Genomic DNA, 57,671 nt, shown 5'->3' with positions numbered 1-57,671 from the left:
CACGTGATACGTTACTGGTAGCAATCTACTCTTTTCGATCCCCTTTCACCCTTGAGCAATAGAATTGTCAAAAGCCGGCGGGATTGTTTTCCTAAGCTACGGCGTTTTTTCATCTTTTTGATAATTTTTCTCACATCAAACGGTTTAGATAGAATTTTTTATTTTCAAGCTGCCATAATCATGATTCTTTTTCATGATTCCGTATTTTTCTGGAATATTCAGGCATAAATTATTCTGCCCGGTTCAGGACATTGCAGATCTTTAATCGTGAGGTATCGAGCTGTTTAAAATAACTGTCCTTGAATGAGCTGGGCGCTAAACCACCAGCCACTTAAGGCTGACATGCCACAGAGCAAATTGGCCAAGACTTTATTCAGTTTAGATAAGGTCGATTGATAAATTTTGATATTCAGCATGTAAGCCAGCACGGCATAAACCACCCCAATGGCACCACCAAACAGCACCAGCAGTAACGGCCAACCCGCCAGCAGATGCGCCTTGACCGGCAATTGAGTATAAGAATCGGCAGCTTGAGAGTTTGACATGGCTTTGCTCCTGATGATTTTTCTTTAAAACCAGCATCCACCCGAAAGTGGATGTGGCGCTCCTAGGAAGCATCATGAAGCAAAAAACAGGCCAGTTATTTATTTTAAATACAGCCAGCGAGTATAACGGTTGATATAGGCATTCAGCCCATCGCCATATTGGGCCAGCTGTTTCATATTCTCGACATGCTGCACACCGGCGCTGGCATAGCTATAAGTATAGACCCTGCTATTTTTACGGAACTGAACCCGAATAAACTCATGACCTATTTCATAATTGGCCACGCCAGAGTCATGGTTAAGATCAAGATAATGTTGCAAAGACTGCACCTGAAATATGCTATATGTCTTATTCAACATGGGGATTAATGGCTAATTTTTAAACAGATTCAAGTAATAAACACCTTAATTTTTATTATTCATTTTCAATAAGATAGAACCTCAAACCCACTCAATTTGTATCTCGATTTTGCGTTTTCTTTTTGTAGTGCTTCAACTGTTCTAACACCCTGAAAATTCAGCATATTTTTATTGATCCCATTAAAAAGCCCTATCGTGTGATAGGGCTTTTTAATGGGATCAATAAAAAGCCCTATCGTGTGATAGGGCTTTCATTCAAAACAGAGGGTAACTGTTTGAGTGCTGTTGCTTAGGCATTCTTATTGTTAAATTGATTGCCTTGGCATTTGGTACACGGGGGTAAACGGTCTGTACCAATTTCTAAGTAAACGCGATGTCCGCATTGGACACAAAAATAGAAGCCTGTTCCTGGCTTGTCGCCTGCAGTTACCATCTTTGCTCTCCGTATGATTTAGAAATGGTCTATTCAGTATAACCAATCTGTGATGATTGTCTATTGTCCATTTCGACGAGTGATGATGGCGTTTGGGCGAAGGATAATTTTGATAGAAAATTAAGCTGGCTTTATAGAAATTTAATAAGAAATTTTTCCAATTTGAGTTGTAGATGCTAATTAATTTGGTATTAAATCCCGCAATCAGGAAAAGATTTTTTATTCTTATTTAATTTTTAAAATATATTTCTAATTCTATAAACGCTTATTTATCTCCCGTAATACCTATAAGTCTGCAAATCTGTCTTCTATAAAAAAATATCCCATTCAAAAATGGGATATTTTTTAAACCAATTTAGCAATTAGGATCGATAACAAAATTGGTTTGACTGAATTTCTGCCATGCCCCTGTCGCAGCACCATCAACAACAAGAATTGAGATAATGCCCCAGTCGACCAGAATGCCTAATAAGGTGGTTGGGTCAAATGTCTTTTGAGGTGTGATGCTCGTGGTTTGGCAGCCTGGTTTTTCTGCCTTAATTACATAATTTTCTTTCTTCTTAAAAGTATAAACAGCACTACGCTGGCCCATATACTCTTCATTTACATATAGCTTGGCTAATTCATCATTACTACGAATATTTACAGTCTGTGTTGAACCATTAAACATCGTGGCACAGCCTGTCATAAACAACATAACACTCGCTAAAATTACAGCAGTTAATTTTCCCATAAACCCCTCATCAATTGCATTTTTACAAAAACGCTATTGCAAATTACAAAAAGAAAACAAACTACTCTTTTCAATTAAAAAATTCAATTAATTTATTGAATTTATTTATTTTTTTAATTATTTTAAATTTAGTTTTATATATTTCTAATAAATTCTAAATCGCATTCAACCTTTAATATATTTTGAATAATGAATAGGGAATCAGCCTTAATATCGACCACTGGACGTATGACAGAAGTCCACTTTTTAATTCAATCTTAAAACCTCCTTCGAATCTTCTCTGTAAGCACCAATAAAAAACGCCCCAATGTACATTAGAGCGTTTTTAAACAATTTCAATAACTTTAATCTCCCCCTAACCCTGAGCCATACATGGCATAAGAAAAAAAGAGAAACTCCCTCCTTTCTTAAAGGAGGGTTGGGGAGGATTCATTTAATAATTAAGCCACATTCCCTTCCAAGAAATCCTGCGCAAAGCGTTGCAATACACCGCCCGCTTCATACACAGACACTTCCTCTTCGGTATCTAGACGACAGGTCACCGGCACTTCAACAATCTGGTTCTTGCCATCATCCGTTGAACGCTCAATCACCAAAGTCAACGTCGAACGTGGCGCGATATTACCAATCACGCTATACAGTTCTGTACCATCCAAACCTAAAGTTTTACGGTCTGTGCCCGGCTTAAACTCAAGCGGTAACACACCCATCCCAACCAGGTTAGTCCGGTGAATACGCTCAAAACCTTCTGCCACAATCGCTTCAACACCAGCAAGGCGTACACCTTTAGCCGCCCAGTCACGGCTTGAGCCTTGGCCGTAGTCTTTACCGGCAACAATAATCAGCGGCTGTTTACGATTCATGTAGGTTTCAATCGCTTCCCACATCCGCATTACTTCGCCTTCAGGCTCGACACGCGCTTTGGAACCTTGCTTAATGGTACCGTCAGAACGTACCACCATTTCATTAAACAATTTCGGGTTGGCCAGCGTTGCACGTTGTGCCGTCAAGTGATCACCGCGGTGGGTGGCATAGGAGTTGAAATCTTCCTCAGGCAAGCCCATTTTCGCCAGATATTCACCTGCCGCCGAATCCAGAATAATTGCATTCGATGGTGATAAATGGTCAGTGGTAATGTTATCGCCCAAAATTGCCAGCGGACGCATATTGGCTAATGTACGCGGTGCAGCCAGCGCGCCTTCCCAATATGGTGGACGGCGAATATAAGTACTTTGCGGACGCCAGTCATACAGCGGACTTGCCGCCTGCTCGACTTCGCCCAAATCAAACATTGGAATATAGACTTTCTGGAACTGCTCAGGCTTCACCGAAGTTTTGACCAATGCATCAATTTCTTCATCCGATGGCCAGATATCTTTCAGATAAATTGGATTACCGTTCTGGTCGGTGCCCAACGCATCTTTTTCGATGTCAAAACGAATGGTTCCGGCAATCGCATAAGCAACCACGAGTGGCGGAGATGCGAGGAAAGCCTGTTTTGCATACGGATGGATACGACCATCGAAGTTACGGTTGCCCGACAGCACCGCAGTCGCATACAGGTCACGGTCAATAATTTCTTGCTGAATCTTTGGATCAAGCGCACCTGACATCCCGTTACAGGTGGTACATGCATAAGCCACAATACCAAAACCGAGTTTTTCTAAGTCTTTCAGTACACCGGCTTCTTCCAAATACAGCGCAGCCGCTTTAGACCCCGGTGCAAATGACGACTTCACCCATGGTTTACGCACCAAGCCTAATTCATTGGCTTTACGTGCCAATAAACCTGCTGCAACCGTATTACGTGGGTTTGAGGTATTGGTACATGAGGTAATCGCGGCAATGATGATGGCACCATCTGGCATCAAACCATCGGTACGCTGTTCAACAACACCGGCAATGCCTTTTTCTTTTAAGTCACTTGTGGATACACGTGCATGTGGATTGGATGGCCCTGCAATATTACGGGTTACCGTTGATAAGTCGAAACGCAGCACACGTGGATATTCCGCCTGTGTCATGTCAGATGCCCAAAGCCCAATTTCTTTGGCATAGGTTTCAACCAGTTTGACTTGTTCAGGCTCACGACCGGTCAGGGTTAAATAGTCGATGGTGTTCTGATCAATATAGAACATCGCAGCGGTTGCACCATATTCAGGGGTCATATTGGAGATGGTGGCACGATCACCCACTGACATGCTGTCCGCACCTTCACCAAAGAACTCTAAATAGGCACCGACCACACGTTCTTTACGCAGGAATTCAGTTAACGCCAAGACGATGTCCGTCGCAGTAATGCCCGGCTGACGCTGACCAACCAATTCTACCCCAATAATGTCCGGCAGACGCATCCAAGATGCACGACCCAGCATCACATTTTCAGCTTCAAGACCACCCACACCGACTGAAATCACGCCTAGCGCATCGGTATGCGGGGTATGCGAGTCTGTACCCACGCAGGTATCCGGGAATGCTACGCCATCACGGTTTTGAATTACCGGTGACATTTTTTCCAGGTTAATTTGATGCATGATGCCGTTGCCTGCCGGAATTACATCGACATTTTTAAAGGCTGTTTTGGTCCATTCAATAAAATGGAAACGGTCTTCATTACGACGGTCTTCGACTGCACGGTTTTTCTCAAATGCATCCGGATCAAATCCACCGTATTCCACCGCCAGTGAGTGATCGACAATCAGCTGGGTTGGCACCACCGGATTGACTTTGGATGGATCACCGCCCTGATCGGCAATGGCATCACGCAGACCGGCAAGATCGACCAGTGCCGTTTGCCCCAAAATATCATGACAGACTACACGTGCTGGATACCATGGAAAATCATGCTCCTGCTTGCGTTCAATCAGCTGGCGTAAGGACTGCTCTAAAATGGCTGGATCACAACGACGCACCAACTGCTCGGCCAGCACTTTGGAGGTATAAGGAAGTTTGGCATATGCGCCTGGCTGAATATCTTCAACGGCTTGTCGCACATCATAATATTCTAGCGGGGTGCCTTGCAGCGGTTTACGGTAGTTGTTATTCATAGCGTACCTGCCTTGTTCTGACTTCTTCTTTCAAAGTTTTGTTGTTTAACATTCATGCTGCTTGGCATTGTACGCTGCCCGAAGCCTATTTCCCAAATTTCATATATTTCATAAACTTAAGTTAAAAAAGATACATTTTTGAAAAATTTGGTTACATCTAGTAGAAAATTCTGGCCAGAAATATGATTTTTTTTGAAAAATAGCGCAAAATTAACCTCATTCTTTAGTATTAGATACGGTTTCAAGATTAGAATATGAGTAATCTGACTTTCTCTGCATTCACTTTAAACGGTGTAGATGCGCAAAAATTCTTACAAGGTCAAGTCACGGTAGATGTCGAAAAACTGCCGCAAACCGAAACCCGTTATACTGCAATTTGTAGCCTGAAAGGCCGTATTCTGTTTGGTTTATGGCTGACCAAACAAGATGCTGAACAGTTTGAAATTGTAGTAACGGCCGATCAAGCTGAAGACTTTGCCAAACACATTAAAAAGTTTGGTGCTTTCTCGAAAATGAAACTGGAAGAAGCCGGTCAGGTTTATCCGGTCGTAAATGGTCTACACACCCAGTTCACAAGTACTGAACAGGATATTCAAGCATGGCAATTACAGGCGCTTGAAAGTGGTCAGGCCTGGATTCAGGCCAGCACCGCGGAACTGTTCCAGCCACAGGAACTGCGTTTGCATCAACGTGAAGGCATTCATTATGACAAAGGCTGTTATTTGGGTCAGGAAGTGATTGCCCGTTTATGGTTTAAAGCCAAGCCAAAACACTGGTTGCATCTGATTCAAGGTACAGGCGATGCTCCGGCTATCGCCAGCAAACTAAACAATGATGTAGAAGTGGTGAATAGCCTGGCCATTGATAGCGGTTATCAAGCTTTGGTGGTAGCCAAACCGGATGCCTTAGCCGAGCTAGATGTAACGGTTCTGGATTTACCTGAAGCTTTAAGCGGTGATGTGGCGCGGCCGCAAAATTAAGCGTGTCACTAGCAGATCTATGAAAAACAGCCCAAGTGACACGTGTAACTTGGGTTGTTTTTTTATCCGTCAAAAAAATGAGACTGATTTACAAATTGAAGCAATCCTTAAATTCAGGATTTTTTTATTATTGTTCCTACGTGGTTTGAAAAAATTACCGGATTCCGATACATCTATATTTACATTCTTTGATTTCATCTTATGATGATGAGTGACAATTTATTCCCCACACATAAATGGAATTATGTGGTCATTGATACAAGGTTTTATACAACGATGAAAAAACTGATTTTGGCAAGTCTAGTTGCCCTTTCGACACAATTTACCCTCGCCAACAGCAATAACAGTATTCCGACCGATCCGGCTTTCGCCAAAATTGAAGCCATGGTCAAAGCCAACAACCTGAGCGGTGCCTATCAGGAATTAGACAAACTGGCCAAAACCGGTAATCCGCAAGCGATTTATAATCTGGGTTATTTGACCCAAACCGGCCAAGGTACGGCCAAAAATGAAAAGAAAGCCATCGAGCTATATGAGCAGGCCGCGAAAAAAGGCTATCCGGTGGCGAATTATGTACTCGGTAAAAACCATCTGACCGGCACTTTGGGTCTAAAACAGGATACCAATAAAGCCAAACAGTATCTGCAAAAAGCTTCATCACAAGGCTTTCATGATGCCACCATTGATTTAGCGGTGGTGTATTTCTCTGAAAACAAAGCCGATTCAGATAAAAAAGGCCTGCAATTACTGGAACCCCTCATTAAAAAAGGCAACAATCAGGCCATTCATGCCAAAGCCTTATATGACATTAGCCTGGGCTTTAAAAACAAAAATGAAGCACCCATTCAGCAAGGCTTAAAGAGCATTCAGGATTTAGCACAAAAAGGCTATATTCCAGCGCTGATGGCGGTTGGCAATATGTTTACCAATGGCAACATCGTGCCGCAAAACCTGCCGGAAGCGAAAAAGATTTTCTCTGCCCTAGCCAAGGAAAATGTCCCGCAAGCCAAAGAATCGCTGGCTGTGGTGGACAAGATGATTGCCGATCAAGCCAAGAATCCACCAAAAGCAGCAGCCAAGAAAAGCTAATGCGGCTGACCGAAAAAAGCCCGATGACCGGGCTTTTTTATTTGGGATACATAAAGATTTAAAGAAAATGCGATGACTGACTTAACCAGAAAGCAACTCCGATTAAACCCAGGACCGTACTCATAATTAAAGGCTGGAGTGCCTGTTCATTCAGGCCATAATTCTGGCCAAAAATCCCAAAGGCCACAGGCATCGGCAATGCCGCCAGCAACGTACCAACAAACAGCATTTCTGAGCTGACATTGGGCAAACTCCACAACAAGGTGAAAATAACCAGCGGCATCAGCAGGACTTTCATCCCGACCAGCAGCACACTTTGCAGATTGACCGAATGCAGGCGCATTCCGACCAGACTGCCGCCAATCACAAATAAAGCCAACGGCGATGCAGTTTTGCCGAGCATCTCCAGAATCTGATTGATGCTGTCCGGTAGTTTTAAATTGAGCAAGACACAGGCCATCCCGGCAATAATCGACAGAATCACCGGATTTTTTAGCAAACTTTTTAAGGTTTTCAGATATAACGCCGAAAGATGATGGTTTTGCTTTTGCAAACCGGCTTCGGCCAGAAACAGCACCATCGCCACAATAATCAGGTTTTCAATAATTAGAGTTAATGACAGATAAATGGCGGAATGACTGCCAATCAGCAGGGTTAAAATAGCCGTGCCAATAAAGCCGGTATTGGACATCGACGCGCCCATCGACAGCACACTGGCGTGGGTCAGGCTATGCCGGAAATAGGTTTTATAAATGACTAACGCCAGAAAAAACAGGATCAGCGAGCCCAGCCCATAACCAATAAAATAACCGGGATGCCAGATTTCAGCCAGGTCTTTACTGGCCAGGGCATACAGTAAAAAGGCTGGCAGTGAAACCTTCATCACAAACTGGCTCAGGGCCTGAATATGCGTGGCCGCCAGAAAATTGGTGCGTACGCTGCTATAGCCCAGCGCCAGTACTGCCACCAAGGGCAGTAAAATATTCAGCAACAAAAGTGCCTTCCTTCTCTAGAACGAGATCTAAAACGCATCATCCCTGATACTGCTGTTGCTTATTCCTGAACAGGAAATGGATGGAACAAATCTTTTAAACCATGCGGCTGACAGCGCAAGTATTGCGGCGCGATGGCAATCTGCCCGCCCAGTTCAGCGGCGGCATGCCACGGCCAACGTGGATCATAAAGCATCGCTCGTGCCAGTCCAATGGCATCTGCATACTGATTTTGCAGAATTTCTTCAGCCTGCACCGCTTCGGTAATCAGGCCCACTGAAATCACCGGAATACGGTGCACCGCCTGTTTAATGGCATGTGCAAAAGGCACCTGATAGCTTGGCCCAATCTCGATACTCTGCTGGGCATGCAGACCGGCACTAGACACATGAATATAGGCCGCGCCTAGCTGTTCCAGCGCTTTGGCTACCCCGACCGTAGACTGGATATTCCAGCCGCCCTGCGCATCCATCCAGTCGGTAGCAGACAGGCGTACCCCAATCGGATAACCTTCTGGCACCACCTGTTTCATGGCCTGGAACACCTCCAGGGTTAAACGAATCCGGTTTTCAAAACTGCCGCCATATTCATCATCGCGGACATTGGATAATGGCGACATAAACTGATGTAGCAGATAACCATGGGCAGCATGAATTTCAATTAAATCAAAGCCAGCATCCACTGCACGCACCGCAGCACTGGCAAAGTCGGCAATTACCTGTTCAATTTCATTCAGACTTAGTGCATGGGGGGCATGATCGGTCGGGTTAAACGGCAAATTACTGGCCGATACGGTTTGCCAGCCCTGGGCATGATCCGGCGCAAACTGGTCTTTGCCCAGCCACGGTTTATCGGTAGATGCCTTACGTCCAGCATGCGCCAGCTGCACTGCAAATGGCATTGGTGACAAGGTTTTGACTTTGGCCAGCAAGGCTTTCATCTGCGCACGCTGCAAATCATTCCACAGGCCTAAATCGGCATAGCTGATCCGCCCTTCTGGCTGCACCGCCGTGGCTTCAATAATACATAAACCGGCACCCGACAAGGCATAGTTGGCCCATTGCTGCTCATGCCAATAGCTGAGCTCGCCTTTGTCATTGGCCGAATATTGGCACATGGGGGCAATAATAATTCTGTTGTCTAATTCAAGCGTGCCAAAATGGATAGGTTCAAATAATAATGCCATGGGGCGATCCTGCCTTATGATTTTCATGAAAATTATTCTAACCGAGATAGACGGCCGAATTGGCTAAAAGCTGTTTATTTTTACCGCTTTATGTAACCGAATTAAACTGTGGTGTTGATCAAAATACGCTGTGTTTTTGTCAGCCCGATGACAGCCATTTTTTGCACGATCGATCACACTTCAGACGCAGCGCGACAAGCCTGTTCCAGCCGGTTCAAATAGGCGGCAAAACCATCACTGACCCGGCTGTCCAGACGACTGCTGGTGGTGACCCGTACCTGGTTGCTCCAGACAATCGGCAGGTTTAAGCACTGCATCTGCTCGACCAGCTGCACATCTTCATGACAGCTGCTGGCCTGAAAACCACCGGCTTTTAAATAGGCCGCAGCAGAAAAACTGAGATTGGCCCCATGCACATGCCGATGGTCCATTTTATCCTGATAATGGCGCAGATATTTCTGCCGGGCGGCCGCAGATAAAGGCGACCAGTCTTTAATTTCAACCACGCCACAAATCAGTGCTGCCGGCTGATGGGCATATTGTGCAGATAACCACTGCGCATCAACCTGGGTATCGGCATCGGTACAGGCAATCCAGTCAGCACCTTTGGCAATCATGGCGCGCACGCCCAAATCCCGTGCCTTACCAACACAGCGTACTTCACAACACAAGTAGTCGATTCCGGCCTGTTGTACAATTTCAACAGACTGATCATCACAACTGTCCAGCACCACCAGCACCTTTACTTCAGACACAACGGGCGGTAATTGTGCAATGGCCTGCTGAATAGCCGCCAGACAGGCGCCCAGCGTTTCGGCTTCGTTATAGGCAGGCACCACCACCGCCATCCTCATATCAGTCCCTCCCGCGCAGCCACAGATTGTGCATCTTGAGTCCAGAGATCGAGCAGAAAATCCGGATCATTCATCTGCAAATAATGATGCAGTGCCAGTTGTTGCCTTAAACAGGCATGTACCTGATCGCCATTCAGCTCAAAGCCTGCAATCGGGTAACGCCAGTGACAGGCCAGCAGCGTACCGTCTGCACTTAAACACTGCTGCAGCTGCTGCATTAGCTGCACTAATTCGGCCGGACGCAGGTAATAGGCCACTTCACTGAGAATAATCAGATCAAATAGACTATCATTTTCCAGCGCCAGATGGGTTTCAGGGACACGTTGTTGCCGCACCTGCACATGCGCAAACCTCGCCAGACGGGCCTGTGCCAGTTCAACCGCACGACGGTTGGCATCTACACAGATGAGCTGCTGACAACGCGGAGCCAGCAATTCACTGAAGATGCCATTGCTGCAGCCAATTTCCAGGACCCGCTGAAACTGCGCCTGCGGCAAGGCCGCCAGACACAGCTGCCGTTTACGCTGCTCATACCAGCGCTGCTGATAGTGCCAGGGATCATCATTGTCCTGATACAGCTGGTCAAAATAGTCATCCGTGTTCAGTCGCATCAATATAGACCTCGTACGGGATTAAGAGTCGTGAAATGGTTTTTGCCGATAAAATTGGCGGCTGGTGAATAGTGTCATCAGCCTCGATCTGGGTTTTAAAACATTGAATCGCCTGCTGTTTTAAGGCCAGCTGCTGCGCAGTTAAACGGAGTTTTCGTGCCTGTGCCCAGGGAATCCGTGCATCTGCTGGCATGGCCCAATGCCAGGCCCAAATCAGCACCTGATAACAGCGCTGCCGGTGCTGTCTGGCCCAATGCTGCACCACCCGTCCGGTGGCTTCATGATCGGGATGGCCATCTTGAGCGAAGGTGGTCACCAGAATATCCTCAGGCTGCACCCAGTTTTGTAGCTGCTGCAACAGTTCGGATTCAGCCTGCATCACCTGGCCATCTGCAATGTTCAGGGCAATGCGCTGGACCTTATGTTCCAGTCCCAGCACCGCCAAGGCATTCAGACTTTCTTGTGGCCGCAGCACATTCAGCTGCTCAACGCTATAACGTTTTGACCGAGGATGGCTGCCGGTACCATTGGTTACTGCAACCAGCAGCAGTTCACGCCCTGCCGCGGCCAGTTGCTGCATCAGACCCGCACAACCGAGAATTTCATCATCGGGATGTGGCGCGAAAATTAGTACCCGGCCACGCTCAGGAAAGTGCTGCGTCAGATTCAAATCCGGCAGCCCGGTCAGTCCGGACCAATTGAGCCACTGCGCCTGATCGGTACCGCTACCATAGATTTTCCGGTCACCGACTACCGGATCGATCAGAGTTGCCATGTTTGCCCCTCCTGTAGCGATAAGCGGCCAATTGCAGCCAGATCAAAAGCAGCATGACTCTGGCGCAAAAATACCGGCAAGTCGGCAGCCAACCGGGCAAAATGTGCCTGCTGGCAAAAAGGTCGTGCGCCTAGCGCTTTTCCGACCTTTTCCAGTACCAATAGCGCAGTATCCTCAACTTGGGCGCGTAACATCCGGATGATCAGTTCATGGCTGTGTGCCGGCGCTGCATCTATCTGGGCAGCTACATGGGTAAAAAACTGTCGTGTCACGGCCAGTCGGGTACTGACTTCGCCCAAATACAATTCATGATAGGCATGGGTTTTCTGCTGCACATGCTGCTGTAAATATTCAGCCAGACGTACTGTAGCACCATACCAGCAGGCCGCAACACCGGCTGCACCATGCCAGAAGCCCGGCCGATTCAGATAATCTCCGGGTTGTGCAATGCGTGTGGCTGGAGTGTACTGAAAATGAATAGTTGCTGTGGCCGTCTGCTGCATACCGATGGCTTGCCAACTGCTATCATCTACTTGGATTGAAGGCTGCTGCATCTCGACCATCAATAATTGTGACTGGCCATCTGCACCGCGATAAGTCATTAAACCAAAATCCACCGCATATGCCGCCGAGCACCAAGCCTTATAACCGGAACAATAGCCCTGCTCATACTGTACAGGTTGTGGATGGCCTTCCGCGGCCCAGACTGCCCACCAGCCCGCCGGAACGGACTGAATCTGTAGTTCGTTTAAAATACTCAGCGCATCGAAATGTGATTCCAGCCATTTCACCAAAGTTAAATCGGTGGCCGCAACTTTGGCCAGCAGTTGCCAGCGCAGCAGGGTTTGCCCCCTGCCCGGATGAGGAAATTCAGGTGATACTGCCAGCAAACGGCGTAGTGTGGTGACGTAATCTTCGGCGGTAGGCGCTGTCTGCTGTTCAAATTCAGCCAGAATCTGGTCCATAGTGGTTCTATATTCCAAATATATAATTGTTCTCAATCTATCCGGTTGTCATCATTGCCAGCACAGTGACCACAAGCGGGCATGAGTAGCCAAACTTGCAGTCACGGTACGGCGATGTTGATGTTTTTAACTGATGACCCTGTTTAGATTTAGCACGTGGCTGGGCAGATAAATATTGAAAATTGTTAACGTATTAGTGAATCACCGGCGAGACCTGGGCGCGAAGCGGCATCTTGTAGTGATACAGGAAGCTGTTATGGCGCAGATCATTTAAGAAAGTAGTACGCCAGTCGGCAATATCAAATTTTTTCAGACCATCCATTAAGCGACTGTAACGCTGTATCCGCTCTGCTCGCGGCATCTCCAGTGCCTGTTTCAGGGCTCGCGTCATGGCCTCGCGGTCATGTGGATTCACAATTAGTGCATCCGGCATCTGGTCTGCGGCACCGGCTTTATCGGACAGAATCAGCACGCCCGGATTATCGGCATCCTGAGCGGCAATATATTCTTTGGCCACCAAATTCATACCGTCTTTTAAAGAAGTGACCCAGCAAATATCCGACTGGCGGTAAATTTTCATCAGCACTTCATGTGCCAAGGTCTGATGACTGCAATTCACCGGCAACCAGTCTGCTGTAGCATATTGGCTGTTAATGGCGGCAATCTGGTCTTCTAAACGCTGGTACAGGCGCTGATAGGCGGGAATATCCATGCGGCATGGACAGGCAATTTGCAGGTCCACCACCTGCTGGTGATATTCAGGATAAGAAGCCAGGAAATGGGCAAAAGCATCAAAACGTTCTAGCAGCCCTTTGGAATAATCAATCCGGTCAACGCCGATAATAGTTTTTTGGTGGGCCAGGGAGTCAAAATCAAAGATACCTTGGGTGCTCGTTAAGGGCTGAGCGGCCGCGTGCTGGATGAGGTCTGGATTCACCCCAATGGGGTAACTCTTCATCATGGTCAGCTTATTCTGATAACGCAGGATATAAGGATGAATTTCCTCACCACTGAGCATGGTCTGGCAAATGCGCATACATTGCTGCTGATCGCGCTGGGTTTGCAGTCCAACTACATCATATTCACAGAGGTCTTGCAGTAAACGTGATGCCACCGGAATTTCCCGCCACACCGCTTCATGGGCAAAAGGAATATGCAGGAAAAAACCAATCTTGTTATGCATGCCTAACTGGCGGCAATGCCGGGCGATACTGAAAAAATGATAGTCATGCACCCAGATCACATCATCCGGCTCAGCAATCGCCTGTAGCTGTTCGGCAAACATGCGATTGACTTCCTGATAAGTCAGATATTCGTCTGTGGAGTATTCAATTAAATCGCTACGATCATGCATGGCCGGCCACAAGGCATTGTTGGCAAAGCCACAGTAATATTGCTGGTACTGCTGTTCAGTTAAGGGGCTGGTCAGATATTCCACACCCTGATGCTGCACCGAGTCGAATTTCAGCTGGGAAAATTGCTCGACTCTTTCACCATTCCAGCCCACCCAGACCCCGCCAATATCATGCAGTGCATCTTGCATGGCCACCGCCAGACCACCTGCGGCTTTTTTTTCAGGATTCGGTAAACTGACCCGATTGGATAACACGATTAGCTTTGACATTTTTACCCTCACATCCTCTTTTGATGGTCATTGCTCCTGTTTCGCAATGTATTTTTATTAAATGCAGCAACTCCGCCACGGCTTGGGTATTGGCCAGCCGATAGTGGGCCTGTGTCTCGCCTTCACCGACTTTAATACTCAAACCCTGATGCTGATTGACCACGGCAAATCCATCTTCATCCGTCACATCATCACCAATAAAAATGGGAAAAGTGCTGTTTTCTGGCATTGCTTCCAGTAAGCGACTAATTGCAAAACCTTTACTCGCTTGCTGAGGCAAAAGCTCGACCACACACTTGCCCTGCTTGAGCTTAAGTTGAGGATAACGCACTTGCAGCACCGCCATAATCTGCTGTGCAACCGGCGCAAGCTCTGGATATTCCCGGTAGTGCAGGGCTACCGAAAACTGCTTATCCTCAATACGTAAATTCGGGTAGGCGCGACAGGCCTGACTCAGGTCTGCCCGGAGCTGCTTATAATTAATATGACTTAAATCAAGTTGTAATTTCTTTGTACTATTCCACCAAATTTGTAATCCATGTAACTCAGCAATCGGCAGCGGTAACTGCTGTAACAGCTGTCTGGCCATCTCAATGGAACGGCCAGTAACCACACTCACCGGAATCCCCAACTGCAATAATTCGGCCAGGGTGTTTAAAGTCGAGGTGGGAATAAAACTGTGCTGCGGGTCAAGCTGAAAATCGGCCAGAGTGCCGTCTAAATCGAGAAACAGACTTAATTGACGTTGCTGCTGCTGACAGATCTCGATGATGTGTTGCGGCGTATGCATATTGCTCCTCATCTGGATAACTCATTTTTGTTTTGCCCTATCTTGGCGTTTTTTTATGGGCGGCATGTGATTTTCAACATTAATGATGTGCAGGCTTACATTTTTTTACCTGGACGCTGAATCGCTTTTATTTTTCTGTGAATGTTCAGTTTGAGCCGCAAGACTGATCCGGCTGCGCGGTACGGCAATTCACTTTATAATGCAGCCTTGCCCTGTCTTGTATTTTTCAAGATTCAACCCGATATTAGCTGCATCCTCATGCCGAAGCCTGTCCATGCCTGAATTACCTGAAGTTGAAACCACCAAAACCAGTTTATTACCGCTGCTAGAACAGCGTGTGCACGCCGTGCAGGTACGCCAGTCCAGCTTACGCTGGCCAATTCCAGACGATCTACACAAACTGGTCGGGCAAAAACTACTGAACCTGACCCGTCGCTCCAAATATATTCTGGCCCAGTTTGAACAGGACAGCATGCTGTGGCATCTGGGCATGTCCGGCAGCTTCCGCCTATGTGAGCCCGAGGCCGAACTGCGCAAACATGACCATCTGATTATCCAGTTTGATGATATTCAGCTGCGCTACCACGACCCGCGCCGTTTTGGCTGTATTCTCTGGCTAGATGAAAACTCGCAAAGCAAACTGATTGATACGCTCGGGCCTGAACCTTTAAGTGATGCTTTCAATGCTCACTATCTGGCCGATAAACTGAAAAACAAAAATGTCGGCATTAAAATTGCAATCATGGATAACCATGTGGTGGTGGGCGTGGGCAATATTTACGCCACAGAAAGTCTGTTTAATCTGGGCATTCACCCGGCACAACCGGCGTCGAGCTTAAGTCTGGAACAGATTGACAAACTAACTGTGGAGATCAAACGGATTTTAAAACAGGCCATTGATTTGGGTGGATCGACCTTACGCGACTATAGCAATGCCATGGGCGAAAATGGCTATTTTCAGCAAACCCTGCTGGCCTATGGTCGTGCCGGTGAAATGTGTGTCAACTGTGAAACCACACTGGAAAATCTCAAGCTTGGTCAGCGCGCCTCAGTGTTTTGCCCGGAGTGCCAACCGCTGAAGAAAGTCAAACTGGCTCATCCTAAAGCCAGCAAGCCAAAACATACAGCGAGGTAATACCCATGAAAACGGCCATCGTCCGTCATATTCTGGTAAAAGATAAAGATACTGCCGAGCAGCTGAAAAAGAAGCTGCAAGCAGGTGCAGACTTTGCCAAAATTGCCAAACAGTATTCCACCTGCAACTCAGCCAAACGTGGAGGCGAACTCGGTGAAGTGAAAAAAGGCCAACTGGTCCCAGTGATTGATAAACTGGTCTTTACGGCTGCTGAACGGGTGTTGCATGGTCCGGTCAAAAGCCAGTTTGGTTTTCATTTGGTGGAAATTAAATTCCGGATGGATTTTTAATCCCTCTAAATCCCCCTTTGGCAAAGGGGGACTTCTCCTCTCTTTATTAAAGGGAGGTTGGGAGGGATTCTATAAAAAAACGGCGCCTTTGCGCCGTTTTCTTTTGCTTTCAATTACGCCTGCGGACGTTTTTTCAATTCGTCACGAATTTCACGCAGTAATTCGATATCTTCTGGAGTTGCTGCCGGTTCTGGCTCTGCTTCCTGCTTACGGCGCATTTTGTTCATCAGTTTCACCAACCAGAACACCACCCAGGCCAATAACAGGAAGTTAATGAAGATGGTCAGGAAATTACCATAATGGAAAATGTTCAGACCGGCTTCCTGGGCAGCAGCCAAGGTTTGGACATTGTTCGGGTTATCACCCAGAATCAGGAATTTATTGGTGAAATCGACATCACCCCCTAAAATCCATGAAATCAGCGGCATGATCACATCTTTTACCAGTGAATCAATAATCTTACCGAATGCACCACCAATAATAACACCGACTGCCAAGTCCATCATGTTGCCTTTAATGGCAAACTCTCTAAATTCTTTTAAAATGCTCATATGCGCTCCAGAATATATCTTTATTTATGTGATGAAGTATACATAATTACTAGGATTTGATTTCTGCTTAATGTACGCTTTTTTCAATTATTTCCAAGTAGTTTTAGAACATTTAATACAAAAAAAACCGCCAAGTGGACCTGGCGGTTTCTTTTTTCTTCTTAATTTTAAAAATTAAGATTTGTTACGCTTACGTTCGTTTTCAGTCAGGTAACGCTTACGGATACGGATTGACTTCGGCGTTACTTCAACCAGCTCATCATCTTCAATGAATTCAAGTGCTTGTTCAAGTGTGAATTCAATTGCAGGAACCAGAGTTAACGCATCATCCGTACCAGATGCACGTACGTTGGTTAACTGTTTCGCTTTGGTTGGGTTCACCACCATATCGTCTGAACGAGAGTTAATACCCACGATCATACCTTCGTAAACTTCCAATTGAGGTTTAGCAAATAGACGACCACGGTCTTGCAAGCTGAACAGTGCATAGCCCAAGCAAGTCCCTTGAACCATAGAAATCAGTACACCGTTTTGACGTTTTGCTACAGAACCCTGTTTCATTGGACCGTAGTGCGAGAAGCTAGAGGTCATGATACCGGTACCAGACGTCATGGTCATGAATTCAGAACGGAAACCAATTAAGCCGCGTGAAGGAACAGTTGCTTCAATACGGATACGGCCTTTACCGTCCACTTCCATATTGGTCATCTCACCTTTACGGTTACCCATTTGTTCCATCACAGCGCCTTGGTGCTGTTCTTCAACGTCAAACGTTACGTTTTCGTACGGTTCTTGCATTTCGCCGTCAATCTCTTTCAAGATCACTTGCGGACGAGATACACCCATCTCGAAACCTTCACGACGCATGTTTTCAATCAGAACTGAAAGATGAAGTTCACCACGGCCAGACACTTTGAAACGGTCAGGACTGTCAGTATCTTCAACGCGCAGTGCAACGTTGTGAATCAATTCGCGGTCTAGACGTTCACGGATGTTACGTGAGGTCACGAACTTACCTTCTTTACCCGCGAACGGCGAGTTGTTGACCTGGAATGTCATCGATACGGTTGGTTCGTCTACAGAAAGCGGTGGTAATGCTTCAACATTTTTCGGATCACAGATGGTGTCAGAAATATGCAGCTCGTCCATACCGGTTACACATACGATGTCACCCGCAGATGCAGAATCTACATCAATACGCTCTAAACCGTGGTAACCCATGATTTTTAAGATACGGCCGTTACGTGTTTTACCATCTTTGTCGATGACAGTGACAGGTGTGTTCAGTTTTACAGAACCACGCTGGATACGACCAACACCGATTACACCCACGAAGCTGTTATAGTCCAGTGAAGACACTTGCATCTGGAATGGACCATCAACGTCAACTGCTGGTGGTTCAACGATGTCTACGATGGTTTCAAACAACGGTGTCATATCTTCAGCCAGTTCTTCTGGAGATGGACCAGCAACACCACGTAAACCAGACGCATATACCACCGGGAAGTCTAGCTGCTCGTCAGTACCACCCAGGTTGTCGAACAAATCGAATACCTGGTCAATCACCCAGTCAGGACGCGCGTTTGGCTTGTCGACCTTATTGATGATCACGATTGGCTTCAAACCACGTGCGAACGCTTTTTGCGTTACGAAACGGGTTTGTGGCATTGGACCTTCTTGTGAGTCAACCAGAAGAAGTACGCAATCCACCATCGACATGACACGTTCAACTTCACCACCGAAGTCGGCGTGTCCCGGGGTATCCACGATGTTGATACGGTATTCAGTATCGGTACGTTTATCTAACCATTTGATTGCAGTGTTTTTTGCAAGAATGGTAATACCACGTTCACTTTCAATAGCGCCTGAATCCATGACACGCTCAATCTCGCCCGCTCGTTCACCGAGAGCACCTGATTGTTGTAAAAGTTTATCTACAAGAGTGGTTTTACCGTGGTCAACGTGCGCGATAATCGCGATGTTGCGGAGAGTTTTAATATCTGACATGTAAATTCGATACGCTTTAAATTTGAGGGCAAATTATACAGAAAAATACTCTCATTTAGTAGTGACACTTTATTGACAATCGAACTTTTTTCGACAGAAGCGACGATTTAAAGTTTGTAAAGACGTGTAACTCGATTAGAATACCGCCACCTAGCCTAATTTGCTTTTGACTTATGTCTGAATTTAATTCATCTCCTGATCAAAAACCGCAACTGGATTTGGTCTATGGTCTGAATGACCGTCCTAAACCATTTATTGCTTTTCTTGCTGCCTTCCAACACTTATTGGCCATTATTGTCCCGATTGTGACACCAGGTCTGTTGATCTGTCTGGCCTTGGGTGTTTCCAAAGAAGACACCAACATGATTTTATCGATGTCTTTGGTGATTTCGGGGATTGCAACTTTCCTGCAAGCTAAAAAAGTAGGTCCTTTTGGTGCCGGACTGTTAATTGTTCAGGGCACCAGCTTTAACTTTATTGGCCCAATCATCGGGATTGGTTCTGCAATGGTCGCAGCAGGTACACCAGTTGAGTCGGTTATGGCTGCTATTTTTGGTGTGGTGATTGCCGGTTCATTTATCGAGATGGGTGTTTCACAAATTCTGCCATGGGTTAAAAAACTGATTACCCCGCTGGTGACCGGGATTGTGGTCCTGCTGATTGGTTTAACCTTAATTAAAGAAGGTTTAATCAGTATGGGCGGTGGCTATCAGGCCATGTCGGACAAGACTTTCGCCAATGCCGATAACCTGATCATGTCTTGTACCGTTTTAGCGTTAATCATTATCCTGAACCGGATTAATGTGACCTGGATTAAAAGCTCCGCCATCCTGATTGCCCTGATCGTGGGTTATATTGTGGCTGGTTTTATGGGTCATCTGGACTTCTCTGGTCTGCAGGAAGCGCCACTGGTACAAGTGCCAACTCCAATGCACTTTGGTCTGGAATTCTCCTGGAGCCTGTTCATTCCAATGGCCTTTATTTACCTGGTCACGTCTTTAGAAGCGATTGGTGACATCACTGCAACCTCAAAACTGTCGAACCAGCCTGTGGATGGTCCAAAATGGATGGAGCGCATTAAAGGTGGCGTACTGGTCAATGGTGCCAATTCATTCCTGGCCGGTATCTTTAACACCTTCCCAAGCTCGGTATTTGCACAAAACAATGGTGTGATTCAGTTAACCGGTGTGGCTAGCCGTTATGTGGGGATCTGGATTGCCGCGATGCTGGTGATTTTAGGTTTATTACCAGCCGTTGCTGGCGTGATTCAGGCTGTGCCTCAAGCCGTTCTGGGTGGTGCAGTGATGGTCATGTTTGGTGCGGTAGCCGCATCGGGAATTAACATTTTATCGGGTATTCATCTGGACCGTCGCGCCCTGCTGATCATTGCCATTTCTCTGGCACTGGGTTTAGGCGTTGCACAAGTGCCACAAATTCTGGAGCATCTGCCAGAATTATTCCGTAATATCTTTAGCTCAGGTGTTGCGACCGGCGGTATTGCAGCACTGATTCTGAATATTGTATTACCTGAAACCAAGAAGTAATTTCATGTCCAGAAAACACTGTCTGAGCCGGACTTGGACAGTGTTTTTCTATTGGAGAGCGACTCATGGATGCTAAAAGCGAAGTGCTATTACGACAATATGATTATTTATCAGGTCGTGTGTTACTGATCAATGCGCCTACAGACCAGCTGTTCGCTGAATTCGGTGAATCGGTCCAGCCTTTTTTCTGGACATGGAATTTTAACGATTACCACTATTTCCAGAACCAGACTGCCCCCGTTCATTTTGGTGCCGACTTTCCAGAAGGCGAATTTGATCAGGCGGTTATTTTTGTGCCGAAATCCAAAGAACTGCTGAATTATGTGCTGCACAATGTTGCCGCCCATCTGCAAACCGGCAGCAGTGTTTTTCTGGTCGGTGAGAAAAAAGGCGGCGTCGAACGTGCGGCCAAACAGCTACAGCCTTATGGTAAAGCCTTAAAACTCGACAGTGCCCGTCATTGCCAACTCTGGCAATTAACACTAGACTGCAGCGTCGAGAAAAAAGCACTGGCCGACTGGGCGCAGCGTTATACTGTTGCGACGCCGAAAGGCGATCTACAGATTTGTGCCCTGCCAGGTGTGTTCAGCCAGAACCGGCTTGATATCGGTACAGCGGTCTTCCTGCCTTATTTAAGCCAGGTGCCATCGGGTAAAATTGCCGATTTTGGTTGTGGCGCCGGCATTATCAGTGCCTATCTGGCCAAGCTGAATCCAGATAACCGTATCTTCGCGCTGGATGTAGATGCTTTTGCACTCGCTTCAACCCAAATGACTTTTGAGCACAACCAGCTCAATCCGCAGCAGCTTGAAATTAAAGCCGTCAGTGGCATTGAAGATGCGCCGCTGTTTTTACATGCCATTGTCAGCAATCCGCCTTTTCATCAGGGGATTCAGACCGACTATGATGCCAGCGAAAAACTGTGCAAAACTGCGCGCCGCCACCTGAAATCGGGTGGTGAACTGTGGATTGTGGCCAACCGCTTTTTAAATTATCCCCTGTTGATTGAACAGAGTTTTGGCCAGTGTACGGTCAAGGCAGATCAACAAGGTTTTAAAGTGCTGTTCGCGAGCACTCAAAAAAATGTTAAGGAAGTATGATGAGCGAAACTCAACACAGCCGACAGCTGCAGCGTAAGCTCGGTGCTCGCCACTTAAATATGATCGCCATTGGCGGATCGATCGGGACCGGTTTATTCCTGGCCTCCGGTGCGACCATTGCCAATGCCGGTCCGGGTGGTGCATTACTGGCCTATGCCCTGATTGGCGTCATGATCTATTTCTTGATGACCAGCTTGGGCGAATTGGCGACCCACAATCCGACCTCAGGTGCATTCTTTACCTATGGCAGCAAATATGTTGAAGGTGGTTTTGGTTTCGCGCTAGGCTGGAACTACTGGTATAACTGGGCCATTACCGTGGCATTTGAACTGGTTGCGGTACAGTTCATCATGAAGTTCTGGTTCCCGGATATTCCCGGTTTCTACTGGAGTGCCCTGTTCCTGACCGTGGTGTTTGCGATTAATGCCCTGACAGTCAAAGGCTTTGGTGAGTCCGAGTTCTTCTTCTCTTTAGTCAAAGTGCTTGCGATTATCATCTTTATTATTATTGGTCTGGTCATGATCGCCAAGATCATGATGACCCCGGATGTTGCAACTTTTGGTAACTGGAGCAAAGGTGAAGCACCCTTTGTCGGTGGTTTATCAGCCCTGATTGGTGTGGCGATGATTGCCGGTTTCTCCTTCCAGGGCACAGAAATGGTCGGCGTGGCTGCAGGTGAATCCAAAGATCCGCAGAAAACCATTCCGATTGCAATCAAACAGATTTTCTGGCGTATCCTGTTGTTCTATATCGTGTGTATTTTCATTATCGGCACCCTGATTGCCTATGATGATCCACGATTACTGCAGGCCGCTGCAACAGATGATGTGGCACTGTCACCGTTTACCTTACTGTATGAACAGGCCGGTTTTGCCTTTGCAGCCAGCGTCATGAATGCAGTCATTCTAACGGCGATCCTGTCTGCGGGTAACTCAGGCATGTATTCATCTACGCGTATGCTGTTTGATATGGCACGTAAAGGCAGTGCACCAAAAGCCTTTGCCCGCCTTGATCCACGTGGCGTACCGATGAATGCGCTGTATGCCACTACAGCCATTGCTGCATTATGTTTCTTGACCACCTTTATTGGTGAAGAACAGGTCTTTAACTGGCTACTAAATATGTCAGGCATGTGTGGCTTTATTGTCTGGCTGGGTATTGCGGTTTCTCATTATCGTTTCCGCAAAGGCTATCTTGCTCAGGGCTATAAACTTGAAGATCTGGCGTATCGTGCCAAGTTCTTCCCGTTCGCACCATGGTTTGCCTTCACTTTATGTGCGATTGTCGTCTTGGGTCAGAACTATCAGGCGGTACTTGATGGTGAGTGGCTGGCTGTGCTTTCCACCTATATCGGGATTTTATTGTTCCTGGCCATCTGGTTAGGCTATAAATGGAAATACAAAACCAAGCTGATTCCTTATCAGCAGATGGATGTCCAGCCGATGAAGATCGACCGTGAATAATTGATTCAGCTTTCTTTAAAAGCACTCAACAAAAAAGCAGTCCAAGTGACTGCTTTTTTTATGATCTCGATAAATGTGGCTTAGCTATAACGCATCACAAAATTTCGGTCATCAATCACAATGGCCTGACGGCAAATGCCCTCTGCCTGACGCTGCTGCTCGAAAACCTGTGCTGGCATTGCATCAAAGCTGTCAAAGAAACAGACCTCTTCTGCATCCATCGAATAGATTAAGGAATGATTCCCCACGCCTTCTAGTGTGTCATAGAACACTATCACAAAGCGGCCCTGCTCAACACATGTCTGCAAAGCGCTATAGCTGAGTGCCGGCTGTAGCGGAATCTGTAATTGCTGCGCTTCCTGATAACACAGCACTTCCGTCGGGTGCTGGTGCGGATCAGGATCAGTATGAAAACTCACCTCAAGCCCGAGCTTTTTCAACCCCACTGCTAGCGCAATTCCGAAAGTGCCATCTTCGTTATTATGTCGGCACAGCTGGACCAGATCGGCAATTTCCAGATCAATCCCATAGTGCTGAAAAATCTTCCAAATAGCAAAAATACCACCATTGGCTTCAAGTTGAAGGAGTTGATCCGGAATTTCTGTGCTCATAATCCATCTTACCCAGACTGCGGGATTTTTAAGGCAATAAAATTCCATTATAAAAAAAAACGACTCCGAAGAGTCGTTTTTTCTAAGGTCTACTCAAATTATTGAGCAGCTGCTTCTGGTTGTACAGTAACTGTACGGCTACCAGTGATTGTCGCGAATACACGACGGTTCATAGCACGACCTTCTTTGGTGTTGTTGTCAGCAATCGGTTGATCCCAAGCGAAACCTTGAGTTGACAGACGAGCTGGGTCAACGTTGTATTCGTTTACAAGTGAAGATTTCACAGAGTTCGCACGAGCTAAAGATAAACGCTCGTTCAGTGCACGTGGACCAGTGTTGTCTGTGTGACCTTCGATACGCGCTGTTGCGTTTGGATACTCAACCAGTTTCTCAGCAACTTTAGCGATTTCTGGCTTGTATTGATCTTTGATGTTTGATTTGTTGGTATCAAAGAATACGCGAAGTTCCATGTTCAGGTCTTCAGTCAACTCTTGTGGAGCTGGTTGAACTGGAGCAACTGGCTCAACTGGAGCAACTTCTACTACTGGAGCAGCTGGTTTCAAACGGCCGCCAAGAACAACGTTCAGACCTGCTAAAGCAGTGTAGTTCCAGAATTTTTCGTCAAAGTGGTAAGTACCACGTGCTTCAGTACGCAGCGCTAATGCATCGTTTAAGTGCCAGAATGCACCCACACCAGCATTACCTAAAGTACCTTCTTCTTTAAAGCCACGACCTACACGGCCTAATTCAGCTTCTGTAGCACCATCAAACTCATACTTGTAGTGACCAGCACCTAATAATACGTATGGCTTAACTTTGCTGTCATAGTTTTTAGTGAATACGTCTGAAGTCGCGTAGAAGTTACCCGCGATGTTTTGACCTTTGTATTCAGCACCAGCCAAATCAGTCATATCGCCTTTAACTTGGCTATATTCAGCTTCGAAACCTAACCAAGGAGTAAGTTCAACACCAAGTGCAGCACCTACAAATAAATCATCTTCCATTTGACCAGAAGTAGTTAACTCACCTTCATCACCACCATTGTTGTGCTGAGTGTCTTGGAAAGTGTAACCCAGCATTAATGGAGTAACAGTTACGCCTGCGTTTGCAGCTGCTAAAGGCGCAGCTACGAGCATTGCCAATGCAATACGACTCATTTTCATGGATTTATCCTCCAGAGATAACAAATTGTTGTTCAAGCTCAAGCCTAAAGTTTTGGCTATCCTGAGATAGGCTTTTTTTACCCCAGTTTTCTTTTTAAGCTAGTCACTTTGAATCATACAAACACTTTATTCTTTTTCCAAGTGCTTGATAATTTTAATCAAGTAAATTATTGACAAAATTACTTACAATTTCCGTTGTAATTCGGTAAATTTTTACTCAATTTTTTGTTGTGGATAGCTTATTGTCACTTCCACTTTATTTTAGCAGCTTTATAGAAAGATGCGTAAAAATAATGACAACCTAGAAAAATATTACAAAACAATATTTTGTATTACAGAAACATAATAAAAATATAAAAATTATAGGTCTACTTAGTATGTACCCGATCAAATCTCACACTTCAGGCTTTAGTCTGTTTGAACTCATTGTGGTGCTTGCGATCATTGGCATCATTAGTGCGATTGCTTTGCCCCATTTTCAGCAATACTTAGCCCAGCAAGAAGCCAAGCGTATCCGTTATTTACTGCAATATAGTATTAACCTGGCCAAATCCCAAGCCCTCACCTATCGCGCCAATATTGTAATTTGTCCGAGTGCCGATCTGCAGCAATGTCAGAATAATCAATGGAACAATGGCTTTATTATTTTTATCGATCATAACCGCAACCGAAGCCTCGATGCAGGTGAATCTATTGTCTTAACTGAAAAGACCCGCCTGAAATACGGTAACCTGGAATGGAAAGGCGCCCTGTCTCTGCCCAGTCTCAGATTTAACGCCCAGCAGGGTTTACCTTTAGGCTCTAATGGCAGTTTTTATTATTGTTCAGGTTTTACCCCCAATCAGCGTATTTTCCTCAGTAATCGTGGTTTTCTACGCATAGAATTTCCCAATAGCTGCTAAAACTTATGCGTCTAAAGATGTATGAAAATTACGCTTTATTCTGTGGATTTTTCCCCTATACTGCTAGGGCTTAAGCTCAAAATAAATATTGAATTGATTAGAAACAGATTGGAGATACAACGATGACGGATATCGTAATTGTTAATGGTGCACGGACAGCAATGGGTGGTTTTCAGGGTAGTCTTGCCAGTTTAACCGCACCCGACTTAGGTGCAGCCACCATTCAAGCCGCTATTTCTCGTGCTGGCTTACAACCGACCGATATCGAAGAAGTCATTATGGGCTGTGTTTTACCGGCCGGCTTAAAACAGGGTCCTGCACGTCAAGCCATGCGTAAGGCAGGCTTACCGGATTCAACCGGTGCTGTAACCATTAACAAACTGTGTGGTTCAGGCATGAAAGCGGTCATGCAAGCCGCAGATATGATTAAAGCCGGTTCAGCAACTTACGTGGTTGCAGGTGGTATGGAATCAATGACCAATGCGCCGTACATTCTGCCAAAAGCACGCGGCGGTTTCCGTATGGGCCATGGCGAAGTCAAAGACCATATGTTCCTAGATGGCCTTGAAGATGCAGAAACCGGCCGTTTAATGGGTTCTTTTGCACAGGACATGGCCAATACCAAAGGTTATACCCGCGAGCAAATGGATGACTTTGCCATTCGTTCATTAAAACGTGCACAAACTGCAGTGAATGAAGGTTATTTTACCGATGAAATCGTGCCTGTAACGGTGTCTACCCGTAAAGGCGATGTCGTGGTCGATAAAGATGAACAACCATTCAACGCCAATATTGAAAAAATTCCAACACTACGCCCAGCGTTTGCTAAAGATGGCACCATTACTGCGGCCAATGCCAGCTCTATTTCGGATGGTGCATCTGCACTTGTATTAACCTCAGCAGACAACGCTGCAGCAAAAGGTTTACAACCGCTAGCCAAGCTGATTGCCTATGCTTCGAATTCACAGCATCCATCTGAATTTACCATTGCGCCAGTCGGTGCAATTCAAAAAGTTCTGGATAAAACCGGCTGGACGGTTGCAGATGTGGACCTGTGGGAAATCAATGAAGCTTTTGCCATGGTGACCATGTGTCCAATGGACGAGTTCAAACTGGACCCAGAAAAAGTCAACATCAATGGCGGTGCCTGTGCACTTGGTCACCCAGTCGGTTCGACCGGTTCACGTATTATTTTAACCCTGATTCATGCCCTGAAACGTACCGGCGGCAAGCGTGGTATCGCAGCCCTGTGTATCGGTGGTGGTGAAGCAACTGCAGTGGCGATTGAGTTAATTTAATCTTTTAAACCCCTCTTTACCTTGCACTTCGTTAAAAGCAATACTTTTAATTTGTTCAGGGTTTGGGGAGATTTAATTCAGTCAATCCTCCCCTAACCCCTCCTTTATTAAAGGAGGGGGATTTTAAAAGACAAAAATAAAAAGCCTTCACTTGGAGGCTTTTTATCATCACAATTAAAGTAACCGTTTAAATTTTAATACTTAAAGAATTTCTTTACGCAGTTGTTCCGGTGACTTCATCGACAATAAACCTGGTGCAACATCAAATGCGGTTTTCGCACCGTACTGACCCATCTGGTTCATGCGGTAACACGCACGTGCATAAGCCACCAGTACGCTTGCCGTAAACTCAGGATTACTCTCCAGTTTTAAAGAGAATTCCATGACTTGATTATGGGCATCGCTGGTATTGCCACTACGAATCACGAATCCACCATGTGGCATACGATTGTGTTCATTGCGAAGAGTTTCTTCATCAATGAAGTTTACCGTTGTATTGTAGTCCGCAAAATAGTCCGGCATGGTCACAATGGCCTGTTCAACCTTGGCTGCGTCTGCACCCCCTTCAAGTACCACATAGCACTCACGCGTATGCTTATCTCGGGTGCTTAACTCTGGACGTGAACCACTACGCACCTTGTCCATCGCATCGGTGGAGGGAATGGTATATTGCACACCCGCTTTCACACCCTCAACACGACGAATCGCATCTGAGTGACCTTGACTCAAACCTTTACCCCAGAAGGTATAGGTTTCACCGTCTGGAAGTAATGCTTCACCGAACAAACGATTGATGGAGAACATACCCGGGTCCCAGCCAATCGAAATCATGGCTGTTTTCTTGTTCGCAAGTGCTGGCGCATTTACAGCATCAAAGAACTCTGGAATACGTGCGTGTGTATCAAAGCTGTCGACAGTATTAAATTTACTTGCTAATTCAGGGGTCTGTTTAGGCAAATCATCTTTCGATCCACCACATAAAATCAGTACATCAATCTGATTCTGGAAGTCAACCAATGCATCCATATGAAAAACTTTGGTTTCAGTAAAGCAGGGTGAAACAGTTTCAGGCGCACGGCGAGTAAAAATACCCACAAGCTGTAAATCTGGATTCTTTTGAATGGCAGTTTCCACACCACGCCCTAAATTGCCATAACCAGCAATACCAATACGAATAGAATGTTGCATACAGACAAGTCACTTTAAGCTAATAGTTAAACTTTTCCAAATCAGATTCATAAAACGAAGATGATTGGGTGCTTCTTCTGTGGATTCAAGCCATGATTCAGCCTGCTCACAGAATGCACCATATTGTGCCACAATGTTGTATTTGCACCAAATTAAAGCAAAGTCAGTCGCGATGCTGATCTAAATCTATCGCATAAAAACAAAAAAACCTCCTGACGGAGGTTTTTCGCAACGGGTGAAATTAAGCACCCGTTTGATAACGTGCCTGAGCCACGGCCGTCGAAGCCTGATAAGGATGGGTAAAATCACCCAGACCGGCTGCCGCTTCCTGAATATCTTTACCTTCTTTAATCACGAAGGTATCGAAACCGGAACGCTTCATATAGTTCAGTACGTCTTTAAATACATCACCTGTTGCACGAAGCTCACCTTCAAAACCCTGACGGCGAAGCAGTGCAGCAAATGAATAACCACGACCATCATTAAAGCCAGCAAACTCAATAAAAATGGCATCGAGTTGATCTAACGGAAACTCATTGGTTTCAGGCGAAGCATCTACGGTTAAGTACAATGCTTTTTTACCTGAAACATTAGCAAGTTGATCGAGCTGCTCAACCGTTAAAACCACATCACCTTGTGGTAACACGCCATCTTCACCAATAATTTGGTAAGTATTGTCTGCAATCGTGCCATCTTTAGAGAGCACTTGTAGTGCGGTATTAAGCATATGCACGCTCCTTAAATGGTTGAATGCCAACACGACGGTAAGTATCAATAAACTCTTCACCTTCCTGACGCAGGTCAAGATAAGTATTTAAAATTTCTTCCACCACATCTGGCACTTTTTCCGCAGCAAATGATGGCCCTAAGATGTCACCGATTGAGGCGTCATGATCAGCATTACCACCCAGGGTAATCTGGTAGAATTCCGCGCCTTTTTTATCAACACCTAAAATCCCGATGTTGCCGACATGGTGATGACCACAAGCATTCATACAACCGGAAATGTTCAGATCCAGTTTACCCAGGTTGTAAATGGTATCGAGATCATCAAAACGGCGTGAAATCGCTTCAGAAATTGGAATTGATTTGGCATTGGCCAGCGAGCAGAAATCACCACCTGGACAGCAAATAATATCAGTCAAGAAACCAATGTGCGCACGCGCTAGGTTGTGTTGATCCAGGGTTTGCCATAAGGCAAACAGGTCTTTTTGTGGTACATCTACCAGCGCAATATTCTGCTCGTGTGTAGTACGTAATTCACCGAAAGTGTACTGATCAGCCAGGTCAGCGATCAGGTTCATTTCTTCCGTGGTGACATCACCCGGGGCAATACCGGCACGTTTCAGTGAAATGGTGACAATACGGTAGCCTTTCACTTTGTGTGCATTGGTATTGATGTTAAACCATTGCTTGAACTTCGGATATTGTGCAAACAGCGCGGTGAAGTCCTCATCTGCATAGTCCTGATAATCGAATGGCGTAAAGTTCTCATCCATTTTTTTCAGGGTGTCTGCATCGACTTTTAAGGTTTTCACCGTATGTGCAAATTCAGCTTCAACTTTCTCGGCAAATACTTCTGGCGTGAGTGCTTTTACCAGAATCTTGATACGTGCTTTATATTTGTTATCACGACGGCCGTGCAGGTTATAGACACGCAGCACTGCTTCCAAGTAAGCAATTAAGTCTTCACGTGGCAGCCATTCTTTAATCACTGCACCGATGATTGGGGTACGACCCAAACCACCGCCAACCATGATTTTATAGCCCATTTCGCCGGCTGCATTGCGTACAATATACACACCAATATCATGGAAAGCAGTTGCCGCACGGTCAATTTCTTCAAGTGCAGATACCGCAATCTTGAATTTACGTGGCAAGAAGGCAAATTCTGGATGGAAAGTCGACCATTGACGGATCAGCTCACAGGTCGGACGCGGATCGGCAATTTCACCAGCGACCACACCGGCATACTGGTCCGTAGTGGTATTCCGGATACAGTTACCTGAGGTTTGAATCGCGTGCATCTGAACTGTGGCCAGTTCAGCCAGCATATCTGGCACGTTTTCTAGTGCAGGCCAGTTAAACTGAATATTTTGACGTGTTGAAACGTGGGCATAACCACGGTCATAGGCCTTGGCCAAGGCAGCGACTTTACGCAGCTGGGTCGAGCTCATTAAACCATAAGGCACGGCAATACGTAACATTGGCGCATAGCGCTGTACATATAAACCATTTTGGAGACGAAGTGGACGATATTCATCTTCTGTCAATTTGCCCGCTAAATAACGTTCCGTCTGGTCACGGAACTGCGCAACACGTTCATTAATCAGTTGCTGATCGAAATCAGTATATAAATACATGGCGTACAGCTAGTAGTTTCATTATAACGACCGACAGGATAGCGACATTTTATCTATCAACAAAATGCGTTTTTTACATATTTCATAGCGATTTTATTGATAAGTCAGCTGGACTTGCGCTGTAAGCAAGCCTTTGCAGCCATTCATTATTATTTTCTGGATCTTTCATTATTTTTTGCGTTATTTAGCATTTTTTTTCATAAGATGTTTATCCTCACTTTTGGGGCTGGATAAACATCTTATATTGGCTGATAAACCTCTTTTATAGACCGGCGCGTTACCAGTTCCCCTGCCCCAAACCTTGGCCACGGAAATCATAACGAGCTTTGGAGCGCGAGAATTTAATCGGGCAGGCCAACTGCGCTTCAGTGTCTGGGCTGTCCTGTTCCAGTGGCACTTGAACCACCCATTCGCGTTGCTGGGCCAGTGGTGAATGCAGTGCTTCTTCTAAATACAGCACCGGTTCGACACAAACATCCTGCTCGGCAAATATTTGCTGCCATTCTACCCAGCTTTTGGATTGAATTTTATTGCCAATGGCCTGTTTCACCGCCTGCCGGTCGTCTGAATCAAAAGAACTTCCTTTTTCCACAATTAGTGGCAACTCCAGGACCGCGGCCAGACCTTGCATAAATTGTGGCTCCAAACCACCGATCGAAAGATAGCGGCCATCTGAGGTACGATAATAGTCATAAAAAATCGCGCCATTTAAATGGCCAGCTTCGGGACGCTGCTGTTCCTGTCCGGCCAGGCTGGCTGCCGCAGCCATATTGTTTAAGGCCGCCACACAGTCAGTCATGGAAATATCAATATATTGTCCCTGTCCGCTGCTTTGCCGTTCAATGACGGCGGCCAATATACCGACCAGCGCATGTAGTGAGCCACCTGCAACATCAGCAATCTGAATGCCCATTGGCGGTGGCCCGGACTGTGCCCGGCCACTATGCCCGGCAATACCGGAAAGCGCTAAATAATTGATATCATGTCCAGCCTTGGCCTGATAAGGACCGCTTTGTCCATAGCCGGTAATGGAACAATAAATCAGTCCGGGATGAGTTTCTGCCAATGTGGCATAATCCAGCCCCAAACGCTGCATTACCCCGGGGCGAAACTGCTCAACCACAATATCGTAATCTTTAATTTTGGCTTTAATTTGTGCAATGCTGTCCGGGTCTTTTAAATCCAGCGTCACCGACTGTTTATTACGGTTCAGATAACTGTGCGAAGTCGCCTGGCCATTGGCATAGGGCGGAAATAGCCGGACCAAATCGGGACGGTTCGGTGATTCAATATGCACCACTTCTGCGCCTAAATCGGCCAGATAAAGCGTGGCAAATGGTCCGGGTAACAAGGTGGAAAAATCTAAAACTTTGAGTCCGTTTAAAGCGTATGACATTGGAGTTTTTACTCTATTTGTGTTGATTTTTTCATCATCTTAGAAATATAAAAGCATAAACACAATGTCATGTTCAGCCATTTACCTTGATCATTTCGGCAATTTAATATGTAAAAATGGCAAAACAACTCAAGTAAATTGCCAAAAACTTTATTTTTAATGTCATTTAGGTTAAACATACGTGATTACCAAAGACAAAGAGTCAGAAGGCTTTAATATGAGCCGCGATACCATCAGTATCCACTTCGTAAATGCGGCTCTAACCGGTGTCAAACGCCTTGGCATGGACGTCGAGACCTTATTATCACACGTGGGTATTGAGGCCGAGCTGTTACGCCAGCCCAAAGCGCGAATCTCGCCAGAACAATATACCCGTTTTATTAAAATGCTGTGGATGGTGACTCAGGACGAGCACATCGGCTTTGATGTTCAAGGCCGCCGCTTAGGTACTTTTGCCATCATGTGCCAGCTGATTATCCACGCCAAAACTCTGGGTGATGCCTTAGAACTATCCTCCCAGTTCTATAAACTGTTTGGCGATGAATGGTCGGTGACGCTGGAACGTGACAAACACGAAGCCCGCCTGGTGCCGTTAATTCCTAAAAGCATGGACCCGGACCACTTTATTACTGAAAGTATGCTGATGATCTGGCATGGTCTGGCATCATGGTTAATTGAACGCCGTCTGCCGCTGGAACGTGTTCACTTTGGTTATGAGCGCCCTGCCCATGCCGATGAATATGATGCGCTGTTCTTCGCCCCGGTGATGCAGTTTGATATGCCGCGTACCGAAATTACCTTTGCGGCCGACTATCTGGACTTGCCAATTCGCCAGAATGAAGAAACCCTGGAAGAATTCCTGAAAGCGGCACCGGCACAGTTATTAGTGAAATTCAAAAATACCAACTCTTTAACTTCACGAATTCGTGATGTCCTGAAGAGCCAGATTGGCGAAGAAATGCCAACCTTGAATGATGTTGCCTCAATGCTGTATCTGTCGCCGCAAACCCTGCGCCGCCGTCTGGCAGCCGAAGGTAAAAGCTATCAGGGCGTCAAAGATGCCTTACGTCGTGATGCCGCGATTCACCTGTTGCTGAATCCGGAACTGACGCTAGAAGATGTAGCGCAACAGGTCGGCTTTAGTGAAACCAGTACCTTCCACCGTGCCTTTAAAAAATGGACTGGAGTGACACCAGGGCTATATCGCCAGTTACACGGTTATCACTAAACATTTTTTAGACAACGTCTTTTCAGGTTTGATCTTCCTCTCCGCCCTCACCGCCAAGTGAGGGCTTTTTTTATTGGCGAAAAGCATCATCTGACCTCGCCCGTTCTCGTCATTGCACTTCATCAATTAATCATTACACTCAAAAAGCATAACAATTTAAAACTCATCAAAGGGATAGCACATGAGCGAGGCTTATATTATTGATGCCATTCGCACACCACGCGGAAAAGGAAAAAAAGATGGTTCACTCTATGAAGTGAAACCGATCAGTCTGGTCACCACCCTGTTGCGTGAATTAAAACAGCGCCATCAGCTGGATACTGCCCAGGTCGATGATATTGTGCTGGGCTGCGTCACACCGGTCGGTGATCAGGGTGCCGATATTGCCAAAACAGCAGCGATTGCTGCCGGCTGGAACAATGATGTGGCAGGTGTGCAGATCAACCGTTTCTGTGCCTCCGGTCTAGAAGCCGTGAACTTGGCCGCGCAAAAAGTCCGCTCTGGCTGGGAAGATCTGGTCGTCGCCGGTGGAGTGGAGTCAATGTCCCGCGTACCAATGGGTTCAGATGGCGGCCCGTGGGCGCTGGACCCGGAAACCAACATGGCCTCGGAATTTGTCCCGCAAGGCATTGGTGCCGATTTAATTGCCAGCATTGATGGCTATAGCCGCGCCGATGTCGATGCCTTTGCCGAGCAGTCACAAAAGAAAGCCGCGGCTGCGCAGGCCAATGGTCATTTTGAGCGTTCAATTGTGCCGGTCAAGGACAAAGCCGGTGTTGTAATTCTAGCCAAAGATGAATTTATTAAGCCGAATACCACCGCGGAAGGCCTGGCCAAACTCAATCCAAGTTTTGAAATGATGGGACAGATGGGTTTTGATGCCATCGCCCTGCAAAAATATCCTGAAGTCGAGAAAATTCAGCATGTGCATCATGCTGGTAACTCCTCCGGTATTGTCGATGGTGCCGCGCTGGTGTTACTGGCCTCGGAAAAAGCCGTGCAAGAACAGGGTTTGAAACCACGCGCCAAAGTGCTGGCCACAGCACTGGTTGGTGCTGATCCGACCATTATGCTGACCGGGCCTGCGCCGGCAGCCCGTAAAGCTCTGGCCAAAGCTGGCTTAAGCATTGAGGACATTGACCTGTTTGAAGTCAATGAAGCTTTTGCGGCGGTGGTGATGCGGTTTATTAACGAGATGCAGGTCGATCCGGCCAAAGTCAATGTCAACGGCGGTGCAATTGCCATGGGTCATCCACTCGGGGCCACCGGTGCCATGATTTTAGGCACCCTGCTGGATGAGCTGGAACGTCAGGGCAAAAAACGTGGTCTGGCCACCTTATGTGTCGGTGGCGGTATGGGTATTGCCACCATTATTGAACTGGTTTAAGGAGGAGCCGCATGAGCGCTATTCAATTCGAAAAAAACGCCGACAATATTGTAATCTTAACGCTAGACTCGCCAAACCAGTCCGCCAACACCATGAATGCAGATTTCCGTGCCGCTTTGGCGGAAACCGTGGAAAAACTCAAAGCCGATGAACAGATTGCCGGAATTATCTTCTGTTCGGCCAAAAAAACCTTCTTTGCCGGCGGTGATCTCGATGAACTGATTCAGGCCCAGCCGGAACAGGCCAGCGATTTTTTCCAGATGGTGGAAGGCATGAAAGCCCAGCTGCGTTATATCGAAACACGTGGTATTCCGGTGGTGGCTGCCTTAAATGGCACAGCACTCGGCGGTGGCTGGGAACTGGCGCTAGGCTGCCATCACCGCATTGCTTTAAATGATCCGAAAACCAGATTCGGTTTACCGGAAGTGACTTTAGGTTTGCTGCCAGGTGGTGGCGGCATCGTGCGGATGGTACGCCTGCTCGGCCTGCAAACTGCTTTTCCATTTTTAATCGAAGGCAAACAGTTTGGGGTAGAAAAAGCTCTGTCTTTGGGCTTGATCCATGACACGGCCGACTCAGCAGATGAAATGCTGCAAAAAGCCATCGACTGGATTCAGGCACATCCGAAATCACAGCAACCGTTTGATGTAAAAGGCTATAAAATTCCGGGTGGTGATCCGAAACATCCGGCTGTGGCGCAGATGCTGGCGATTGCTCCGGCGATTTTACGTGACAAGACCAAAGGCTGTTATCCGGCACCGGAAGCGATTATGTCGGCTGCGGTCGAAGGCGCGCAGGTCGATGTCGATACCGCACTGACCATTGAATCACGTTATTTTACCTATCTGGCGACTGGTCAGGTCTCTAAAAATATGATTGGCACCTTCTGGCACGGCCTGAATGCCATTAAATCCGGCGCCAGCCGCCCACAGGATATTCCGCAGTGGCAGGCGAAAAAAGTCGGTATTTTAGGTGCCGGGATGATGGGTGCCGGAATCGCCTATGCCGCAGCCATTAAAGGCATTGCAGTCATCCTAAAAGATGTTGCTATAGAAAATGCCGAAAAAGGCAAAGCCTACAGCCAAAAACTGCTGGATAAAAAAGTTGCTCAAGGGCGGATGACTGCGGAAAAACGCGACCAGATTCTGGCGCGCATTACCCCAACCGCCTCAGCGGCAGATCTGGCTAGCTGCGACCTGATCATTGAAGCGGTGTTTGAAAATCAGCAATTAAAAGCACAGGTGACCCAGGAAGCCGAAGGCTATCTGACTGCCGATGGCGTGATGGCCTCCAATACCTCGACCCTGCCCATTAGCGGTCTGGCGCAAGCCGCGAAAGATCAAAGCCGTTTTATTGGCCTGCATTTCTTTAGTCCGGTCGATAAGATGCAACTGGTTGAAATTATTAAAGGCCAGAACACCAATCGTGAAACCGTGGCCAAGGCCTATGACTTTGTCCAGCAGATTGGCAAGACGCCAATTGTGGTCAATGACAGTCGTGGTTTCTTTACCAGCCGTGTGTTTGGCACCTTTGTGCAGGAAGGTCTGCGTATGCTGGCAGAGGGCATCCATCCGGCCAAAATTGAAATGGCCGCGCTCAAAGCCGGGATGCCTGTTGGACCGCTGGCGATTCAGGATGAAGTCTCGCTGACCTTATCCGAGCATGTCGCGGCAGAAACCCGCAAAGCCTTGCAGGCGGAAGGCAAAGAACGCCCACGCTCAGGTGCAGATGAAGTCATTGAAACCATGATCCATCAGTTTAACCGTAAAGGTAAAGCAGCCGGCGCCGGGTTCTATGACTATCCTGAAGGTGGCAAAAAATCGCTCTGGGAAGGCCTCAGTTACTGGAAAAAAGAGCAGACTGTCGATGAGCAGGAACTGATTGACCGCTTCCTGTTTGTCCAATCGCTGGATACTTTGCGCTGTCTGGAAGAAGGCGTGCTGGAATCGGTGGTAGATGGCAATGTCGGCTCGATTTTCGGGATTGGGTTTGCTCCGTGGACCGGTGGTGCCCTGCAGTTCCTGAATCAATATGGCCTAAAAGATGCGCTAAACCGAGCACAAGCTTTGGAACAGCGTTATGGTGAGCGTTTTGCCCCGCCGCAGTTATTAAAAGACAAAGTCGCGCAAGGCGAACAAATTTAAACCCATCCAGCTTGGTAGCATTCAAGAGGCCTTTAGGGCCTCTTGTCTGTTCTGGCGACAGTATTGAGCCGCGCCTCGGCGCAAGGAAAGCATTTTCTTGGCTTGGACTTTGAAATAATTATGTTATAAAGTTTCAACAGATTCAGTTTTCTTTTTATCCAATTGGGCAGTTTGTTATGACCGACCACTCTTCTCCAGAAAAATCTCCTTGGGGTTGGAAAGCACTTATTATTTTCTCGGTTTTAGGTGCGTTATTTCTTGGCCTATTCTATCTTGCCGTGAGCAATGAACCGGACTATATGCCAAGCCAGCAGAATAAACACAACACCCAGCAACATGCGTTTAAAAATGCGCCTGCCATGTCTGAAGAGGCTTTGGCCAAAGCTCAGGCTGACCGCGAAGCGCGTGAAGCTCGTGCGGCGGCCAGCGCAGAACAGCATCAGATGACCGAAGCGGAACACGCTGCCATGGATGAAAGCCATGAGCAAGCACCTGCACATGGGCACTAATTAAATACCATTTGAAAATAGACTCTACTCTTAGGGTCTATTTTTCAAACTTGGGTGCTAGATCAAAATATAGTGGTAAATGATCACTCAAACTTAGCCAAGGTGTTTGATCTCCCACCTGCATGCTAGCTTGATCTATTTTCCAAAATTGCTCAGAAGCAAACATATAATCAATATGATATGCCTTCGCTAAATTTCGCTGTAAAAAGAATGTTGCTTGACTTTCCTGCCCTTGTTTCTCATTAGAAATGTGATGGTAAAGACTCTTTATTTTTAGATCATTAAATATACGTATGACATCGGAGTGATTCCACCACCGATCCCAAACATCCCACTGTGAGTTGCTGTTAAAATCTCCACCAATAATGAGCGGAATATTTTGCATTTTTAGTTGATGTAACTGTAAATATTTCCAAATTTGACCAATATATGCAAAAGTTGGAGAGTTTGCATGTTTTGCCCATACAGCAAGGAGCGTAAAGGATTGATTAACTTGAATAGGTAAAAATAGTTCTAGTTTGTTGTCTTGCCAATCTAATACTTCTAGTGATAAAGCATCTTTTGTAAAAACACCTATGCCTTTATTCTTATTATTTCCTTTCCAAACAAAATTAAAAAAATATTGTCGATAAATTTTCTTTGCCTGTTCCGTATGCTCACATTCCTGAATAATATAAATATCGGCATCAAATTGAAGAATAGGCTCAATTTTATTTCTAAAAGCACCATTACAATTCCATGTCACAATCTTCATTGTATTCAACTTTCAAACACTAAACGCATGTCTACATGCGCAATACCACAATCTAAATACGATTCACCCTCCACCTGAAAACCCAAGCTTTGATAAAACGGAATCGCGTGTTCCTGCGCAGACAACTTGACCCACGGACGTTGCTGCTGCTTTGCCATCTGAATAATATGCTGCATTAGAACACGTCCCACACCTAAACCACGCTGTGACTTCAGTACCGCGACCCGCCCAATACTGTGATTTTCCAATAAGCGTGCTGTTGCAATCGCCTGCTTTGCTATATAAACCACAAAATGCAAGGCAACTGCATCCTGTGCATCCCATTCATCTTCCGGGGCAATTGCCTGCTCCTGAATAAAAACCGCTTCACGAATTACTTTGGCATCGGCCTGCAAGTCCTGCCAGCTGCCGGCATGAATACTGATCTGGCTCATTGTTTTATCCTTAACATTTACGTCCGATATCCTGCTGGTCCCACTGATCATTCAGCAAGAGCTCCAGCGAATGTTTCTGAATGCCATAGAGTTCTTTTAAGGCCTGAATCTGGGCCAGCACCGCCGCATCTGGCGCAGTATAGTCTTTGCGTTTGGTGGCCAGAATCATCTTGTTTTTGCTGGTATGTTCCAGTGACACAAACTCAAACACCTTGGTTTCATAGCCATAGGCTTTCAGCAATAAGGCCCGGATGGTATCGGTGAGCATTTCCGCCTGCTGTCCGGCATGAATTCCAAAGTGCAGCATCGGTTGCAACACTTTCGGTGCCTGTAACTGCGGACGCAATTCTTTATGGCAACACGGCGCACACATAATCATTTGTGCATTCAGGCGAATGCCGGTGTGAATGGCAAAGTCGGTGGCGACATCACAGGCATGCAAGGCAATCATCACATCCAGCTGTTCCGGTGCATAGGTACGAACATCGCCCTGGAAAAAGTCCAGTTGCTGAAAGCCAGAATCTTGCGCCACCTGCTGGCAGAACGCGACCATTTTCGGATTCAGTTCCACACCGGTCACATACGGCATCTGCTGATGCTTGGCCAGATAGTCATACAGGGCAAAAGTTAAATAGCCTTTGCCAGAACCAAAATCGACAATATGCAAGGGCTGATCTTGAGTGTTGAGCTGCTCCACCGCCCCGGAGAAAATTTCCACAAATTTATTAATCTGTTTCCATTTTCGCGCCATGCTCGGAATGATCTGGCCGTGCTGATCGGTAATGCTTAAATGCTGCAAAAATGGGCTGTCCTGTTCGACATAACGCTGTTTACTGCGGTCATGACCTTGTGTGACAGTTGCCGGTGCGGCCTCAGCTTTTTTCTTGTTCACCATCAGCATGGCTTTTTTCTTGTTCTTTTTCAGCTGCAGGTCTTCATCCAGGGTCAATAAATTGGCCTGTTTGCAGCAGCCTAGCAGTGCGCTGACCTGAGCCACTGCCTCAGTGAGCGGATAGTTTTTGGTGACATCCTGGGTTTTATATCGGTACACACAGTTCAGTACAGCTTCATTTTGCAAAGAAATGACCCGGAAGGTCATTTTTTCCCAGCTGTTCAAGTTCACCTTTGTACTGACTCAGAATTAAACGCTCAAAACGCTGTGTTTCAATGGCTTGCTGAAACGCATCTAGAAATTGTTGTTCCGGATTGGGAGAAGTCGCCAATTGAGACATGAGTAAAACCTGAAATGAATTGCAGCTAAAGTGTAAAGCGTCTTACGCGAAATGCAAAATTGAATTACTATACATTCGTATATTTTAATTATAACGATCCCACGCTTATGAATGCACCCTTGGCACCCGACTACGATCCGGTTGAAGAACGAATGAACTTCATCAGCCATGCCATAGGCGCGGCTTTGGCGCTGGTGGCCGGTATTTTTTTAGTGATTAAAGGCAGTTATTTAACTATCGGACCCTGGATCGGGCTGTGGGTCTATGCGCTGAGTATGTTCCTGCTGTTTTCAGCGTCCAGTCTGTACCATTATGCCGACAGTCCGCAGCGCCGCGGCTGGTATAAAAAGCTCGATCACACCGCCATCTATTATTTAATTGCCGGCACCTATACCCCTTTTCTGTCTATCGCCATTCCCACCGCCAAAGCGCAATATCTGTTAATTGCACTGTGGATTATTGCCCTGATTGGCACCGTATTTAAGCTGGTGTTCATCAACCGGTTCCAGAAAATTTCGCTAATTGCCTATCTGGTAATGGGCTGGTTAGCACTTCTGGTGATTGATGATATGCAACGCTTTTTAAGTCCACCTGCGCTAACTTTTTTATTGATTGGTGGAATTTCTTATACGATTGGTGCATTGTTTTATGCGTTAAAACGGGTAAGATACACACACGCTATCTGGCATATTTTTGTATTGATCGGGGCAGGATCACATTTTCTGTCTATCTATCTGTACGTGATTTAATTGTTTTGATTCTCCATTTCAGTGACCCTGAGCGCGTTGAATCGAAACGATTGCCGTTGTTTTTTTAAGAAATTACGCCTTTTTTAAAAAGATTACGCTTGTAAAACTAATTTTTTATTTTTAATAAGTGTAAGGTCATTCATGGCGTCATCAACTTCTGCTGCAATCAATGAAGAAGCAGCACCAACGAACTCAAAATTTCGTGTCCTCACCGCGAGTCTGGTAGGCACTACCATCGAATTCTTCGATTTTTATATTTATGCGACTGCTGCGGTCATTATTTTCCCGTACCTGTTCTTCCCGACCAGTACCGATCCAATGACCGCCACCATTCAGTCTCTGGCCACCTTTGCCATTGCCTTTATTGCCCGCCCGATTGGCGCGGCACTGTTTGGTCACCTCGGTGACCGTATTGGGCGTAAAGCCACCCTGGTCGCTGCGCTGCTGACCATGGGGATTTCCACTGTAGCCATTGGCCTGTTACCCACCTATGCACAAATCGGCATTGCCGCACCGTTACTGCTGGCCCTGTGCCGTTTAGGTCAGGGGCTGGGCTTGGGCGGTGAATGGTCAGGTGCGGTTTTACTGGCCACCGAAAATGCACCGGAAGGCAAACGTGCCTGGTACGGCATGTTCCCGCAACTGGGGGCTCCAATTGGTTTTATTCTGGCCACCGGTTCCTTCCTGTTGTTAGGCGCGTTCATGAGCGAAGAAGCATTCATGAGCTGGGGCTGGCGTATTCCCTTTATTTCCAGTGCTTTACTGGTGATTGTTGGTCTGTGGATTCGTTTAAAACTGCATGAGACACCGGCTTTCCAGAATGTTTTAAACAAACAGAAAGAAGTGAATGTACCGTTTAAAGAAGTCATGACCAAACATTGGGGCATGCTGATTTTAGGCACCATTGCCGCGATCTGTACGTTCGTGGTGTTCTATCTGACCACGGTATTCGCGCTCAACTGGGGCACCACCCAGCTCGGTTATAGCCGCGCCGACTTCCTGGAATTACAGCTGATTGCTACCCTGTGCTTTGCAGCGTTTATTCCACTCTCAGCGATTTTGGCAGAAAAATTTGGCCGTAAAGCCACGTCTATTGGTGTGTGTGGTGTATCGGCGCTCTTTGGTCTGGTTTTTGCCAGTATGCTGGAATCCGGTAATACCTTGGTGGTGTTCCTGTTCCTGTGTATTGGTCTGGCGATTATGGGGCTGACCTATGGTCCAATTGGCACCGTTCTGTCAGAAATTTTCCCGACTTCGGTACGTTATACCGGGTCTGCGCTGACCTTTAACCTGGCCGGTATTTTCGGTGCCTCTTTTGCTCCGCTGATTGCCACCAAACTGGCGACCGAATATGGTCTGGCTGCCGTGGGTTATTACCTGACAGCTGCATCTATCTTGTCACTTCTGGCCTTCCTGGCAATTCGTGAAACCAAGCATGATGATGTCAACAGCCAGATTTAAAACATTCATCTGACTGAAAAAACCAGCGTAGATAACGCTGGTTTTTTATTTGTGATGCAAAATCATACACAAACACACTATTGCATCTGGCCAAGTTTAGAAACAATAAAAGCTTATCCCCCGCCAGCAGGTCATTGTATGGATCGTCTGATTGAAACCCTTCGGGAAGAACAACTGGTGAAAGTTATTTTGTTGCTGGATGATGGCAAACGCTATGAAGCGGTGCAATACCTCCGCACAGACAGTCATGTGACTGAAGCAGAAGCCCAGCAGCTGATTGATGAACTGATTCGCCAGCACGGTCTGGCCATGGAGGCCTCCAAGGGTGAATGTGCCCCCAAACCGATAGACGACATCAGCACACCCTATTTTGATACTGAAGATCCACCGCGCCCGCAGCTACATACCGAAGCACAGGCCCCGGTCGAAACAGCGGCAAATGGCATTGAAGATTTAAACCGGAATAATCACCGCCTGAATATTGGGGTATTGGTCTTGATTGGCGTCGTGATTCTGATTGCCTTGCTGTGGTGGGTCTTTTAAAACACCCACCCTGTAGCATTAGCAGAGTTCAATAATATCAATGGTCGGTGGCACCCGAAAACGAAATGGCACACCCACCATTCCGGTACCAACAGTGACAAACACATCGGCATGTTCATGCCGGTACAGGCCTTTTTTATGGCCGACAATAGATACGCGTTTCATTACATAATCGGTCAGCCACGGCAATTCCACCTGACCGCCATGGGTATGCCCCGACAGCATTAAGGGATGAGTTGGCAATTTCGGCACCATATCGACCGTATCGGGGTTATGCGACAAAATCAGCCACGGCTTGTCTTGCGGTAAATCTGGCATATAGCGCATATCGGTACGGCCGGACCATAAATCGCCAATCCCAATCAGGCGGAACTCGTCAAACTCGACAATCTGCCCTTCAATATCAATCACATGATTGACCTCAAGCGCATGTTTGAGCAGTTCCTGAATCGGCGGACCAGGATACTGTTCATCATGATTGCCGGTCACGGAATAAATTGGCGCTTTAATCTCTTTTAGTATTGCCAGCTCATCGGCCAGTTTATTTTCCGGCTCATAGGTCCAGTCACCTGCCACCAGCACCATTTCCGGTTCTTCCTGGTTAATCTTGGCGACAATCTGCTTGAGCTGGCGTTCATGCCCGGAAAATAGACCTATATGCAGGTCGGCAATCAGGGCAATTCGGACTGGGCGTTGTAGCGGCTGATCGGGCAGCATCTGATAGCGGGTGGTTTTCACCAGAATCAGATGCGGTTCAATAAAACGCGCATAGACCAGCACACCACTGACCAGCCCGATAAAAATGGCTTCATGCAAGGAGTAATAGCCAATCCAGCCGGCATAAATACTAAAGAAGAACAGCGGAATTAATAAATAGGATAGATAAAAGGCCAGCAGATGCACAAAGGCTTTAAAGGGATGAATCGTTTCTGTATTGGCCTGACTGCGCCACGCCTGTGACACGGCCCAAACTGCCAGTATGGCCAAGCCGATATAGAAATACAGTATAATTGATTGGCTATCCCACATAGTTATGCCCGACTCTCCCCCGGCGACTAAATTCGTCCGTTCTTATATTTATCTTTTCACAGCTGGCAATTATACTCAAACCAAATTTTGGACTTGTTTTAGACAATATGATACATCCTGACAAATTTAATTTGCAATCAAATACATACGCGAGAAGTTCTATGTCTTCTTCTACCGCGGCCATGCTGTTGAGTTGCAGTTTAGTGTTGGGAGTCAGTGGCTGTTCAACCCTGCCCAAACAGATTGAACATCCGGTTCAAATGGCTTTTGAAACGCCAACCGAGCATACCCATCTGGCCCAGATTGTATTGCCGCTGCGTGAAAAAAATCCGCAGCTGACCGGTTATCGGGTGCTGTACGATCCGCTGGAAGCCCTGTCGGCACGCTTGTATTTAATTGATAAGGCAGAAGAAACCCTAGACCTGCAATATTATATCTGGGACAACGACAAAATCGGGGCGCTGGCACTACATTCAATTATTCGCGCAGCTGATCGCGGCGTGAAAGTGCGCTTGCTGGTCGATGATAACAATGCCAAGAAAATGGAAGGTATTTATCTGGCGCTGGACCAGCACAGCAATATCGACGTCAAGCTATACAATCCGTACCGCTTCCGTAAATACCGCGCCATGGACATGGTGCTAGATTTAAAACGTATCAACCGGCGCATGCACAATAAAAGCTTTATTGCCGATAACCAGATTGCCCTGATTGGCGGGCGCAATATGAGTAACCAGTATTATAACGTCAGCGACAGCTATCAGTTTTCCGATGTCGATGTGATGCTGGTCGGTTCTGCCTCCGATGAAATCATTCACTCCTTTGATGAATACTGGAATGATGATTATGCCTATTCGGTCAAGCAGCTGGTCAATCCACAGCAGCATCATCTGCGTTATGAAAGCCTGAAACAGCAGCTCGAAGACCATTCTGCAGAAGTGGCGGTACAAAATTATCTTGATTTAGCCACACGCTCCCAAGCCATTGAACAGTGGTTTAACCACAAAATCCAGTTTGACTGGGTCAAAGCAGAAGTGGTGAAAGACTCGCCAAGCAAGATTAAAGACCGCGCACCCAAAGAAGAATTACTGAATTTCCAGCTGCTCAGTCATCTGGAAAAACCGACTGAAAGTGTGGATATTATTTCGGCCTATTTTGTGCCGGAAGAATCCGGGGCTGACCGCTTAAAACAGCTGGCCAATGACGGCGTACAGGTGCGGGTACTGACCAATTCCTATAAGGCCAATGACGTTCCGCTGGTACACGCGTTTTATGCCAAATACCGTCAGGACTTACTGGAAAATGATGTCGAGCTGTATGAGTTTTTATATGCACCCGAGGCCGAGCATCTGAACAGCAATACCGAAGAACTGTCGAAAAAAGCCAAAGTCAGCTTAAAAGGCCTGAGCCGTTCCAGCCTGCATGCCAAACTGATGGCACTGGATGAAAAACAGGTCTTTATTGGCTCTTTTAATTTTGATCCGCGCTCAGCCTATTTAAACAGTGAAATTGGGGTATTGCTCAACAGTCCGACGCTGGCGAAATCGGTGCATCAGACCATGGATGCCAATTTATCCAAATATGCCTACCGTCTGGTGCTGGATGCACAAAACAACATTAACTGGCGCGTCGTGAACAGCAAAGGCGAAGAACGCGTATTTGTTAAAGAACCGAAAATGAAATGGTATGAAAAAGCAGCCATGAAAATCATTTCCTGGCTGCCAATTGAAGGCTTTATGTAAGCCTGCTACACAGGTTAAAGCTTAAGCACTGGCCTGCTGAATCAGGACTTTTTGATGCAGCTGCTCTAAGCCCTCAATCATCTTGTTTTGAACCAGCGAGGTCAGGCTTTCCACCGTATGCCCTTCTACCGAAATCGGGTTTAGAGCCATTAAATGTGCGGTGACCTTTGGCATTTCCAGCACATTTTTAACATGCTCAATAAAGGTCATTTCATTGATAAACGGCGCTACGGTATCCAGCTCGCCCTGCTGGTTGATATAACAGATCAGGCAGATTTGCACCGGACGCTGCGCTTCAATTGCCGCGCCCAATAAACGGCCATGTACTTTTTTAATTTTAGTCCCATCCGAAGTCGTGGCCTCCGGGAAAAACAGTACCGGCACATCCTGTTTTAAAAACTGGGTAATCTGGTCGCGGATTTTAATTGAATCTCCCGAACCGCGTTTAATAAATAAGGTCCCGCCACCTTTGGCCAACTTTCCAAACACCGGCCATTGCTCAATTTCAGCTTTGGCCAGAAAAAATACCCGTGCGCCAGAACCGAGCACCGGCACATCTAGCCATGACACATGGTTGCTGACCCATAAGGCCGGCTGGGTGGGAATTTCTCCATGCACTTCAACTTCAATATTGAACACCTTGCACAGCTGACGGCAAAAATGCTGCACATAACGGGTATTCTGCGGATTATTCGGCTGCTTATACAAGCTGTGACGATACACCAGATAAAAGCCTTCGCTCACCGCTGCCAGACCGGCAGTGATTTTTTTAGAATAGAGAAAAAATTTGGACAAACTATTCATTGAAGCGGATGAAGATAAAGAAACTTGAGACATAGCATAATCGTGAATTGCGAAAATCACAGCAAGAATTGTTCAGAGAACTGTATTCTATCTTGAAGCAATTGACCAGACATTGATCATAAGCATCGAAAAACTGTCCAGATCGCTCAATTGAAATGCGCTATGCCAATTCTTCTACAGTCTTGCTGTAATGGATAGATCCAGAACGAATCCCTTGATGCAATGATCATCCTGAGGGATCAGATACAACGATCAAACTACCTATCCCCCTCTCACAAAGAGGATGATACTGATTCCAAATTGAGGATTGTGAGGATTCGCCTGCTTTTTGTCATGCTGCTGTAATCATCTTCATCTAGTTCACGCAGCTGGCGCTTTTTGCTCTAGAATAGAATTTTCATGAGGAGAAATGCCCAGGTGCCAGATTACCAGCAACATCAAGGTGGTGAACGCGTTGTGCTCGTGAGCGTCAGCGTACAGATTTTAGAAGACCTTGATGCAGAAGAATTTCATCTGCTTGCAAAATCTGCAGGTGCTGAAGTTTTGCAGCATGTGTTTGCCCAGCGGATTAAACCCGATGCCAAGTTATTTATCGGTTCTGGTAAAGCGGACGAAATTGCTGCGCTGGTTGCAGAACTCGAGGCTGAACTGGTGATTTTCGATCATGCGTTGACGCCGGCACAGGCACGTAATCTTGAAAAAATCATGAAATGCCGTGTGGTCGACCGGACCGAGCTGATTCTGGATATTTTCGCCCAGCGCGCCCGGACCTATGAAGGGAAATTGCAGGTCGAGCTGGCACAATTGCATCACCTCTCCTCACGCCTGATTCGTAGCCGCGGCAATCTGGACAGTCAAAAAGGCGGGATTGGTTTACGTGGTCCGGGTGAAACCTTGCTGGAAACCGACCGCCGCCTGTTAAGAATTCGTATGGGCCAGCTGAAAGCCAAACTGGATAAAGTCCGCCAGACCCGTATGCAGGGTCGTGTGGCCCGTCAAAAAGCCGCCGTTCCTACCGTATCACTGGTTGGCTATACCAATGCCGGCAAATCGACGCTGTTTAATATTCTGGCCAATAGCGATGTCTACGCCGCCGATCAGCTCTTTGCTACGCTCGACCCGACCTTACGCCGGCTGGAATGGGATGGGATTGGTACGCTGGTGCTGGCCGATACCGTGGGTTTTGTCCGTAATCTCTCGCACTCGCTGGTGGAATCATTTAAGGCCACGCTGGAAGAAACTCTGGAAGCGACCTTGTTGCTGCATGTGATTGATTCCAGCAGTCCGGACATGCTGGAACAGATTGAAGCAGTTGAGCGCGTCCTGAAAGAAATTGGCGCAGATGTGCCGGTGCTCAGGGTTTATAACAAAATCGACTGCACCGGCGAGCAAGCCAAAATTGTCTATGCCAAGCCACATCAGCCGGAGCGGGTTTATATTTCTGCGCATTCCGGTCAGGGACTGGAGCTGTTACGTCAGGCCGTGCATGAATGTCTGATGGGCCAGATTCAAAGTTTTGATGTGGTGTTAAAACCGGCCTATGGCAAATTACGCAACCAGTTTTATGAACTGAATGTAATCCAGTCCGAGCACTATGATGAGCAGGGACAACTGAATCTGCGCGTAAATATGGCCCCGGCCAAACTGGAACAGATGATCCGTCAGGCGCACTTGCCGCTGGACGAAATTCTGGGTGCCAAGGCTCAGCAATTTAAACGGCCTTTAGAAGAATTTGAAATTGATGATGAGATCAGTTAAAACTTGAACAGTAAAATATGACCGACTGATAAAAAATGAACAGGCTTAAACGTATCGACTGGCCAGCTTGGATTGGCACACTGCTCTTAATTATTGTATTTCGTGAAACAGCCGTCTGGATTGCGACCTATTTCAACCATCCTGAACTGGGCAACCTGATGGGTTTACTCAGCCTGCTGGTGGTGCTTTTCCTGTGGCGCCGACTGCATAAAATTCCAGCCCGGATTGTCGATACCAACAATAAAATCATGAAAGAAAGTGCGTTTGCCTTTTTACCGATTAGTGCCGGCTCACTGCTGATGCTGACCCATATGGGCAATAAAATTCCGGCTTTTCTGGTGGTGCTGTTTCTCAGCACCCTACTGCCGTTATGGCTGTATGCCAAAATGGCCAAACGCTGGCTCTAGGAGATTAAAACATGCTCGCAATTGTTTATGGCTTTTTAATCACCCTGGTGGCCTATCTGCTTGCCAAACCCTGTAACCAGAAACTGCCGCAAATTCCGGTCATTGTCTTTGGCATGATTTTTATTGTGCTGTTGCTGTATGTATTTGGCATTCCCTATGAAGATTATATGGCACAGGTCAATCCGCTGTTTAACCATCTGCTGGGTTATGTGACTGTGGCACTGGCAATTCCGCTGGCGGCCATGCGCTATGATGATCTGCCACTCAAAGCTATTTTGGGTATTTTGCTGTTTGCCAGCATCAGTGCCGTAGCCTTGCCAATGGGACTGGCCTATCTCTTACATATGGCCGGGGATGACATCATGGCATTTGCCACCCGTGCCGTGACCACACCCATTGCCATCAATATTGCCACCCTGCTGGAAGCGCCGGTCAGTCTGGCCATTCTGATTGTGATTTTATCTGGGGTGATTGGTGCCGCTTTCTCGCCGCTGCTGCTGCGTCATATTAATGATGAGCGCGCCTCAGGACTGGCCTTAGGCCTTGCTGCTCATGCAATTGGCACAGCGCAAGCCTGGCAACGCGGTAGTGTGGCCGGTCGTTATGCTGCTTTTGGGATGGCGGTGAATGCTGTATTTACCGCAGTCTGGCTGCCAACATTTATACTCTTTATTCAAAAAATGTGACTCAAGAATCAATATTTACATCTTGTGTTGATGAAAAAATATTCTTAAGATGAAAATTGAATTTTTTGAAGTGTATTAAAGGGATAGAAACATGGGGAAATTTAAATATACAGTGGCACTTCTGGCAGCCACATTCAGTGCCGGCGTTTTCGCGGAAGATCTCTCCGGTACCTGGCGCAATATTGATGATAAAACCGGTTCATCCAAAGCCATTTTAGAGATTCGTCAAGAAGCTAATGGCACTTATACCGCTAAAATCGTCAAAGTAACGCCACGTCCGGGTTACACAGCAAAAGAAACCTGTGTCAACTGCCCTGCGCCTTATACCAATCAGCCCATTTTAGGCATGGATGTACTAAAAGGACTGGCGTATAAGGGCAAACTCAACTATAGCGGCGGCAAGATTATTGATCCGCTGTCTGGCAATATTTACAGTACCAAAGCTAAACTGAGCAGCAACGGTAAACGTCTAACCCTCAGAGGTTATGTCGGTGTATCGGCCTTAGGACGCAGCCAAACTTGGATTAAAAGCGAATAATTAATCACTTCTCTTTTCACATAAAATGCCACACGTTCGTGGCATTTTTTATTGGTTTTTCTGCATCTTAGTTGCAACTTTAAGATTAATTACCTCTCAAATCGCTTGACTCCTTCCACAACTCGCTTTATACCTTGAATTAACCTCTGTGATAACTTTCGACAATCAAAGGAACTGATATGAAGAAAAATGTATTGATGGGCGCATTTGCAAGCTTCATCTTCAGTGGCTCAGCGTTTGCATCAGACCTAACGGGTATCTGGCAAAGTATTGATGACAAAACAGGCTCACCTAAAGCACTTATTGAAATTACCCAAGCTGAAAATGGCAGCTTTACAGGTAAAATTATTAAAGTCACACCAAGACCAGGCTATACTCCAAAAACTATGTGTGTGAATTGTCCTGCACCTTATACCAACAAACCTTTGGTGGGTTTGGAAGTTATTCATGGCTTAAAGCATGTGGAAAATAACAACTATGCCGATGGACGTATTTTAGATCCACTTACAGGCAAAATGTATAGCCTGAAAGGCCGTTTAGCGTCTAATAATAAACGTCTAACTTTACGTGGTTACGTCGGAATTTCAGCCATTGGTCGGACACAAACGTGGATTCGCCAACAATAAGCGAGTAATTGTGTCGCATCGGTCATTTTTTCTAGATACTCGGGACTTTGTGTCAGTCAATTCACAGATTAGACTAGCCGCAAAGACCGAGTAAGGGAAATAAAATGATTCAGAAATTGGCTTTAGGAATAGCCGTCATCTTCGGCAGTCTAAGCACTTTGGCGATGGCACAAGATTTAGCAGGGACTTGGCAACAAATTGATGATAAAACAGGCTCACCTAAAGCTGTCATCGAAATTCGTAAAGAAGCCAATCAAACCTATACGGGTAAAATTATTAAAGTAACTCCACGTCCAGGTTATACCCCACGTGAACTTTGTAATAAGTGTCCTGCGCCTTATACTGACCAACCTATTTTAGGGATGGATATTTTAAAAGGCTTAAAACAGATCAAAGACAGCAATAATTACGAAAAAGGACGCGTAATTGATCCATTGGCAGGTCGTATTTACGATGCAAAAATCCGCCTCAACTCGACAGGTAAGCGTTTGACTTTGCGCGCTTATATGGGGGTGTCTACACTAGGGCGCAGCCAAACTTGGATTCGAATTCAATAAAATTCAAAAAAACAGCCACTTTAATAGGTGGCTGTTTTCATTTCGACATCACATTTTTAAATTATAAAGATAAAATATTGTTACCATTCTTCCAGTGGATTATCCACTGTAAACAATTGCTGGTCTTCCAAACGATAAGCCACCAGTTGATGCCCCCAGACACAGCCCCCATCGACATTCTGAATCTGGGCGGAAATAGTTTTGCCTTGCAGCGCGGCCCAGTGCCCAAAAATAATCTGATGCGTTTCAGCTGCAGCCGAAACATATTCAAACCACGGTTTAAAGCCGGCCGGCATCGGATCGTCCAGACTGTCTTTAAAACTGAACTCCAGGCGTCCTTCTGCATCGGTCAGGCGCATGCGGGTTAGATAGTTGACGATACAGCGTAAGCGTTCATTGCCTTGCAAATCATCTGACCAGAGGGCTGGCTCTTTGCCAAACATCTCGGCCAGAAAATGATCCATCACCGCAAAATCGTCATGCTGAATCACCGCTTCGACTTCTTTGGCCAGCGCCTGAGTTTTTTCCGCACTCCACAAATGCGGAATACCGGCATGGGTAATGATGGTCGATTCATTCGGACAGACACATAACGGCTGCTTGCGTAACCAGTCAATCAATTCATCGCTGTCAATGGCATCAATCACATCGCGGGTCTGGTCTTTGTCTTTAATCTCTTTCAGGCCACGTGCACCAGCCAGCAAAGTCAGGTCATGATTGCCCAGCACTGTGGTCGCAACACCACGATCAGCCAGCTTTTTGACAAAGCGCAACACGCCAAGCGAGTTTTCACCACGTGCCACCAGATCACCGGCAAACCAGATAAAGTCCTGATCCGGATCAAAGCGGATTTCCTTGAGCAAGGCTTTCAGGGCTTCAAAACAGCCCTGTACATCGCCAATCACATAGTTATAACGTGCCATCGTTGTTTTACACCACCATTTGATCTGCCAAAGCCACAAATTCGGCCAGGGTCAGGGTTTCTGGACGTGCCATCGGATCAACACCGGCTTTTTCAAAACCATCTTCTGCCAGCATGCCTTTTAAGCTATTGCGCAAGGTTTTACGACGCTGGGTAAACACATGCGAAACCAGACGTGATAAAGCCTTTTCATTTTTTGCCACAATCGGTTTCACCTCATACGGCTCTAAACGAAACACCGCAGAAGTCACTTTTGGTGGCGGGTTAAAAGAGCCCGGTGGCACTTCAAACAGGAAAGTTGGTTTGCAGTAATACTGAATCATCACCGACAAACGGCCGTATTCTTTGGTATTTGGCGCAGCAGTAATCCGGTCGACCACTTCTTTTTGCAGCATGAAGTGCATGTCTTTGACTTTGTCACCAAACTCCAGGAGATGGAACAACAGTGGGGTCGAAATGTTATACGGCAGGTTACCCACCACACGGAGTGGACGGTCATCTTCAAACAGATTGCTAAAATCATATTTCAGCGCATCGGTTTCAATAATGGTTAAACGTTCCGGATGTGGCACACGCCCCGGCAAACCGGCAGCCAGATCACGGTCCAGTTCCACCACGGTCAAGGCATCACATTCACCAATTAATGGTGAAGTTAAGGCCGCCAGACCCGGGCCAATTTCAACAATATTATCGCCCGGACGCGGATTGACCGAGCGTACAATTTTCGCAATCACACGTTGGTCATGTAAAAAGTTTTGACCAAAACGCTTGCGCGTGTGGTGCCCTTCATCTTTCGGGTTTAAGGCATTAATCTGATACATAAAGATTTCCAACGTGTAATAAAGACAAGATCAGTGACGCGCTAAATCCAGCGCCAAATCAACAGCCACATTCAGGCTTGAGCTTTTCGCAAGACCGCTGCCTGCGAGGGAGAGTGCTGTGCCATGATCAACTGAAGTGCGAATAAACGGCAAGCCCAAAGTAATATTGATGGCTTCACCAAATCCTTGCGATTTTAGCACAGGTAAGCCCTGATCGTGATACATCGCCAGAACCGCATCGGCATCTTTTAGGTTTTCCGGAGTAAATAAGGTATCAGCCGGCAGGCTTAAACTCATCTGGATGCCCTGCGCGCGATAGCTTTCCAGCACCGGATTAATCACCTCAATTTCTTCCATGCCCAAATAACCGCCCTCACCGGCATGCGGATTTAAACCACAGACCAGAATATTCGGCTGCTCAATTTTAAATTTGGATTTTAAATCGTGGATGAGAATATCAATCACCTGATGCAGACGTTCAGCGGTAATCGCATCAGCCACTGCACGCAGCGGTAAATGCGTAGTGGCCAGGGCCACTCTTAGGGTTTTGGTGGCCAGCATCATCACCACGCGCGGCACGCCCGCAAACTCCTGGTAATATTCGGTATGGCCACTAAAGGCTATACCAGCGTCATTGATGACTGACTTCTGTACCGGCGCAGTCGCTACCCCGACACTTTTGCCTGACATGGCATAATCGGCCGAACGACGTAGCTGTTCCAACACATAAGCGGCATTTTGCGGATTCAGCTCGCCCATCACCACAGCTTGCTGTAAAGGCACATGCTCGACATAGAGCTGCCCTTTTTCTGAAGAAGCAGTTTGCCCGCTGTATTCAATCAGTTCTACCGGCATCTTCAACACTTGCGCACGCTGGGCCAGCATGGCCAGATCGGCCAGAACCACAACGGGACGCTCATCTACACTGTCGGCAAGATGCAGACAAATATCCGGGCCAATGCCGGCAGGTTCACCACTGGTCACATATAAAGGCAGCATGATTGATCCTAAACAATAAGGCATCTCCCATTATAAGCAGACTTTGACCGCAGCGGCCGTGAATTCTGCTGAAGATTCGGGCAGATTGGCCGGTTTTGGGGCAATCTAAACTGCTTTTGAAGGCGGATATTTAGCTGAAAGTTGATCAGTACTAGGCACGGCAGATGGATGTTCTTGGCAAGTCTTTTCTTTTCTCAGGATTTTGATTAAAATACAGCGCTTGAAATTTTATATTTTCATTGTGGTTCTCGACAATTTCGTTTAGAATCTCGTCTCCTTTTTGTTTGGACTGATTCACCGTCCAAACCAACTATAATAGGTAGTGGTTTAATGAAAACTCTCAGCGCTAAGCCAGCTGAAGTTCAACACGACTGGTACGTTGTTGATGCTTCTGGCAAAACTTTAGGTCGTCTTGCGACTGAAATCGCTCGTCGTTTACGCGGTAAGCATAAGACTTCTTATACTCCTCACGTTGACACTGGTGACTACATCGTTGTTATCAACGCTGAACAAGTTCAAGTAACTGGTAACAAGTCACTTGACAAAAAATACTATCGCCACACTGAATTCCCAGGCGGTTTAAAAGAAACTAACTTTGAAAAGTTAGTTGCTCACAAACCTGAAGAAATCTTCCAACGCGCTGTGAAAGGCATGTTGCCAAAAGGTCCTCTTGGTTATGCAATGATCAAGAAAATGAAAGTGTACGCTGGTAGCGAGCATCCTCATACTGCTCAACAGCCACAAGTTTTGGATATCTAAGGGATACAGCACATGGCTACTAACTATGGTACAGGTCGCCGTAAGACCGCAACTGCACGTGTTTTCTTATCTGCTGGTACTGGTAAACTCGTGATCAACAACCGTTCATTAGAGCAATATTTCGGTCGTGAAACTGCTCGTATGGTTGTTCGTCAACCTTTAGAGCTTCTTGAAGCAACTGAAAAATATGACCTTTACATCACTGTTGCTGGTGGTGGTATCGGTGGTCAAGCAGGCGCGATCCGTCACGGTATTACTCGTGCATTAATCGCTTCTGACGAGACTTTAAAACCTGCTCTTCGTCAAGCTGGTTTCGTTACTCGTGACGCTCGTGAAGTTGAACGTAAGAAACTTGGTTTACGTAAAGCACGTAAACGTCCTCAATTCTCTAAACGTTAATTCGTTTACCGAGTTGGACAAAAAGCCTTGGTTTATCCAAGGCTTTTTTATTGGCTGTTATTTTAAAGATAAAGGAATTTATTGTTCAGGTACATCTTTACCCCAACTGCCCTCATGCAGCCAGAAGGCCTTGCTGAAATAATAGTTCACTACCCCAATTCCTAAGCAGAACATCAGAAACACAAGTTTTATCATCATACTGCGCCGCTCCTGTTATTTTTTTATAATCTAACCCATTTTCACCCGATTCATCCTTTTTCGCTTCGTGCTTTTTAGGTTGAATTTTAGTATCCTAACTGATTCATTTTGCTGCTTACTGATTTATGTCCTTGGAAAATACACCGCTACAGGGAATTACACTATACAGTCATGCAGACGATTTCCGCTCGCACTGGATTCGCCTGGTACTGGCTGAGAAGAATATTAAATATCATCTGGTCCTGGTCGACCATGAAGATGAAGATTTAGCCAGCCTGAATCCTTATAATCGCTTACCCATGCTGGTAGAGCAAGATTTAAAACTGTTCCATGCCCCAATTATTTCCGAATATGTTGATGACCGCTACCGGCAAAACAAGCTCTATGCCGATGCACCAGCACCCCGCGCAGAGCAGCGCCAATACATCTGGCGTTTTGAGCAGGACTGGCTAAAGCTGGCCGATATCCTGCTTTGCCATGAAGATACCCTGAATAGCGCAGCACAGGCCAAGGCACAAAAGCAGCTTCGTGATACACTGGTCTCACTCACACCATTATTTCAGCATTTCCCTTATTTTATGGCGGAAAATTTTGGCATCCTGGATTGTATGCTGGCCCCAATTTTCCTGCGCCTGAAAGCCATGGGCATTGAACTGCCAAAACAGCATTGCCGCCCGATTCATTTATATTGCCAGCGAATTTTTAGTCGCCCTGCATTTGTAAAATCCTTAACCGTGCAGGAAAAAAACCGCTATAGCGAATTTTTAATAAATAAGTAGAGAGTAGATATGTCTGAACAGGAACTCAACTTAAGCCCAACCCGTCCCTATCTGGTGCGTGCCATTTATGAATGGATTTGCGACAACCAGCTTACACCGCATATTCTGGTCGATGCCACCCAACCCAACACCATGGTGCCAGAGCAGTTCATTCAGGATGGCCAGATTGTGTTAAATATTGTGCCACATGCAGTCCATGGCTTGCACATCTCCAATGATGCCATCAGCTTTTCGGCGCGCTTTGGTGGCGTAGCACGCGATATTTATGTACCCATTGCTGCAGTTTTGGGGATTTATGCTCGCGAAAATGGCCAGGGTTTATTCTTTGATCCAAGTGAATATGAACATATCCAAAATGATCCAAATGCTTTAAAATCAAGCACAGAGGAACAAACTGAAACACCAAAGAAAAAACCAAGCCTAAGATTATTAGATTAAAAAAGAAATAGGAGTAAATGCATGGCTTTTGATTTAGTACAATACTTTAGCGATCAGGTTAAAATTCAAAAGCCTCAGCTTTTGCAGCAGTACGATGCTGATAGCCGCAATGCATATATCCAGGAACTCAATGCGCTAACTCTAGGCAAACTGATTCGTCTGTGGCGCGAAGATGACAATAAGCTCTATCAGGAAATCAAGACCCTCGATCCGCTGTATATTCAGGAAGTGTCCCGTCATCTGACCACTTCGGTACACAACCAGTCTGAACTGCCTAAGCCAGAACTCGAACACAGTATTAGCGAAATTTTAAGCCTGCAACTGACCGAATTAAAACAGCTGGATGAAACCGGTAACTTTGGCAGCAACGGCTTAAAAGAGCTGTTACAGGGTCAAATTGAACATCTGTCAGGTCAGGCGGATGATTGGGTTTGGTCAACAAACGAGCTAACAGAGTTAAAGGGCTCTAAACCCCTTCCCCAAGAAGAGCTATCATTAGATGATACGATGAAGGAGTTTAATCAAATGTTACATCAACAAGCCGATCATGCACCGGTAGAAAGCACAGTCGCAGCAGAACCGACTGTTCCAGGCTGGGCCAAAGTTCTGGAACCAGTCGTAGCGATCGCGATTCTATGGATTCTATATTGCGCAGCAAGCCAAATGTTTGCTTAAGCAGTCTGATTCCAAACCGCCTGACATAGGCGGTTTTTTATGGCTGAAATTTTCCAATAAATAGTTCAGTCTCCTTGTACGTTTTGGCTTACATTGAATGAAGATAATTGAGGCTAGGCGTACACACAGAATTTTCGTATTCTAAATTCATCAGGAAACAGGATGTTTCCCAAACGGAAAACAACAATAATAAGTTTGTACACCAGGATCGTGAGGTGCGACAGGAGTTATACCTAAAGCACGAAATACGAAGAAACCCCGTCAGGATGATGGGGTTTCTTTTTATCTATTCTTTATTTTCTACAGCAACTCTACCATTACACTCACTACGAAAATAAATACCGTTCAACTTGCTAGATGGTGAAGGTATGATCTTGAGATGAGATTCTTACTTACCCCCTATCTCCCCTTTGAAGAAGACTTAAAGGACGTATTAAAGCATGCTGCTACGGCAGTTCAATGAGCCTTAGAGATGGTTTAGGGAGCATAATAAAAACTCATATTCCCTGTAGATAAGCCTGCAATAAACGCATATTCAACATAAAACTCTGTCATGTTGAATACATATAACACGGTACACACCAAGCCAAAGACCACTAATCCAGACATTACGGGTGCTGCCTTATACTCTGCATGCTTATATATTGGGGTTTGTACAATAGAATAATGTAATTTTTTTCGATTAATATAAAAGCGATTAAAAAGCGGTAAACGGATAATCAATATATGCATCAGCACAATTCCGAGAATCCAATGTATTACCACCATCCAGTAGTTCAATAATATATGCTCAGGATACATACCAATAGCCACGAAAATGACTGAAATGCAAATATTTAACAGCAAATAGCGGGGATAAAATTTTCTATACATGGGTTATTTTTTGATAATTTTATTTATATTGAAGCACTATAGCTTTATTAAAAGCATAAAAAAATCCCCCTGCTATTTAAGCTAGGGGGATTTTGAATTAATGAGCTGGCGATGACTTACTCTCACATGGGTAACCCCACACTACCATCAGCGCTAAGAGGTTTCACTTCTGAGTTCGGGAAGGGATCAGGTGGTTCACTCTTGCTATTGTCGCCAGCACAACTG

General features: G+C 46.2%; 57 protein-coding genes, 1 rRNA gene and 1 pseudogene. 28 read left to right on the top strand and 31 right to left on the bottom strand.

The window, feature by feature from the left end; all coding sequences use genetic code 11:
- Window positions 1–284 precede the first annotated feature (284 nt).
- The 5 genes from FTT63_RS07915 to acnD form a co-directional block, all read right to left on the bottom strand.
- A complete protein-coding gene (locus FTT63_RS07915; protein ID WP_016659841.1) occupies window positions 285–545 on the bottom strand; it encodes a hypothetical protein in 261 nt (86 codons plus the stop codon).
- Between the two features lie 99 nt (window positions 546–644).
- Window positions 645–866: a hypothetical protein gene (locus tag FTT63_RS07910; RefSeq protein ID WP_075167930.1), complete on the bottom strand. Its 222-nt coding sequence runs from the start codon at window positions 864–866 to the stop codon at window positions 645–647.
- Between the two features lie 328 nt (window positions 867–1,194).
- A complete protein-coding gene (locus FTT63_RS07905; protein ID WP_075167893.1) occupies window positions 1,195–1,338 on the bottom strand; it encodes a zinc ribbon-containing protein in 144 nt (47 codons plus the stop codon).
- A gap of 355 nt (window positions 1,339–1,693) precedes the next feature.
- Window positions 1,694–2,035 carry a hypothetical protein gene (locus FTT63_RS07900; protein ID WP_034597578.1) on the bottom strand — a complete coding sequence of 114 codons (342 nt, stop codon included), beginning with the start codon at window positions 2,033–2,035 and terminating at the stop codon, window positions 1,694–1,696.
- A 476-nt stretch (window positions 2,036–2,511) separates the two neighbouring features.
- The gene (gene acnD, locus FTT63_RS07895) at window positions 2,512–5,118 is read right to left on the bottom strand and encodes a Fe/S-dependent 2-methylisocitrate dehydratase AcnD (RefSeq protein WP_180192154.1); all 2,607 of its coding nucleotides are present in this window, start codon (window positions 5,116–5,118) and stop codon (window positions 2,512–2,514) included.
- A gap of 254 nt (window positions 5,119–5,372) precedes the next feature.
- On the opposite strand from acnD, the gene FTT63_RS07890 reads away from it, so the two are divergent.
- Both FTT63_RS07890 and FTT63_RS07885 read left to right on the top strand, forming a co-directional pair.
- On the top strand, window positions 5,373–6,098 hold the full coding sequence (locus tag FTT63_RS07890) for a folate-binding protein YgfZ (RefSeq protein WP_180088723.1): 726 nt from the start codon (window positions 5,373–5,375) through the stop codon (window positions 6,096–6,098).
- A gap of 276 nt (window positions 6,099–6,374) precedes the next feature.
- The gene (locus FTT63_RS07885; protein WP_005175859.1) at window positions 6,375–7,187 is read left to right on the top strand and encodes a tetratricopeptide repeat protein; all 813 of its coding nucleotides are present in this window, start codon (window positions 6,375–6,377) and stop codon (window positions 7,185–7,187) included.
- 58 nt (window positions 7,188–7,245) lie between these two features.
- Here FTT63_RS07885 and FTT63_RS07880 read toward each other — a convergent pair whose 3' ends face one another.
- From FTT63_RS07880 to otsB, 8 genes are all read right to left on the bottom strand, one after another.
- Window positions 7,246–8,181 (bottom strand): AEC family transporter, encoded by a 936-nt coding sequence (locus FTT63_RS07880; protein ID WP_016659830.1) that lies wholly within the window; start codon window positions 8,179–8,181, stop codon window positions 7,246–7,248.
- A gap of 59 nt (window positions 8,182–8,240) precedes the next feature.
- A complete protein-coding gene (locus tag FTT63_RS07875; RefSeq protein WP_016659829.1) occupies window positions 8,241–9,365 on the bottom strand; it encodes an NADH:flavin oxidoreductase/NADH oxidase in 1,125 nt (374 codons plus the stop codon).
- 173 nt (window positions 9,366–9,538) lie between these two features.
- Window positions 9,539–10,219 (bottom strand): glycosyltransferase family 2 protein, encoded by a 681-nt coding sequence (locus FTT63_RS07870; protein ID WP_005175848.1) that lies wholly within the window; start codon window positions 10,217–10,219, stop codon window positions 9,539–9,541.
- Window positions 10,216–10,830, bottom strand: a complete 615-nt coding sequence (locus FTT63_RS07865) for an SAM-dependent methyltransferase (RefSeq protein WP_168395875.1) — start codon at window positions 10,828–10,830, stop codon at window positions 10,216–10,218. Before FTT63_RS07865 ends, FTT63_RS07870 begins: the two co-directional genes overlap by 4 nt.
- A complete protein-coding gene (locus FTT63_RS07860) occupies window positions 10,811–11,605 on the bottom strand; it encodes a PIG-L deacetylase family protein (RefSeq protein ID WP_180192153.1) in 795 nt (264 codons plus the stop codon). Before FTT63_RS07860 ends, FTT63_RS07865 begins: the two co-directional genes overlap by 20 nt.
- Window positions 11,593–12,570: an acyl-CoA dehydrogenase gene (locus tag FTT63_RS07855; RefSeq protein ID WP_180192152.1), complete on the bottom strand. Its 978-nt coding sequence runs from the start codon at window positions 12,568–12,570 to the stop codon at window positions 11,593–11,595. The genes FTT63_RS07860 and FTT63_RS07855 overlap by 13 nt, the downstream gene beginning before the upstream one ends.
- A gap of 193 nt (window positions 12,571–12,763) precedes the next feature.
- Window positions 12,764–14,194, bottom strand: coding sequence for a trehalose-6-phosphate synthase (locus FTT63_RS07850; RefSeq protein WP_180192151.1), 1,431 nt, complete (start codon window positions 14,192–14,194; stop codon window positions 12,764–12,766).
- Window positions 14,145–14,984 (bottom strand): trehalose-phosphatase, encoded by an 840-nt coding sequence (gene otsB, locus FTT63_RS07845; protein WP_005175835.1) that lies wholly within the window; start codon window positions 14,982–14,984, stop codon window positions 14,145–14,147. Before otsB ends, FTT63_RS07850 begins: the two co-directional genes overlap by 50 nt.
- 274 nt (window positions 14,985–15,258) lie before the next feature.
- Here otsB and mutM point away from each other — a divergent pair, with 274 nt between their 5' ends.
- Both mutM and FTT63_RS07835 read left to right on the top strand, forming a co-directional pair.
- Window positions 15,259–16,119 (top strand): bifunctional DNA-formamidopyrimidine glycosylase/DNA-(apurinic or apyrimidinic site) lyase, encoded by an 861-nt coding sequence (gene mutM, locus FTT63_RS07840; RefSeq protein ID WP_005175833.1) that lies wholly within the window; start codon window positions 15,259–15,261, stop codon window positions 16,117–16,119.
- A 5-nt stretch (window positions 16,120–16,124) separates the two neighbouring features.
- Window positions 16,125–16,409 carry a peptidylprolyl isomerase gene (locus FTT63_RS07835; RefSeq protein WP_005175832.1) on the top strand — a complete coding sequence of 95 codons (285 nt, stop codon included), beginning with the start codon at window positions 16,125–16,127 and terminating at the stop codon, window positions 16,407–16,409.
- Window positions 16,410–16,522: 113 nt separating this feature from the next.
- On the opposite strand, the gene mscL is transcribed toward FTT63_RS07835, so the two are convergent.
- Window positions 16,523–16,960 (bottom strand): large conductance mechanosensitive channel protein MscL, encoded by a 438-nt coding sequence (gene mscL / locus FTT63_RS07830; RefSeq protein WP_005175830.1) that lies wholly within the window; start codon window positions 16,958–16,960, stop codon window positions 16,523–16,525.
- 174 nt (window positions 16,961–17,134) lie between these two features.
- The gene (typA, locus tag FTT63_RS07825) at window positions 17,135–18,967 is read right to left on the bottom strand and encodes a translational GTPase TypA (protein ID WP_005175828.1); all 1,833 of its coding nucleotides are present in this window, start codon (window positions 18,965–18,967) and stop codon (window positions 17,135–17,137) included.
- Between the two features lie 173 nt (window positions 18,968–19,140).
- On the opposite strand from typA, the gene FTT63_RS07820 reads away from it, so the two are divergent.
- From FTT63_RS07820 to FTT63_RS07810, 3 genes are all read left to right on the top strand, one after another.
- Entirely contained in the window at window positions 19,141–20,511 is a 1,371-nt protein-coding gene (locus FTT63_RS07820; RefSeq protein WP_016659820.1) for a uracil-xanthine permease family protein, read from the top strand.
- Window positions 20,512–20,576: 65 nt separating this feature from the next.
- A complete protein-coding gene (locus tag FTT63_RS07815) occupies window positions 20,577–21,611 on the top strand; it encodes a class I SAM-dependent methyltransferase (RefSeq protein ID WP_016659819.1) in 1,035 nt (344 codons plus the stop codon).
- The gene (locus FTT63_RS07810) at window positions 21,611–23,074 is read left to right on the top strand and encodes an amino acid permease (RefSeq protein WP_075175150.1); all 1,464 of its coding nucleotides are present in this window, start codon (window positions 21,611–21,613) and stop codon (window positions 23,072–23,074) included. Before FTT63_RS07815 ends, FTT63_RS07810 begins: the two co-directional genes overlap by 1 nt.
- 80 nt (window positions 23,075–23,154) lie before the next feature.
- Here the strand turns inward: FTT63_RS07810 and FTT63_RS07805 are convergent, their stop codons facing one another.
- Window positions 23,155–23,685, bottom strand: a complete 531-nt coding sequence (locus tag FTT63_RS07805; RefSeq protein WP_034597369.1) for a hypothetical protein — start codon at window positions 23,683–23,685, stop codon at window positions 23,155–23,157.
- 98 nt (window positions 23,686–23,783) lie between these two features.
- Window positions 23,784–24,848, bottom strand: coding sequence for an outer membrane protein Omp38 (omp38, locus tag FTT63_RS07800; protein ID WP_016659817.1), 1,065 nt, complete (start codon window positions 24,846–24,848; stop codon window positions 23,784–23,786).
- Between the two features lie 377 nt (window positions 24,849–25,225).
- Between omp38 and FTT63_RS07795 the strand changes: the two genes are divergently transcribed.
- Window positions 25,226–25,750: a GspH/FimT family protein gene (locus FTT63_RS07795; protein ID WP_180192150.1), complete on the top strand. Its 525-nt coding sequence runs from the start codon at window positions 25,226–25,228 to the stop codon at window positions 25,748–25,750.
- 122 nt (window positions 25,751–25,872) lie between these two features.
- The gene (locus FTT63_RS07790) at window positions 25,873–27,048 is read left to right on the top strand and encodes an acetyl-CoA C-acyltransferase (protein ID WP_005175806.1); all 1,176 of its coding nucleotides are present in this window, start codon (window positions 25,873–25,875) and stop codon (window positions 27,046–27,048) included.
- A 201-nt stretch (window positions 27,049–27,249) separates the two neighbouring features.
- Here the strand turns inward: FTT63_RS07790 and FTT63_RS07785 are convergent, their stop codons facing one another.
- The 4 genes from FTT63_RS07785 to FTT63_RS07770 all read right to left on the bottom strand — a co-directional run bounded on the left by FTT63_RS07785 (window position 27,250) and on the right by FTT63_RS07770 (window position 31,995).
- On the bottom strand, window positions 27,250–28,236 hold the full coding sequence (locus FTT63_RS07785) for a diaminopimelate dehydrogenase (RefSeq protein WP_005175800.1): 987 nt from the start codon (window positions 28,234–28,236) through the stop codon (window positions 27,250–27,252).
- 241 nt (window positions 28,237–28,477) lie between these two features.
- The gene (locus FTT63_RS07780) at window positions 28,478–28,963 is read right to left on the bottom strand and encodes a DUF934 domain-containing protein (RefSeq protein WP_005175797.1); all 486 of its coding nucleotides are present in this window, start codon (window positions 28,961–28,963) and stop codon (window positions 28,478–28,480) included.
- Window positions 28,956–30,599 (bottom strand): nitrite/sulfite reductase, encoded by a 1,644-nt coding sequence (locus tag FTT63_RS07775; RefSeq protein WP_016659814.1) that lies wholly within the window; start codon window positions 30,597–30,599, stop codon window positions 28,956–28,958. The genes FTT63_RS07780 and FTT63_RS07775 overlap by 8 nt, the downstream gene beginning before the upstream one ends.
- Window positions 30,600–30,876: 277 nt before the next feature.
- The gene (locus FTT63_RS07770; RefSeq protein ID WP_127800343.1) at window positions 30,877–31,995 is read right to left on the bottom strand and encodes a CaiB/BaiF CoA-transferase family protein; all 1,119 of its coding nucleotides are present in this window, start codon (window positions 31,993–31,995) and stop codon (window positions 30,877–30,879) included.
- A 217-nt stretch (window positions 31,996–32,212) separates the two neighbouring features.
- Between FTT63_RS07770 and FTT63_RS07765 the strand changes: the two genes are divergently transcribed.
- From FTT63_RS07765 to FTT63_RS07750, 4 genes are all read left to right on the top strand, one after another.
- Window positions 32,213–33,223, top strand: coding sequence for an AraC family transcriptional regulator (locus FTT63_RS07765; RefSeq protein ID WP_034597576.1), 1,011 nt, complete (start codon window positions 32,213–32,215; stop codon window positions 33,221–33,223).
- Between the two features lie 181 nt (window positions 33,224–33,404).
- Window positions 33,405–34,610, top strand: a complete 1,206-nt coding sequence (locus FTT63_RS07760; protein ID WP_127800341.1) for an acetyl-CoA C-acetyltransferase — start codon at window positions 33,405–33,407, stop codon at window positions 34,608–34,610.
- A gap of 11 nt (window positions 34,611–34,621) precedes the next feature.
- Window positions 34,622–36,754 (top strand): 3-hydroxyacyl-CoA dehydrogenase NAD-binding domain-containing protein, encoded by a 2,133-nt coding sequence (locus FTT63_RS07755; RefSeq protein WP_180192149.1) that lies wholly within the window; start codon window positions 34,622–34,624, stop codon window positions 36,752–36,754.
- Between the two features lie 176 nt (window positions 36,755–36,930).
- Window positions 36,931–37,263, top strand: a complete 333-nt coding sequence (locus FTT63_RS07750; protein ID WP_016659810.1) for a hypothetical protein — start codon at window positions 36,931–36,933, stop codon at window positions 37,261–37,263.
- 37 nt (window positions 37,264–37,300) lie between these two features.
- Here the strand turns inward: FTT63_RS07750 and FTT63_RS07745 are convergent, their stop codons facing one another.
- The 3 genes and pseudogenes from FTT63_RS07745 to FTT63_RS07735 form a co-directional block, all read right to left on the bottom strand.
- Window positions 37,301–38,017, bottom strand: coding sequence for an endonuclease/exonuclease/phosphatase family protein (locus tag FTT63_RS07745; RefSeq protein ID WP_180192148.1), 717 nt, complete (start codon window positions 38,015–38,017; stop codon window positions 37,301–37,303).
- A 5-nt stretch (window positions 38,018–38,022) separates the two neighbouring features.
- Entirely contained in the window at window positions 38,023–38,451 is a 429-nt protein-coding gene (locus tag FTT63_RS07740; protein ID WP_104501057.1) for a GNAT family N-acetyltransferase, read from the bottom strand.
- Between the two features lie 10 nt (window positions 38,452–38,461).
- Window positions 38,462–39,683, bottom strand: a pseudogene (locus FTT63_RS07735) (methyltransferase).
- 107 nt (window positions 39,684–39,790) lie between these two features.
- On the opposite strand from FTT63_RS07735, the gene FTT63_RS07730 reads away from it, so the two are divergent.
- From FTT63_RS07730 to FTT63_RS07720, 3 genes are all read left to right on the top strand, one after another.
- Window positions 39,791–40,432 carry a hemolysin III family protein gene (locus FTT63_RS07730; RefSeq protein ID WP_160241586.1) on the top strand — a complete coding sequence of 214 codons (642 nt, stop codon included), beginning with the start codon at window positions 39,791–39,793 and terminating at the stop codon, window positions 40,430–40,432.
- 141 nt (window positions 40,433–40,573) lie between these two features.
- Entirely contained in the window at window positions 40,574–41,893 is a 1,320-nt protein-coding gene (locus FTT63_RS07725) for an MFS transporter (RefSeq protein ID WP_180192147.1), read from the top strand.
- Between the two features lie 138 nt (window positions 41,894–42,031).
- A complete protein-coding gene (locus FTT63_RS07720; protein WP_180192146.1) occupies window positions 42,032–42,436 on the top strand; it encodes a hypothetical protein in 405 nt (134 codons plus the stop codon).
- An 18-nt stretch (window positions 42,437–42,454) separates the two neighbouring features.
- Here the strand turns inward: FTT63_RS07720 and FTT63_RS07715 are convergent, their stop codons facing one another.
- Complete coding sequence (locus tag FTT63_RS07715; RefSeq protein ID WP_104470660.1) at window positions 42,455–43,465, bottom strand: metallophosphoesterase; 1,011 nt, start codon at window positions 43,463–43,465, stop codon at window positions 42,455–42,457.
- A 161-nt stretch (window positions 43,466–43,626) separates the two neighbouring features.
- Between FTT63_RS07715 and FTT63_RS07710 the strand changes: the two genes are divergently transcribed.
- Window positions 43,627–45,207 (top strand): phospholipase D family protein, encoded by a 1,581-nt coding sequence (locus tag FTT63_RS07710; protein ID WP_168382188.1) that lies wholly within the window; start codon window positions 43,627–43,629, stop codon window positions 45,205–45,207.
- A gap of 21 nt (window positions 45,208–45,228) precedes the next feature.
- Here the strand turns inward: FTT63_RS07710 and FTT63_RS07705 are convergent, their stop codons facing one another.
- Window positions 45,229–46,044: a 1-acyl-sn-glycerol-3-phosphate acyltransferase gene (locus FTT63_RS07705; protein ID WP_034597361.1), complete on the bottom strand. Its 816-nt coding sequence runs from the start codon at window positions 46,042–46,044 to the stop codon at window positions 45,229–45,231.
- A gap of 384 nt (window positions 46,045–46,428) precedes the next feature.
- On the opposite strand from FTT63_RS07705, the gene hflX reads away from it, so the two are divergent.
- From hflX to FTT63_RS07675, 6 genes are all read left to right on the top strand, one after another.
- Window positions 46,429–47,769 (top strand): ribosome rescue GTPase HflX, encoded by a 1,341-nt coding sequence (gene hflX / locus FTT63_RS07700; protein WP_005175765.1) that lies wholly within the window; start codon window positions 46,429–46,431, stop codon window positions 47,767–47,769.
- A 35-nt stretch (window positions 47,770–47,804) separates the two neighbouring features.
- Entirely contained in the window at window positions 47,805–48,176 is a 372-nt protein-coding gene (locus FTT63_RS07695) for a hypothetical protein (RefSeq protein ID WP_045794996.1), read from the top strand.
- A gap of 11 nt (window positions 48,177–48,187) precedes the next feature.
- The gene (locus tag FTT63_RS07690) at window positions 48,188–48,862 is read left to right on the top strand and encodes an LrgB family protein (RefSeq protein WP_016659801.1); all 675 of its coding nucleotides are present in this window, start codon (window positions 48,188–48,190) and stop codon (window positions 48,860–48,862) included.
- A gap of 91 nt (window positions 48,863–48,953) precedes the next feature.
- A complete protein-coding gene (locus FTT63_RS07685) occupies window positions 48,954–49,400 on the top strand; it encodes a DUF2147 domain-containing protein (protein ID WP_005175751.1) in 447 nt (148 codons plus the stop codon).
- Between the two features lie 179 nt (window positions 49,401–49,579).
- Window positions 49,580–50,026, top strand: coding sequence for a DUF2147 domain-containing protein (locus tag FTT63_RS07680; RefSeq protein ID WP_005175748.1), 447 nt, complete (start codon window positions 49,580–49,582; stop codon window positions 50,024–50,026).
- Window positions 50,027–50,130: 104 nt separating this feature from the next.
- A complete protein-coding gene (locus tag FTT63_RS07675) occupies window positions 50,131–50,583 on the top strand; it encodes a DUF2147 domain-containing protein (RefSeq protein ID WP_005175746.1) in 453 nt (150 codons plus the stop codon).
- An 80-nt stretch (window positions 50,584–50,663) separates the two neighbouring features.
- On the opposite strand, the gene FTT63_RS07670 is transcribed toward FTT63_RS07675, so the two are convergent.
- From FTT63_RS07670 to pdxA, 3 genes are read right to left on the bottom strand one after another with little or no spacing between them, the layout of a single operon-like run.
- On the bottom strand, window positions 50,664–51,506 hold the full coding sequence (locus FTT63_RS07670) for a symmetrical bis(5'-nucleosyl)-tetraphosphatase (RefSeq protein ID WP_005175740.1): 843 nt from the start codon (window positions 51,504–51,506) through the stop codon (window positions 50,664–50,666).
- A 7-nt stretch (window positions 51,507–51,513) separates the two neighbouring features.
- Window positions 51,514–52,326 carry a 16S rRNA (adenine(1518)-N(6)/adenine(1519)-N(6))-dimethyltransferase RsmA gene (gene rsmA / locus FTT63_RS07665; protein WP_005175739.1) on the bottom strand — a complete coding sequence of 271 codons (813 nt, stop codon included), beginning with the start codon at window positions 52,324–52,326 and terminating at the stop codon, window positions 51,514–51,516.
- Between the two features lie 30 nt (window positions 52,327–52,356).
- Complete coding sequence (gene pdxA / locus FTT63_RS07660; RefSeq protein ID WP_127800331.1) at window positions 52,357–53,325, bottom strand: 4-hydroxythreonine-4-phosphate dehydrogenase PdxA; 969 nt, start codon at window positions 53,323–53,325, stop codon at window positions 52,357–52,359.
- Window positions 53,326–53,655: 330 nt separating this feature from the next.
- Here pdxA and rplM point away from each other — a divergent pair, with 330 nt between their 5' ends.
- From rplM to FTT63_RS07635, 5 genes are all read left to right on the top strand, one after another.
- Window positions 53,656–54,084 carry a 50S ribosomal protein L13 gene (gene rplM, locus FTT63_RS07655; protein WP_004857442.1) on the top strand — a complete coding sequence of 143 codons (429 nt, stop codon included), beginning with the start codon at window positions 53,656–53,658 and terminating at the stop codon, window positions 54,082–54,084.
- A gap of 12 nt (window positions 54,085–54,096) precedes the next feature.
- Window positions 54,097–54,483, top strand: a complete 387-nt coding sequence (rpsI, locus tag FTT63_RS07650) for a 30S ribosomal protein S9 (protein ID WP_004785251.1) — start codon at window positions 54,097–54,099, stop codon at window positions 54,481–54,483.
- 323 nt (window positions 54,484–54,806) lie between these two features.
- On the top strand, window positions 54,807–55,460 hold the full coding sequence (locus FTT63_RS07645) for a glutathione S-transferase N-terminal domain-containing protein (protein ID WP_104470663.1): 654 nt from the start codon (window positions 54,807–54,809) through the stop codon (window positions 55,458–55,460).
- A 9-nt stretch (window positions 55,461–55,469) separates the two neighbouring features.
- Window positions 55,470–55,898 (top strand): ClpXP protease specificity-enhancing factor, encoded by a 429-nt coding sequence (locus FTT63_RS07640; RefSeq protein ID WP_005175725.1) that lies wholly within the window; start codon window positions 55,470–55,472, stop codon window positions 55,896–55,898.
- 21 nt (window positions 55,899–55,919) lie between these two features.
- Window positions 55,920–56,573 (top strand): hypothetical protein, encoded by a 654-nt coding sequence (locus FTT63_RS07635; RefSeq protein ID WP_104470664.1) that lies wholly within the window; start codon window positions 55,920–55,922, stop codon window positions 56,571–56,573.
- Window positions 56,574–57,050: 477 nt separating this feature from the next.
- Here the strand turns inward: FTT63_RS07635 and FTT63_RS07630 are convergent, their stop codons facing one another.
- Entirely contained in the window at window positions 57,051–57,386 is a 336-nt protein-coding gene (locus FTT63_RS07630; protein ID WP_225876404.1) for a hypothetical protein, read from the bottom strand.
- 163 nt (window positions 57,387–57,549) lie between these two features.
- Window positions 57,550–57,664, bottom strand: a 5S ribosomal RNA gene (gene rrf, locus FTT63_RS07625).
- Window positions 57,665–57,671: the final 7 nt, after the last annotated feature.

It is taken from the genome of Acinetobacter sp. C15, from assembly GCF_013420645.1.
GTDB lineage: Bacteria > Pseudomonadota > Gammaproteobacteria > Pseudomonadales > Moraxellaceae > Acinetobacter > Acinetobacter indicus.
The sequence above is the reverse complement of the archived record's forward strand: the minus strand, read 5'-3'. Positions and strand labels throughout refer to the sequence as shown.

Coding starts and splice junctions, on each gene's coding strand:
- FTT63_RS07915 (WP_016659841.1), bottom strand. CDS start 545: ATGTCAAACTCTCAAGCTGCCGATTCTTATACTCAATTGCCGGTCAAG.
- FTT63_RS07905 (WP_075167893.1), bottom strand. CDS start 1,338: ATGGTAACTGCAGGCGACAAGCCAGGAACAGGCTTCTATTTTTGTGTC.
- FTT63_RS07900 (WP_034597578.1), bottom strand. CDS start 2,035: ATGTTGTTTATGACAGGCTGTGCCACGATGTTTAATGGTTCAACACAG.
- acnD (WP_180192154.1), bottom strand. CDS start 5,118: ATGAATAACAACTACCGTAAACCGCTGCAAGGCACCCCGCTAGAATAT.
- FTT63_RS07890 (WP_180088723.1), top strand. CDS start 5,373: ATGAGTAATCTGACTTTCTCTGCATTCACTTTAAACGGTGTAGATGCG.
- FTT63_RS07885 (WP_005175859.1), top strand. CDS start 6,375: ATGAAAAAACTGATTTTGGCAAGTCTAGTTGCCCTTTCGACACAATTT.
- FTT63_RS07875 (WP_016659829.1), bottom strand. CDS start 9,365: ATGGCATTATTATTTGAACCTATCCATTTTGGCACGCTTGAATTAGAC.
- FTT63_RS07870 (WP_005175848.1), bottom strand. CDS start 10,219: ATGAGGATGGCGGTGGTGGTGCCTGCCTATAACGAAGCCGAAACGCTG.
- FTT63_RS07865 (WP_168395875.1), bottom strand. CDS start 10,830: ATGCGACTGAACACGGATGACTATTTTGACCAGCTGTATCAGGACAAT.
- FTT63_RS07860 (WP_180192153.1), bottom strand. CDS start 11,605: ATGGCAACTCTGATCGATCCGGTAGTCGGTGACCGGAAAATCTATGGT.
- FTT63_RS07855 (WP_180192152.1), bottom strand. CDS start 12,570: ATGGACCAGATTCTGGCTGAATTTGAACAGCAGACAGCGCCTACCGCC.
- FTT63_RS07850 (WP_180192151.1), bottom strand. CDS start 14,194: ATGTCAAAGCTAATCGTGTTATCCAATCGGGTCAGTTTACCGAATCCT.
- otsB (WP_005175835.1), bottom strand. CDS start 14,984: ATGCATACGCCGCAACACATCATCGAGATCTGTCAGCAGCAGCAACGT.
- mutM (WP_005175833.1), top strand. CDS start 15,259: ATGCCTGAATTACCTGAAGTTGAAACCACCAAAACCAGTTTATTACCG.
- FTT63_RS07835 (WP_005175832.1), top strand. CDS start 16,125: ATGAAAACGGCCATCGTCCGTCATATTCTGGTAAAAGATAAAGATACT.
- mscL (WP_005175830.1), bottom strand. CDS start 16,960: ATGAGCATTTTAAAAGAATTTAGAGAGTTTGCCATTAAAGGCAACATG.
- typA (WP_005175828.1), bottom strand. CDS start 18,967: ATGTCAGATATTAAAACTCTCCGCAACATCGCGATTATCGCGCACGTT.
- FTT63_RS07820 (WP_016659820.1), top strand. CDS start 19,141: ATGTCTGAATTTAATTCATCTCCTGATCAAAAACCGCAACTGGATTTG.
- FTT63_RS07815 (WP_016659819.1), top strand. CDS start 20,577: ATGGATGCTAAAAGCGAAGTGCTATTACGACAATATGATTATTTATCA.
- FTT63_RS07810 (WP_075175150.1), top strand. CDS start 21,611: ATGAGCGAAACTCAACACAGCCGACAGCTGCAGCGTAAGCTCGGTGCT.
- FTT63_RS07805 (WP_034597369.1), bottom strand. CDS start 23,685: ATGAGCACAGAAATTCCGGATCAACTCCTTCAACTTGAAGCCAATGGT.
- omp38 (WP_016659817.1), bottom strand. CDS start 24,848: ATGAAAATGAGTCGTATTGCATTGGCAATGCTCGTAGCTGCGCCTTTA.
- FTT63_RS07795 (WP_180192150.1), top strand. CDS start 25,226: ATGTACCCGATCAAATCTCACACTTCAGGCTTTAGTCTGTTTGAACTC.
- FTT63_RS07790 (WP_005175806.1), top strand. CDS start 25,873: ATGACGGATATCGTAATTGTTAATGGTGCACGGACAGCAATGGGTGGT.
- FTT63_RS07785 (WP_005175800.1), bottom strand. CDS start 28,236: ATGCAACATTCTATTCGTATTGGTATTGCTGGTTATGGCAATTTAGGG.
- FTT63_RS07780 (WP_005175797.1), bottom strand. CDS start 28,963: ATGCTTAATACCGCACTACAAGTGCTCTCTAAAGATGGCACGATTGCA.
- FTT63_RS07775 (WP_016659814.1), bottom strand. CDS start 30,599: ATGTATTTATATACTGATTTCGATCAGCAACTGATTAATGAACGTGTT.
- FTT63_RS07770 (WP_127800343.1), bottom strand. CDS start 31,995: ATGTCATACGCTTTAAACGGACTCAAAGTTTTAGATTTTTCCACCTTG.
- FTT63_RS07765 (WP_034597576.1), top strand. CDS start 32,213: ATGAGCCGCGATACCATCAGTATCCACTTCGTAAATGCGGCTCTAACC.
- FTT63_RS07760 (WP_127800341.1), top strand. CDS start 33,405: ATGAGCGAGGCTTATATTATTGATGCCATTCGCACACCACGCGGAAAA.
- FTT63_RS07755 (WP_180192149.1), top strand. CDS start 34,622: ATGAGCGCTATTCAATTCGAAAAAAACGCCGACAATATTGTAATCTTA.
- FTT63_RS07750 (WP_016659810.1), top strand. CDS start 36,931: ATGACCGACCACTCTTCTCCAGAAAAATCTCCTTGGGGTTGGAAAGCA.
- FTT63_RS07745 (WP_180192148.1), bottom strand. CDS start 38,017: ATGAAGATTGTGACATGGAATTGTAATGGTGCTTTTAGAAATAAAATT.
- FTT63_RS07740 (WP_104501057.1), bottom strand. CDS start 38,451: ATGAGCCAGATCAGTATTCATGCCGGCAGCTGGCAGGACTTGCAGGCC.
- FTT63_RS07730 (WP_160241586.1), top strand. CDS start 39,791: ATGAATGCACCCTTGGCACCCGACTACGATCCGGTTGAAGAACGAATG.
- FTT63_RS07725 (WP_180192147.1), top strand. CDS start 40,574: ATGGCGTCATCAACTTCTGCTGCAATCAATGAAGAAGCAGCACCAACG.
- FTT63_RS07720 (WP_180192146.1), top strand. CDS start 42,032: ATGGATCGTCTGATTGAAACCCTTCGGGAAGAACAACTGGTGAAAGTT.
- FTT63_RS07715 (WP_104470660.1), bottom strand. CDS start 43,465: ATGTGGGATAGCCAATCAATTATACTGTATTTCTATATCGGCTTGGCC.
- FTT63_RS07710 (WP_168382188.1), top strand. CDS start 43,627: ATGTCTTCTTCTACCGCGGCCATGCTGTTGAGTTGCAGTTTAGTGTTG.
- FTT63_RS07705 (WP_034597361.1), bottom strand. CDS start 46,044: ATGTCTCAAGTTTCTTTATCTTCATCCGCTTCAATGAATAGTTTGTCC.
- FTT63_RS07695 (WP_045794996.1), top strand. CDS start 47,805: ATGAACAGGCTTAAACGTATCGACTGGCCAGCTTGGATTGGCACACTG.
- FTT63_RS07690 (WP_016659801.1), top strand. CDS start 48,188: ATGCTCGCAATTGTTTATGGCTTTTTAATCACCCTGGTGGCCTATCTG.
- FTT63_RS07685 (WP_005175751.1), top strand. CDS start 48,954: ATGGGGAAATTTAAATATACAGTGGCACTTCTGGCAGCCACATTCAGT.
- FTT63_RS07680 (WP_005175748.1), top strand. CDS start 49,580: ATGAAGAAAAATGTATTGATGGGCGCATTTGCAAGCTTCATCTTCAGT.
- FTT63_RS07675 (WP_005175746.1), top strand. CDS start 50,131: ATGATTCAGAAATTGGCTTTAGGAATAGCCGTCATCTTCGGCAGTCTA.
- FTT63_RS07670 (WP_005175740.1), bottom strand. CDS start 51,506: ATGGCACGTTATAACTATGTGATTGGCGATGTACAGGGCTGTTTTGAA.
- rsmA (WP_005175739.1), bottom strand. CDS start 52,326: ATGTATCAGATTAATGCCTTAAACCCGAAAGATGAAGGGCACCACACG.
- pdxA (WP_127800331.1), bottom strand. CDS start 53,325: ATGCTGCCTTTATATGTGACCAGTGGTGAACCTGCCGGCATTGGCCCG.
- rplM (WP_004857442.1), top strand. CDS start 53,656: ATGAAAACTCTCAGCGCTAAGCCAGCTGAAGTTCAACACGACTGGTAC.
- rpsI (WP_004785251.1), top strand. CDS start 54,097: ATGGCTACTAACTATGGTACAGGTCGCCGTAAGACCGCAACTGCACGT.
- FTT63_RS07645 (WP_104470663.1), top strand. CDS start 54,807: ATGTCCTTGGAAAATACACCGCTACAGGGAATTACACTATACAGTCAT.
- FTT63_RS07640 (WP_005175725.1), top strand. CDS start 55,470: ATGTCTGAACAGGAACTCAACTTAAGCCCAACCCGTCCCTATCTGGTG.
- FTT63_RS07635 (WP_104470664.1), top strand. CDS start 55,920: ATGGCTTTTGATTTAGTACAATACTTTAGCGATCAGGTTAAAATTCAA.